Source organism: Trueperaceae bacterium, assembly GCA_023954415.1.
Lineage (GTDB): Bacteria > Deinococcota > Deinococci > Deinococcales > Trueperaceae > JAAYYF01.
The window spans coordinates 171,979-229,274 of sequence record JAMLIB010000003.1; the positions used below are offsets into that span (position 1 = coordinate 171,979).

The 57,296-nt window shown below is 68.5% G+C and carries 52 protein-coding genes (2 of these 52 only partly in view); 27 read left to right on the plus strand and 25 right to left on the minus strand.

The annotated features are described in order from the left end of the window. On the minus strand, positions 1-267 hold the start of the coding sequence (gene menC, locus M9914_04910; protein ID MCO5173513.1) for an o-succinylbenzoate synthase. Its footprint begins 840 nt before the window's first position; 267 of the gene's 1,107 nt are visible here — the first part of the coding sequence; it begins with the start codon at positions 265-267; its stop codon lies off the left edge, out of view. Between the two features lie 370 nt (positions 268-637). Between menC and M9914_04915 the strand changes: the two genes are divergently transcribed. From M9914_04915 to gdhA, 6 genes are all read left to right on the plus strand, one after another. Then, positions 638-1,777 carry an ABC transporter substrate-binding protein gene (locus M9914_04915; GenBank protein MCO5173514.1) on the plus strand — a complete coding sequence of 380 codons (1,140 nt, stop codon included), beginning with the start codon at positions 638-640 and terminating at the stop codon, positions 1,775-1,777. 96 nt (positions 1,778-1,873) lie between these two features. Further along, a complete protein-coding gene (locus tag M9914_04920) occupies positions 1,874-3,076 on the plus strand; it encodes a branched-chain amino acid ABC transporter permease (protein MCO5173515.1) in 1,203 nt (400 codons plus the stop codon). Continuing rightward, positions 3,073-4,515 (plus strand): branched-chain amino acid ABC transporter permease, encoded by a 1,443-nt coding sequence (locus tag M9914_04925; GenBank protein MCO5173516.1) that lies wholly within the window; start codon positions 3,073-3,075, stop codon positions 4,513-4,515. Before M9914_04920 ends, M9914_04925 begins: the two co-directional genes overlap by 4 nt. Next, the gene (locus M9914_04930) at positions 4,512-5,375 is read left to right on the plus strand and encodes an ABC transporter ATP-binding protein (protein MCO5173517.1); all 864 of its coding nucleotides are present in this window, start codon (positions 4,512-4,514) and stop codon (positions 5,373-5,375) included. Before M9914_04925 ends, M9914_04930 begins: the two co-directional genes overlap by 4 nt. Continuing rightward, on the plus strand, positions 5,372-6,172 hold the full coding sequence (locus tag M9914_04935; protein MCO5173518.1) for an ABC transporter ATP-binding protein: 801 nt from the start codon (positions 5,372-5,374) through the stop codon (positions 6,170-6,172). The genes M9914_04930 and M9914_04935 overlap by 4 nt, the downstream gene beginning before the upstream one ends. A 509-nt stretch (positions 6,173-6,681) precedes the next feature. Continuing rightward, positions 6,682-8,019 (plus strand): NADP-specific glutamate dehydrogenase, encoded by a 1,338-nt coding sequence (gene gdhA, locus M9914_04940; protein MCO5173519.1) that lies wholly within the window; start codon positions 6,682-6,684, stop codon positions 8,017-8,019. Positions 8,020-8,103: 84 nt separating this feature from the next. Here the strand turns inward: gdhA and M9914_04945 are convergent, their stop codons facing one another. Next, positions 8,104-8,397, minus strand: a complete 294-nt coding sequence (locus M9914_04945; GenBank protein MCO5173520.1) for an aldo/keto reductase — start codon at positions 8,395-8,397, stop codon at positions 8,104-8,106. Between the two features lie 270 nt (positions 8,398-8,667). On the opposite strand from M9914_04945, the gene M9914_04950 reads away from it, so the two are divergent. Further along, complete coding sequence (locus M9914_04950; GenBank protein MCO5173521.1) at positions 8,668-9,867, plus strand: IS30 family transposase; 1,200 nt, start codon at positions 8,668-8,670, stop codon at positions 9,865-9,867. Here M9914_04950 and M9914_04955 read toward each other — a convergent pair. The 4 genes from M9914_04955 to M9914_04970 all read right to left on the minus strand — a co-directional run bounded on the left by M9914_04955 (position 9,832) and on the right by M9914_04970 (position 13,769). Beyond that, positions 9,832-10,542, minus strand: coding sequence for an aldo/keto reductase (locus M9914_04955; GenBank protein ID MCO5173522.1), 711 nt, complete (start codon positions 10,540-10,542; stop codon positions 9,832-9,834). The genes M9914_04950 and M9914_04955 overlap by 36 nt on opposite strands. A 95-nt stretch (positions 10,543-10,637) precedes the next feature. Beyond that, positions 10,638-12,194: an aldehyde dehydrogenase (NADP(+)) gene (locus M9914_04960; protein ID MCO5173523.1), complete on the minus strand. Its 1,557-nt coding sequence runs from the start codon at positions 12,192-12,194 to the stop codon at positions 10,638-10,640. Beyond that, the gene (locus M9914_04965; GenBank protein ID MCO5173524.1) at positions 12,191-13,102 is read right to left on the minus strand and encodes a dihydrodipicolinate synthase family protein; all 912 of its coding nucleotides are present in this window, start codon (positions 13,100-13,102) and stop codon (positions 12,191-12,193) included. Before M9914_04965 ends, M9914_04960 begins: the two co-directional genes overlap by 4 nt. After that, complete coding sequence (locus M9914_04970) at positions 13,092-13,769, minus strand: GntR family transcriptional regulator (GenBank protein MCO5173525.1); 678 nt, start codon at positions 13,767-13,769, stop codon at positions 13,092-13,094. The genes M9914_04965 and M9914_04970 overlap by 11 nt, the downstream gene beginning before the upstream one ends. Before the next feature lie 105 nt (positions 13,770-13,874). On the opposite strand from M9914_04970, the gene M9914_04975 reads away from it, so the two are divergent. Next, positions 13,875-14,882 (plus strand): proline racemase family protein, encoded by a 1,008-nt coding sequence (locus M9914_04975; protein ID MCO5173526.1) that lies wholly within the window; start codon positions 13,875-13,877, stop codon positions 14,880-14,882. Between the two features lie 4 nt (positions 14,883-14,886). On the opposite strand, the gene M9914_04980 is transcribed toward M9914_04975, so the two are convergent. Continuing rightward, complete coding sequence (locus tag M9914_04980) at positions 14,887-16,203, minus strand: alpha/beta hydrolase (GenBank protein MCO5173527.1); 1,317 nt, start codon at positions 16,201-16,203, stop codon at positions 14,887-14,889. A gap of 47 nt (positions 16,204-16,250) precedes the next feature. Here M9914_04980 and M9914_04985 point away from each other — a divergent pair, with 47 nt between their 5' ends. Continuing rightward, the gene (locus M9914_04985; GenBank protein MCO5173528.1) at positions 16,251-17,279 is read left to right on the plus strand and encodes a proline racemase family protein; all 1,029 of its coding nucleotides are present in this window, start codon (positions 16,251-16,253) and stop codon (positions 17,277-17,279) included. Then, positions 17,276-18,556 carry an FAD-dependent oxidoreductase gene (locus M9914_04990; GenBank protein MCO5173529.1) on the plus strand — a complete coding sequence of 427 codons (1,281 nt, stop codon included), beginning with the start codon at positions 17,276-17,278 and terminating at the stop codon, positions 18,554-18,556. The genes M9914_04985 and M9914_04990 overlap by 4 nt, the downstream gene beginning before the upstream one ends. 123 nt (positions 18,557-18,679) lie before the next feature. On the opposite strand, the gene M9914_04995 is transcribed toward M9914_04990, so the two are convergent. Then, a complete protein-coding gene (locus M9914_04995) occupies positions 18,680-19,300 on the minus strand; it encodes a Fic family protein (GenBank protein MCO5173530.1) in 621 nt (206 codons plus the stop codon). A gap of 355 nt (positions 19,301-19,655) precedes the next feature. On the opposite strand from M9914_04995, the gene M9914_05000 reads away from it, so the two are divergent. After that, a complete protein-coding gene (locus tag M9914_05000) occupies positions 19,656-20,090 on the plus strand; it encodes a hypothetical protein (GenBank protein MCO5173531.1) in 435 nt (144 codons plus the stop codon). A gap of 4 nt (positions 20,091-20,094) precedes the next feature. On the opposite strand, the gene M9914_05005 is transcribed toward M9914_05000, so the two are convergent. Beyond that, positions 20,095-21,867, minus strand: coding sequence for an aminopeptidase P family N-terminal domain-containing protein (locus tag M9914_05005; protein MCO5173532.1), 1,773 nt, complete (start codon positions 21,865-21,867; stop codon positions 20,095-20,097). Positions 21,868-22,062: 195 nt separating this feature from the next. Here M9914_05005 and M9914_05010 point away from each other — a divergent pair, with 195 nt between their 5' ends. The 4 genes from M9914_05010 (at position 22,063) to M9914_05025 (ending at position 26,736) form a co-directional block, all read left to right on the plus strand. After that, positions 22,063-23,631: an ABC transporter substrate-binding protein gene (locus tag M9914_05010; GenBank protein ID MCO5173533.1), complete on the plus strand. Its 1,569-nt coding sequence runs from the start codon at positions 22,063-22,065 to the stop codon at positions 23,629-23,631. Between the two features lie 165 nt (positions 23,632-23,796). Further along, complete coding sequence (locus tag M9914_05015) at positions 23,797-24,849, plus strand: ABC transporter permease (GenBank protein ID MCO5173534.1); 1,053 nt, start codon at positions 23,797-23,799, stop codon at positions 24,847-24,849. After that, positions 24,849-25,670 carry an ABC transporter permease gene (locus M9914_05020; GenBank protein MCO5173535.1) on the plus strand — a complete coding sequence of 274 codons (822 nt, stop codon included), beginning with the start codon at positions 24,849-24,851 and terminating at the stop codon, positions 25,668-25,670. The genes M9914_05015 and M9914_05020 overlap by 1 nt, the downstream gene beginning before the upstream one ends. Before the next feature lie 106 nt (positions 25,671-25,776). Continuing rightward, positions 25,777-26,736 (plus strand): aminotransferase class IV, encoded by a 960-nt coding sequence (locus M9914_05025; GenBank protein MCO5173536.1) that lies wholly within the window; start codon positions 25,777-25,779, stop codon positions 26,734-26,736. A 107-nt stretch (positions 26,737-26,843) separates the two neighbouring features. Here the strand turns inward: M9914_05025 and M9914_05030 are convergent, their stop codons facing one another. Further along, the gene (locus M9914_05030; GenBank protein ID MCO5173537.1) at positions 26,844-28,616 is read right to left on the minus strand and encodes an aminopeptidase P family N-terminal domain-containing protein; all 1,773 of its coding nucleotides are present in this window, start codon (positions 28,614-28,616) and stop codon (positions 26,844-26,846) included. 126 nt (positions 28,617-28,742) lie between these two features. On the opposite strand from M9914_05030, the gene M9914_05035 reads away from it, so the two are divergent. Both M9914_05035 and M9914_05040 read left to right on the plus strand, forming a co-directional pair. Further along, positions 28,743-30,314 (plus strand): ABC transporter substrate-binding protein, encoded by a 1,572-nt coding sequence (locus M9914_05035; protein ID MCO5173538.1) that lies wholly within the window; start codon positions 28,743-28,745, stop codon positions 30,312-30,314. A gap of 133 nt (positions 30,315-30,447) precedes the next feature. Next, entirely contained in the window at positions 30,448-31,179 is a 732-nt protein-coding gene (locus M9914_05040; GenBank protein ID MCO5173539.1) for a GntR family transcriptional regulator, read from the plus strand. Between the two features lie 2 nt (positions 31,180-31,181). Here the strand turns inward: M9914_05040 and M9914_05045 are convergent, their stop codons facing one another. Then, on the minus strand, positions 31,182-31,838 hold the full coding sequence (locus tag M9914_05045; protein ID MCO5173540.1) for an FMN-binding negative transcriptional regulator: 657 nt from the start codon (positions 31,836-31,838) through the stop codon (positions 31,182-31,184). Between the two features lie 169 nt (positions 31,839-32,007). Here M9914_05045 and M9914_05050 point away from each other — a divergent pair, with 169 nt between their 5' ends. Both M9914_05050 and M9914_05055 read left to right on the plus strand, forming a co-directional pair. Next, positions 32,008-32,244 carry a hypothetical protein gene (locus M9914_05050; protein MCO5173541.1) on the plus strand — a complete coding sequence of 79 codons (237 nt, stop codon included), beginning with the start codon at positions 32,008-32,010 and terminating at the stop codon, positions 32,242-32,244. Continuing rightward, on the plus strand, positions 32,238-32,606 hold the full coding sequence (locus M9914_05055) for a type II toxin-antitoxin system PemK/MazF family toxin (GenBank protein MCO5173542.1): 369 nt from the start codon (positions 32,238-32,240) through the stop codon (positions 32,604-32,606). Before M9914_05050 ends, M9914_05055 begins: the two co-directional genes overlap by 7 nt. A gap of 43 nt (positions 32,607-32,649) precedes the next feature. Here M9914_05055 and M9914_05060 read toward each other — a convergent pair whose 3' ends face one another. The 5 genes from M9914_05060 to M9914_05080 all read right to left on the minus strand — a co-directional run bounded on the left by M9914_05060 (position 32,650) and on the right by M9914_05080 (position 38,918). Next, complete coding sequence (locus tag M9914_05060) at positions 32,650-33,531, minus strand: ABC transporter permease (GenBank protein MCO5173543.1); 882 nt, start codon at positions 33,529-33,531, stop codon at positions 32,650-32,652. Then, positions 33,528-34,445, minus strand: a complete 918-nt coding sequence (locus M9914_05065; GenBank protein ID MCO5173544.1) for an ABC transporter permease — start codon at positions 34,443-34,445, stop codon at positions 33,528-33,530. Before M9914_05065 ends, M9914_05060 begins: the two co-directional genes overlap by 4 nt. A gap of 35 nt (positions 34,446-34,480) precedes the next feature. Next, positions 34,481-36,268, minus strand: a complete 1,788-nt coding sequence (locus M9914_05070) for a prolyl oligopeptidase family serine peptidase (GenBank protein ID MCO5173545.1) — start codon at positions 36,266-36,268, stop codon at positions 34,481-34,483. A 149-nt stretch (positions 36,269-36,417) separates the two neighbouring features. Then, the gene (locus tag M9914_05075; protein MCO5173546.1) at positions 36,418-37,968 is read right to left on the minus strand and encodes an ABC transporter substrate-binding protein; all 1,551 of its coding nucleotides are present in this window, start codon (positions 37,966-37,968) and stop codon (positions 36,418-36,420) included. Between the two features lie 32 nt (positions 37,969-38,000). After that, a complete protein-coding gene (locus tag M9914_05080; protein MCO5173547.1) occupies positions 38,001-38,918 on the minus strand; it encodes a DUF4392 domain-containing protein in 918 nt (305 codons plus the stop codon). A 338-nt stretch (positions 38,919-39,256) separates the two neighbouring features. Between M9914_05080 and M9914_05085 the strand changes: the two genes are divergently transcribed. The 4 genes from M9914_05085 (at position 39,257) to M9914_05100 (ending at position 41,967) form a co-directional block, all read left to right on the plus strand. After that, a complete protein-coding gene (locus tag M9914_05085) occupies positions 39,257-39,937 on the plus strand; it encodes a helix-turn-helix transcriptional regulator (protein MCO5173548.1) in 681 nt (226 codons plus the stop codon). A gap of 31 nt (positions 39,938-39,968) precedes the next feature. Next, on the plus strand, positions 39,969-40,340 hold the full coding sequence (locus M9914_05090) for a RidA family protein (GenBank protein ID MCO5173549.1): 372 nt from the start codon (positions 39,969-39,971) through the stop codon (positions 40,338-40,340). 98 nt (positions 40,341-40,438) lie between these two features. After that, on the plus strand, positions 40,439-41,602 hold the full coding sequence (locus M9914_05095; GenBank protein MCO5173550.1) for a M20/M25/M40 family metallo-hydrolase: 1,164 nt from the start codon (positions 40,439-40,441) through the stop codon (positions 41,600-41,602). A 20-nt stretch (positions 41,603-41,622) separates the two neighbouring features. Further along, the gene (locus tag M9914_05100) at positions 41,623-41,967 is read left to right on the plus strand and encodes a type II toxin-antitoxin system VapC family toxin (GenBank protein MCO5173551.1); all 345 of its coding nucleotides are present in this window, start codon (positions 41,623-41,625) and stop codon (positions 41,965-41,967) included. Positions 41,968-41,993: 26 nt separating this feature from the next. Here M9914_05100 and M9914_05105 read toward each other — a convergent pair whose 3' ends face one another. Further along, entirely contained in the window at positions 41,994-42,449 is a 456-nt protein-coding gene (locus M9914_05105; GenBank protein ID MCO5173552.1) for a thioesterase family protein, read from the minus strand. Between the two features lie 245 nt (positions 42,450-42,694). Here M9914_05105 and M9914_05110 point away from each other — a divergent pair, with 245 nt between their 5' ends. Next, a complete protein-coding gene (locus tag M9914_05110; protein MCO5173553.1) occupies positions 42,695-43,201 on the plus strand; it encodes a CAP domain-containing protein in 507 nt (168 codons plus the stop codon). A 153-nt stretch (positions 43,202-43,354) separates the two neighbouring features. On the opposite strand, the gene M9914_05115 is transcribed toward M9914_05110, so the two are convergent. The 8 genes from M9914_05115 to M9914_05150 all read right to left on the minus strand — a co-directional run bounded on the left by M9914_05115 (position 43,355) and on the right by M9914_05150 (position 54,268). Continuing rightward, positions 43,355-44,569, minus strand: coding sequence for a hypothetical protein (locus M9914_05115; GenBank protein ID MCO5173554.1), 1,215 nt, complete (start codon positions 44,567-44,569; stop codon positions 43,355-43,357). Positions 44,570-44,670: 101 nt separating this feature from the next. Further along, positions 44,671-46,983, minus strand: a complete 2,313-nt coding sequence (locus tag M9914_05120; protein ID MCO5173555.1) for a hypothetical protein — start codon at positions 46,981-46,983, stop codon at positions 44,671-44,673. Positions 46,984-47,105: 122 nt separating this feature from the next. Beyond that, positions 47,106-47,825 carry an IclR family transcriptional regulator gene (locus tag M9914_05125; GenBank protein MCO5173556.1) on the minus strand — a complete coding sequence of 240 codons (720 nt, stop codon included), beginning with the start codon at positions 47,823-47,825 and terminating at the stop codon, positions 47,106-47,108. 115 nt (positions 47,826-47,940) lie between these two features. Then, complete coding sequence (locus M9914_05130) at positions 47,941-49,704, minus strand: M28 family peptidase (protein MCO5173557.1); 1,764 nt, start codon at positions 49,702-49,704, stop codon at positions 47,941-47,943. Continuing rightward, positions 49,701-50,870, minus strand: a complete 1,170-nt coding sequence (locus M9914_05135) for a M20/M25/M40 family metallo-hydrolase (protein ID MCO5173558.1) — start codon at positions 50,868-50,870, stop codon at positions 49,701-49,703. The genes M9914_05130 and M9914_05135 overlap by 4 nt, the downstream gene beginning before the upstream one ends. A 37-nt stretch (positions 50,871-50,907) precedes the next feature. Then, on the minus strand, positions 50,908-52,560 hold the full coding sequence (locus tag M9914_05140) for a M24 family metallopeptidase (GenBank protein ID MCO5173559.1): 1,653 nt from the start codon (positions 52,558-52,560) through the stop codon (positions 50,908-50,910). After that, positions 52,557-53,246 (minus strand): aspartate/glutamate racemase family protein, encoded by a 690-nt coding sequence (locus M9914_05145; GenBank protein ID MCO5173560.1) that lies wholly within the window; start codon positions 53,244-53,246, stop codon positions 52,557-52,559. Before M9914_05145 ends, M9914_05140 begins: the two co-directional genes overlap by 4 nt. Positions 53,247-53,281: 35 nt before the next feature. Continuing rightward, positions 53,282-54,268 carry an NAD(P)H-quinone oxidoreductase gene (locus tag M9914_05150; protein MCO5173561.1) on the minus strand — a complete coding sequence of 329 codons (987 nt, stop codon included), beginning with the start codon at positions 54,266-54,268 and terminating at the stop codon, positions 53,282-53,284. Between the two features lie 273 nt (positions 54,269-54,541). Here M9914_05150 and M9914_05155 point away from each other — a divergent pair, with 273 nt between their 5' ends. The 3 genes in view from M9914_05155 to M9914_05165 are tightly spaced (at most 41 nt apart) and all read left to right on the plus strand, a layout consistent with a single transcriptional unit that may run on beyond the window. Further along, entirely contained in the window at positions 54,542-56,101 is a 1,560-nt protein-coding gene (locus M9914_05155) for a glutathione ABC transporter substrate-binding protein (GenBank protein MCO5173562.1), read from the plus strand. A gap of 41 nt (positions 56,102-56,142) precedes the next feature. Continuing rightward, positions 56,143-57,063, plus strand: a complete 921-nt coding sequence (locus M9914_05160; GenBank protein ID MCO5173563.1) for an ABC transporter permease — start codon at positions 56,143-56,145, stop codon at positions 57,061-57,063. 6 nt (positions 57,064-57,069) lie between these two features. Continuing rightward, positions 57,070-57,296, plus strand: the 5' portion of a protein-coding gene (locus M9914_05165; GenBank protein ID MCO5173564.1) for an ABC transporter permease. 604 nt of this gene lie beyond the right edge of the window; the window shows 227 of its 831 coding nt (coding positions 1-227); the start codon lies at positions 57,070-57,072; the stop codon falls past the right edge of the window.

Here is a 57,296-nt window from a genome sequence, read left to right on the forward strand (position 1 = left end):
CTCGTGCAGGAGCTCGGCGGCGGAGTCGTAGTTCTTGCCGAGCAGCAGCGGCGCGACGAAGCTCTCGATCACGTGCCAGGCCGTGTCGACGGTCTCGTACGAGTAGCCGGGGAACTCCCCCGCCGTGCACTCCGACACCCCCTCGAGACCGCCGGAGAACACGGACACGAGCAGGACACGCCTGTCCTGCTCCACTCCGAACGACGTGCGGAAGGGGAACTTGAGGCGCATGGCGACCTCGCGGAGTTCGATGCGGTCGATCCTCATGGGTTAGGCAACCTTCCATACGGGCGGAGACACCCGCCGTGAGTGCTCGGCCGCGGTCGGGCGCGGCCGTCTTCCATGGGCGAATCATGCCACGCGCCTCGCGCACGCCTCGCGCCGTGGTCGCCCGGCGCCGATGATAGGGCCGATGGCCGCTAGGCGGGTCGCGGCGTGAGGCGTCGAGATATCGCGTCCGGCACGGTAACTGCCTACGCCAATGGCCGAGGTGCGATGAGCGTTGACACCTCTCCGGGGACCCCGTATATAGTGCAGCGACGTACAAAGCAACGCGTGATGGCGGCGCATGCCGCGCGATCGGCTAGGCAGCGCGCCTCACGTCCACGGCTCCGGTCGTGAGAGAGGACGTAACCGTATGAGGCGTATAGCCGTAACGCTCGCGCTCGCGCTGGCACTGGGCGGGCTCGCACTGGCCCAGGGAACGATCAAGATCGGGGTGTTCCTCGAACTGTCCGGCCGCATGGCCGTCACGGGTAACGACACGCTCTACGGCGTGCGCGTCGCGAACGAGCAGCAGCCGACCGTCAACGGCGCGACCGTCGAGCTGTCCATCTGCGACAACGCTTCCACGCCGGAAGGCTCGGTGGCGTGCGCCAACCGGTTCGTGGACGAGGGGGTCGTGGCCGTCATCGGGTCGTACTCCTCCAGCCACTCCATCCCGGCGGCCGGCGTGTTGCAGCCTGCCGGTGTCGTCATGGTCTCGACCGGCTCGACCAACCCCGCCACCACGCAGGTCGGCGACTACATCTTCCGCATCCCGTACACCGACCAGTTCCAGGGCGCCGTGGCGGCGCAGTACGCGCGTAACGACGCCGGTGCTGCGAGCGTCGCGATCTTCCGCCAGCAGGACGACGACTACTCCGTCGGTCTCTCCGGCTTCTTCAAGGACGCCTACGAGGCCTTGGGCGGCAGGACCACCGTCCTCGACTACACGGCGAACACGGTCGACTTCTCGGCTCAGATCAACAACCTGCGCTCCTTCAACCCCGACTTCATCTACTACACGGGCTTCTGCGCCGAGGCCGCCTCGCTCGTCCCGCAGCTCCGCCAGCAGGGCTTCACGCAGTCCATCCTCGGCGGCGACGCCTCCGACGACACGCAGTGCCCCGATGGCGGCGGCGCGGCGTTCGACGGCTTCACCTTCACGTCCTTCGGCGAGCCGGAAGTCCTCACTGGGGCCGCCGCCGAGCGCGCGGCCGAGTTCCGCACGGCGTTCGAGAAGAGCTACACGCTCGATCACTTCACGGGCTTCACCCTCTCCGGTGCCGACGCCTACAAGGTGCTCGTCCAGGCCATCACCGACGCCGGCAGCACCGACCGCGCCGCCATCCGCGACGCGCTGGCGAGCCTCAAGGACTTCCCCGGCGTCTCCGGCGACATCACGTACGTCGGCACCGACGGCACGCCGGCCAACCGCGTCATGGGTCTCTACGCCTACCAGTTCTCCGGCGACTCCTGGACCAAGGCCGTCCTGAAGGGCATCTCGCTCGAGTAAGCGCTGCGCTCACGCACGTGGCCGGTTCGGTGGGGGTCGCTTGGTCCCCCACCGGACCGGCCATAAGAGCGGTCTCTTGCGAGGACGGAGAGTAGTTTGGCCGCAAGCGCACTAGTACCCAGACGCCGCCCGTGGGCCCCCTGGCTCGTCGTCCTCGGCGGCCTCGGGCTGATCACGTGGCGCATGCTCTATCTTCATGGGGTCAACGAGGCCTTCAACGCGGCTTTCTTCGCCGGGGCCGTCGTCCGCTCCCTACAGCTCGGTAGCCTCTACGCGCTCATCGCGCTTGGCTACACCATGGTCTACGGCATCATCCGACTGATCAACTTCGCCCACGGCGAGGTCTTCATGGTCGGGGCGTTCGCCGCCTATTTCTTGTTCAGCCGCACACCGTTCTCCTGGCCGGTCGCGCTCCTCGTGGCGGCCGCCATCGCGTTCGGGGTCTTGCAGTTCCTCAACTTCTGGCGCGGCAACACCCGCGATCCCATCGTGCTCGCGGGCGCGCTCGTCGTGTTCGCCGTGGTGGCGTTCGCGTTGGCCTCCACGCAGCTCGGCTGGTTCTGGGCCATGGTCGCCTCCATGTTCGTCACGGGGGTGCTCGGCATGACCATCGACCGCGTGGCGTACCGACCCTTGCGCGGCGCCCCGCGCAACTCCATGCTCATCACGGCCATCGCGGTCTCGTTCTTCCTCCAGAACTTCGGCATCCTGGCGTTCTCCAACCGGCAGACGCCCTTCAGGCCCGCCTCGTTCTTCACCGGCCCGCTGCAGTTCCAGGTGTTCGGCGAGCCCCTCTTCACCTCGTGGATGATCGTGCTCGTCCCGGTCGTGACCGCCGTGCTCGTGGTGGCGCTCACCCTGTTCGTCACGCGCACGCGCCTCGGCAAGGCCATGCGCGCCACCGCGCAGGACGCCGAGACGGCCCGCATGATGGGCGTCAACGTCGATCGCGTGATCGCCACGACCTTCCTCCTCGGCTCCATGCTCGCGGCCGCCGCGGGCGTGCTCTGGGGCATGACGTTCGGGAGCATCAACCAGCCCGCCATCTTCGGCATCCTGCCGGGGATCAAGGCGTTCGCGGCCGCCGTCATCGGCGGCATCGGCAGCCTGCCGGGCGCGGTCGTCGGGGGCGTGCTGCTAGGGTTCCTCGAGAACTTCCTCACTGCGCTCTTCCCGCGCACCGAGTACTTCTCCGGCATCACCGAGTACAAGGACACGTTCGCGTTCCTCGCCATGATCGTCATCCTCCTCGTCCGGCCTAGCGGCATCGTGGGCGAGGACCTGTCGGAGAAGGTATGAGCGCCGGACCCGACCGCGCGGGTGGGAACGGCGCGGGCGCTCGCGCCTACCGGCCCCATTACCTTGCGCACCGGGTGCGCAACTCGCTCCTGACGCTGGCGGGGCTGGCCGTCCTGCTCGTCGTGCTGCTGCTGGTGGACGGCGGCGCCAGCGTGAAGCTCAAACAGGTCTTCGCGCTCTTCGCCATCTGGGGCATCGCCACCGTGAGCCTCAACCTCGTCAACGGCGTCACGGGCATCCTGTCCCTCGGTCACCACGGCTTCATGCTCATCGGCGGTTACGTCACCGGCCTACTCGTCCTTCCGGCCGCCACGCGCGACAACCTGGCTCGCAGCGCACGCAGCGAGCTCTCGGACTTCGCGATGGGCCTGTCGGTCGAGAACTGGTTCCGCGCCCTCGGGCTCGACTCGCTCACCACCCCCGAGACGCTCTGGGCGCGCTTCCTCGTGGCCGTCCTCATCGGCGGCCTCATGGCCGCGCTGTTCGGGGTCGTCGTCGGGTTCCCGTCGCTGCGCCTGCGAGGCGACTACTTGGCCATAGTCACGTTCGCGTTCGGCGAGGCCGTCCGGCTCCTCGCCTCGACGCCCATGATGTCGTCGTTCACGAACGGGGCTCTCGGCTTCGCGGGCGTGCCTTCCGACATCGGCAAGAGCGTCTGGTGGACGTTCGGCTTCCTGGCCATCACCGTCTTCGTCATGGCGCGCCTCAAGTACTCGTCGTACGGGCGCGCGCTCCAGGGCATCAGGGAGGACGAGATCGCGAGCGAGGCGATGGGCGTCAACACCGCTTACCACAAGGTGCTCGCCTTCGCCATCTCGGCGTTCTTCGCCGGCGTGGCGGGCGGCCTCTGGGTCAGTTGGGTCGGCACGGCGCGCCTCGACCTCTTCCTCTTCTTCCTGACCTTCTACTTCCTCGTCGCCATCAGCGTCGGTGGGACGGGCTCCATCACGGGTGTGCTCCTGGGCACGGCGCTCGTCGTGTGGGTGAGGCAGTACGGCGACCCGCTCGAGCAGACGTACCCGCTCTCCACCTGGGCCGTAGCCGCAGGGCTCGTGCTCCTCGCGGTAGCGGCCTTGGCGCTCGTGCTCCGGCGCGTCAGGCGGATCAAGCCGAGCCTCGGACCGGTCGTCTACGTGCCGTCCGCCTTGGGAGCGGCCGCCGTGCTCGTCGGGCTCCTCGGCAAGGGGATGCCCGTCCTGCAGGCGACGTGGCAGGGCTTCGGCATGCGGGCCATAACGCTCGCGCTGCTGCTCATGGCGATCATGATCTTGCGCCCGGTCGGCATCATGGGAAGACGCGAGTTCTCGTGGGCATGGCTGTTCAGGGAGCGGCTGGACGAGCCCACCGAGGAGGAGCGCGCCCAGGACGCCTGGCTGTCCAACCCAGCGCTGAGCGGTCGTGCCGGTGCCGCGCGCGAGGACGACGGGGTGGACGCATGAGTATGCTCGAGCTGGCCGGCGTCAACAAGTCGTTCGGCGGGCTCCAGGCCATAACGGACCTGTCGTTCGAGCTCGCCGAGGGCGAGATCGTCAGCGTCATCGGGCCGAACGGGGCGGGGAAGACGACCGTCTTCAATCTCATCACCGGCGTGTACACGCCGGACTCTGGCGACATCCTCTTCGAGGGCGGCAGCCTGAAGGGCCTGCGCCCGAACGCGATCGTCGACCGCGGCGTGGCGCGGACGTTCCAGAACCTGCGGCTCTTCACCAACCTGACCGTGCTCGAGAACGTGCTCATCCCTCAGCACCACAAGCTGCGCTCGACCTGGGTCTCGTCGGTGCTCAGGACCCCCGGTTACCTCGCACAGGAGCGCCGCATGCACGAGGTGGCGCTGGAGAAGCTCTCCTTCTTCGGCCCGCGCTTGATGGGCTTCCGGCTGCACCAGAGCGTCGAGGTCCTCTCCTACGCCAACCGCCGTCGCACGGAGATGGCGCGCGCGATGGCGACGGGCGCCAAGCTCCTCCTCCTCGACGAGCCGAGCGCAGGCATGAACCCGAAGGAGACGCGCGAGATCACGGAGATCATCCGGCGAATGCGCGACGAGGGCGGTTACACGATCCTCCTGGTGGAGCACAAGATGAACCTCGTCAAGGACATCAGCGACCGCGTGATAGTCCTCGACTACGGCCGCAAGCTGGCGGAAGGAGCCTACGCCGACGTCGTCAACGACCCGGCCGTCATCGAGGCGTACCTCGGCAAGCGCTCCGACAAGACGAGCGCGGTGGCCAGGGCGCGGGCGGCCGACGGGCTCGTCGCCGACGAGCCTGGCTCCGCTTCCGATGGCGAGGCGCGCTCATGACGGACGCCGGTCTCGGAACCGCAGCTTCGGGCGGGCTTGCGCCGAACGCGTCCCATCCGGGCGCCGCCACGGTCGGTGGACGCGAGCCGCTCCTCGAGTTGAAGGGCGTCACGACGCATTACGGGCCCATCAGGGTGCTGCGCGACGTGAACATGGTCATCTACCCGGGCGAGATGGTGTGCCTCCTCGGTGGGAACGCGTCCGGCAAGAGCACGACGCTCAAGACCGTCCTCGGGATCGTCGGCGTCAGCCAGGGCGAGCTCTGGTTCCGTGGCGAGCGGGCCGACGGACTGCCGACCTCGGAGCGCATCGCCCGTGGGATGGCCGTCGTGCCGGAGAACCGGCGCATCTTCCCGAAGATGACCGTGCGCGAGAACCTCGAGATGGGCGCCTACCTACGCAAGTCCGGTGCCGAGTTCGACGAGGACCTCGCCTACGTCCTGGAGCTCTTCCCGCGCCTAGGCGAGCGCCTCGGCCAACTGGGCGGCACCATGTCCGGTGGCGAGCAACAGATGCTGGCCATGGGCCGCGCGCTCATGAGCCGTCCGAAGCTCATCCTCATGGACGAGCCGAGCATGGGCCTCGCGCCGCTCTTCGTCGAGCGGATCTTCGAGATCATCAAGCAGGTCAACTCGCGCGGCATCAGCGTGTTCGTGGTCGAGCAGAACGCCAACGTCGCGCTCGCCATCGCCGACCGCGGCTACGTGCTGCAGACGGGCGAGGTCGTGCTCTCGGGTCCGGCGGACGAGCTGCTCGCCAACGAGGGGATGAAGCGGGCGTACCTCGGCGAGACTTGACGTTCCGCGGCGGTCAGAAGCTTTCCGGGCCTGTAGGCGAGGGGCCTGGTGCCGGGGGCAAGTCCACAAGGGCTGGGCCACCACGAGGACAGGGCCGCCACGAGGGTAGGGCTACCGCAAGGGTAGGGCTACCGTAAGGGCAGGACCACCAAAGGTCCTCACGGACCACATGGGTGCGAACCAAAGTTGAGCGTCAACCTTCGTCTACCGAGGTCGGTAACGAAGTTTAGGCGTTAACTTTCGTTCAGAGCAGAGGGTGCCTGAAGGGGTGTGGGTGTCTCTAGGTGTCTCGGGGTGTCTCTAGAGGAGCGGGGTGCCCCAAACCGGGAAGGCTTCATGGGGCCGCGCGCCATGCGGGGCTGTGTACTCCCGTGCGGGTGCGGTCGATACAACGCGCCGCGCGCCGTGATATTGAGCAGGCTTCGTGCCGAGGTGGTACATTCTGCCCCTATCCGGCGGCCCGTACTCGGTCGCGCGCGGCCCCCGGATCCCAGGAGGCCGCCACAGTCATGACGGAAGCGCTCAGCGAGATCCTAGACATCGTCAAACGCCGCAACCCCGGAGAGGGTGAGTTCCTCCAAGCCGCGGAAGAAGTCCTCGCAAGCCTGGACCCGCTGATCGCCAAACAGCCGGAGCTGCTGCAGCAGCGGCTCATCGAGCGCCTCGTCGAGCCGGAGCGCCAGCTCATCTTCCGCGTGCCGTGGACCGACGACGCCGGCAACGTGCACGTCAATCGCGGCTTCCGCATCGAGTTCAACAGCGCCCTCGGGCCGTACAAGGGTGGGCTCCGCTTCCACCCGAGCGTCAACCTCGGCGTAATGAAGTTCCTCGCCTTCGAGCAGCTCTTCAAGAACGCCCTCACGGGCCTGCCGATCGGCGGCGGCAAGGGGGGCTCGGACTTCGATCCCAAGGGGCGGTCCGACGCCGAGGTCATGCGCTTCTGTCAGAGCTTCATGACCGAGCTGTACCGGCACCTGGGCGAGTACACGGACGTGCCGGCCGGCGACATCGGCGTCGGCGGCCGCGAGATCGGCTACCTGTTCGGTCAGTACAAGCGGATCACCAACAGGTACGAGTCCGGCGTGCTGACGGGCAAGGGGTTGGCCATCGGCGGTGCCCTCGTGCGCACGGAGGCGACGGGTTACGGCTGCGTCTACTTCGTCGAGCAGATGTTGGCGGCGCGCGGTGACGCGCTCGCTGGCAAGACGTGCGTCGTGTCAGGGGCCGGCAACGTCGCGATCTATACGATCCAGAAGCTCCAGCAGCTCGGCGCCAAGGTCGTGGCGTGCTCCGACTCGAACGGCGTCGTGTATGACCAGGACGGCATCAAGCTCGACACGGTCAAGCGCCTCAAGGAAGTGCAGCGGCGGCGCATCGCCGAGTACGTCGAGCTTCACCCGAAGGCCGAGTATCGGGGCGGCGGCAACATCTGGGACATCTCGTGCGACCTGGCGTTCCCCTCCGCCACTCAGAACGAGCTGAACGGCCGTGACGCGCAACGGCTCGTCGCGAACGGCGTCGTCGCCGTCGGCGAGGGCGCCAACATGCCGTGCACCCCGACGGCCGTCGAGACCTTCATCGAGGCGGGCGTCGCGTTCGGTCCGGGTAAGGCGGCGAACGCCGGCGGCGTGGCCACCTCCGCATTGGAGATGCAGCAGAACGCGAGCCGCGACGCCTGGACGTTCGCCTACACGGACGAGCGTCTGAGCGAGATCATGCGCGACATCCACACCCTGTGCTACGAGACGGCCGCCGAGTTCGGCGTGCCGGGCAACTACGTCGTTGGCGCCAACATCGCCGGCTTCCGCAAGGTCGCCGTGGCCATGCGCACCCTCGGGGTGATCTGAGGGCGACGCGGCTGGTCAGGCTCGGCGGGCGGCGGCGTGAAGAGCGGCAGCGGCCGCCCCGCCCGCCGCGTCAGGGAGTGCGCGTCAGGGCGTGAAGCCGTGGGCGCTCAGCAGCGCGTCTACGGCCTCACGCTCGGTGCCGGAGAGCCGCCACGCCGCCGTCCGGGCGTTGCGCTCGACCTGGGCCGCGCTCGTGGCGCCGGCGATCACGCTCGCGACGTTCTGGTCGGCCAGGAGCCAAGCGAACGCCAGGTCGACTAGCTCCTTGCCGCGCTCGGCGGAGAACGCGACCAGCTCCTCGATCAGGTCGAACAGCTCGGGCGTGAGGTGCTGCTCCCAACGCTGCGTGCCGGTGACGCGCGTGCCCGGCGGATTCAAGTGGTCGTCGCAACACCTCGGTTGTGGAGGTGCTAGATGGGCCAGTCGAGGAAGCAGGTGCCTGAGGTTCCGGTTGGGGCGCGGCGCCAGTGGGCGGCGGATCGGGCTTTACGGCCGCCGATGCGGTCACCGGGTCGGCCGGAGCCGTCGCGTGCGGTGCAGCGTGAGTTCTGGCGCCTGATCGCGTCGGGGATCACGACGGTCGAGGCGGCGGCGGCGGTAGGCGTGTCATCGCCGGTAGCGGTGCGCTGGTTCCGGCATGCTGGTGGCATGCCGCCGTTGAGCCTGGTTGAGCCCTCGAAGCGTTACCTGTCTTTCGCTGAGCGTGAGGAGATCGCGCTGTTACGCGCACAGGATGTGGGTATTCGTGAGATCGCCCGCCGTATCGGGCGTGACGCCAGCACCATCTCACGGGAGGTGCGCCGTAACTCCGCGACCCGCGCCGGGAAGCCCGAGTATCGGGCGCTGGTGGCTCAGTGGAAGGCGCAGCAGGCCGCCAAGCGCCCCAAGGTAGCGAAGCTCGCGGTCAACACCCGGTTGCGGGAGTACGTGCAAGACCGGCTCAGTGGGGCTGTTCGTCGGCCTGATGGCACGAGCGTTGCCGGACCCACACCGCCAGCGTGGAAGGGGTTGAACAAGCCGCATCGGGCTGACCGGCGCTGGTCACTCTCGTGGAGCCCGGAGCAGATCTCTCAACGGTTGAAGCTCGATTTCCCTGATGATGAGACCATGCGGATCAGTCACGAGGCGATCTACCAAGCCCTGTTCATCGAGGGTCGCGGCGCGCTCAAGCGGGAGCTGGTCGCGTGCCTGCGCGCCGGGCGAGCGTTACGGCGACCGCGAGAACGATCACGCAACAGGCCGCAGGGGCATATCACTGCGGATGTGGTGATCTCCGAGCGGCCAGCGGAAGCATCTGATCGCGCCGTTCCCGGGCATTGGGAGGGAGACCTCCTCATCGGCACGGGCCGCTCCGCCATCGGCACCCTCGTGGAGCGCAAGAGCCGGTCCACGCTGTTGGTGCACCTACCGCGGCTGGAAGGCTGGGGTGAGAAGCCCGCGGTGAAGAACGGGCCCGCCCTAGGCGGTTACGGCGCGGTCGCCATGACCGCAGCCCTAACCGCGTCGATCACGAAGTTGCCCGATCAGCTCCGTAAGACGCTCACCTGGGATCGCGGCAAGGAACTAACGGCGCACGCCCAGTTCACCCTGGCCACCGGCACGAAGGTGTACTTCGCCGACCCGCACTCACCCTGGCAAAGGGCCACGAACGAGAACACCAACGGGCTGCTAAGGCAGTACTTTCCCAAAGGCACCGATCTATCGAGGTGGTCAGCGGAGGATCTGGAAGCCGTGGCCTTCACGCTGAACAACCGCCCCCGAAAAGTCCTCAACTGGAGAACCCCTGCAGAGGTATTCAACGAGCAGCTACAATCACTCCAACAAGACGGTGTTGCAACGACCGATTGAACTCAGACCCTGGGGCATGGGTCGACCCTTGCGGTACTTGCCCGTCAGGATGCCGCTGAAGAGCGGGAAGAACGGCAGGAAGGCGACGCCGAGCCGCGCGCAGGCCGGTAGGACCTCCGCCTCCGGCTCGCGGTGCAGCATGGAGTACTCGTTCTGCACGCTGACGAAGCGCGGCCAGCCGTGCTGCGCCGCGGCCGACTCGGCCTCGGCGAGCTGGGCGGCCGTGAAGTTGGAGCACCCGATCTCGCGTACGAGCCCGTCCTCCACGGCCTCGGCGAGGGCGCCGAGCGTGTCGGCGACGGGCACGTCCGGGTCCGGACGGTGCAGCTGGTAGAGGTCGACGCGGTCGGTGTGTAGCCGCCTCAGGCTCGCCTCGAGCGCCGTGCGCACGTACTCCGGGCGCGCCCCGCCGACGATGCCCGTGCCCTCCTTGGCCACCATGCCGAACTTCGTGGCCAGCACGAACTCGTCGCGCCTGCCCCGCAGCGCGCCGCCGAGGAAGGTCTCGCTGAGGCCGTCCCCATAGATGTCGGCCGTGTCGAGGAAGGTGACGCCGGCAGCGAGGGCGCCATCGATCACGCCCTTGGTGGCGGCCTCGTCCAGGCGGCGGCCGAAGTTGTTGCAACCGAGTCCGACGACCGAGACGTCGAGCGAGCCGATCTTGCGAGTGTCCATGGGAGCGAGTGTTGCATACCGGCCGAGCGCGCGGCGTTGGGCGCCCTCCAGGCGCGTCCGTCCCCAACACCACGCGGTAGCGGCTGGCCCGCCGCCTAACGCAACGCGGTGGGCAGCAGCTCGGGCGGGAAGTTCTGGTACGCGACCAGGCGCGTGAAGCGGTCGATGGCATGCGTGCCGACCGACGTGCTGCGCCCGTCAGAAGTGGCCGGATACGGTCCGCCGTGCACCATGGCCGGCCCCACCTCTACGCCCGTCGGGTACTGGTTGAGGATGAGGCGGCCCGCGCGCTCTGCGAGGACGTCGATGAGCGGCGCCAACCCTTCGAGCTCGTCCGCCTCGGCCTGCACCGTGGCCGTCAACTGGCCCTCCAGGCCTTCGGCGAACGCGAGGAGCTCACCAAAGTCGCGGTAACGAAGCACGAGCGTGCTAGGCCCGAAGACCTCCGCGAGCAGGCCCGGTTCGGCGGTCGCGGCGCGTATGTCGGCCTCCCAGAGGGTCGGGGTGCCGTAGGCGCCCTGCGCGTCCGCTCCGCCCAGGTCACTGCCGCGCGCGGCCGCGGCCTGCGCCCCGGCGCCCTGCGCGCCCACCTCCGGTGCGGTGGTCTGCGCCTCGGCGCCGCGCGCCACCGGTCGTCCACCGGCCGCCTCCAACTCGGCGAGGCCCTGGCCGTAGCGCTCGCACACGGTGCGGTTGAGCATCACGCCGGCGCCGGCCGCGTTCGTCGCCTCGGCTAGGCGCGCGACGAAGCGGTCGCCGTCCTGGCCGACGGGTACCAGCGTGACACCAGGGTTCGTGCAGAACTGCCCGACCCCCAAGGTGAACGACGCGAACAGCCCCTGGGCGACGGCCTCGCTCCTAGCCGCGAGCGCTCCCGGCATTACGAAGACGGGGTTCACGCTCCCCATCTCCGCGTAGACGGGTATCGGCGTCGGCCGAGACGCGGCCAGACGCATGAGCGCCTCGCCGCCGGCGCGGGAGCCGGTGAAGCCGACGGCCTTGATCTCTGGGCGCAGCACGAGCGCCTGCCCCAGCTCGTGACCGGGCTCCTGGACGAGGCCGAAGACGCCGGCCGGCATGCCGGTGGCGCGGGCGGCGGCGAGCACGACGTCGGCGACGAGGCGCGACGTGCCCGGGTGCGACGGGTGCGCCTTCGCTATGACGGGGCAGCCCGCCGCCAGAGCCGAGGCCGTGTCGCCGCCCGCGACCGAGAACGCGAGGGGGAAGTTGCTTGCCCCGAACACCGCGACCGGACCGAGAGGGCGCTTGAAGGAGCGCACGTCGGGCTTGGGGGCGGGGGCGCGCTCCGGGTCGCCCGCGTCTATCCGCGGGTCGAGCCAGTCGTCCGTCTCGATGAGCCGCGCGAACATGCGCAACTGGTTCGAGGTGCGGGCGACCTCGCCGCCGATGCGGCCTTCCGGCAGGCCGGACTCCGCCACGGCGCGGGCCGCGATGGGGGCCGCGGCCGCCTCGAGGCCGTCGGCGACCGCGCGCAGGAAGCGGGCGCGCTCGGCGCCGGGCAGCCTGGAGTACGGACCGAACGCGGCGCGCGCGGCCGTGGCCAGCCGCTCCAGCTCGGCGGCCGTGGTCGTCTCGAACTCGCCGGGCAGCGCCTGATACGTGCGGGGGTCGAGCGCGACGAAGGCGCTCACGGCCTCGCCCCGAGCTGGGGCCGAGTGGCGAAGCCCTCCTCGATCACGCGCATGACGGCGGCGAGCTCCTCACCCTCGAGCCGGCAGCGGGGGCCGCGGACGCGCGAGCTGCCCCAGCCGGCGTACTCGACGGCCAGCTTGATCATCTGGACGAACTTCGTACCGATGTCGAGGCGCAGCAGCGGCAGGAACCAGGCGTAGAGCTCGAAAGCCTCGGCGTGGCGACCGGCGCGCGCGAGCTCGAAGAGCCGCACGGACTCGGCGGGCATGGCGTTGACCAGGCCGGCGATCCAGCCGACGGCGCCGACGGAGACGGCCTCGAGCGCGAGGTCGTCGACCCCGATCAGGACCTTGAAGCTCTCCGGCATGAGCGTGCGCAGCCACGTGACGCGCCTGAGGTCGGCGCTCGATTCCTTGATGGCCTGCACGTGGGGGAACTCCGCGGCGAGCTCCGCGACCTGCGGCGGTAGGAAGTCCGTCTTGTACGCCAACGGGTTGTTGTAGAGCATGCACGGGAGGTCGGTCGCGCCGAGCACCGCGCGGACGTGAGCGCTCATCTCGCGCCAGTCGCTCGAGTACACGTACGGGGGGAGGATCATGAAGCCGCTCGCGCCGGCCGCCTGTGCGTCGCGCGTGAAGCGGGCCGCCTCCGCCGTGCTGAGCGAGGAGACCATGGGTATGACGGGCGCGCGGCCGTCGAGCGCGCTCACCAGGCCTTCTATCGTCGCGAGCTTCTCCGCGTGGGTGAGCGTGGCCCCCTCACCCAAGGACCCGAAGGGCACGATGCCGACGCAGCCGGCGTCGACCATCCACACGGCGTGCTCCGCCTGCAGGGCGTGGTCGATGCTCAGGTCCTCGTTGAACGGTGTGGTGATGGCGGGGATGACGCCTTCCCAGTCAACTCGCATGCTCTTCTCCTTCCGGCCGCTCGCGGCCGAGTCGTGCGCTCACTATCTCCAGGTTGGTGCGGATGTGCTCGGCCATGGCCTTGCCCGCGGCGGCTCCGTCGCCAGCCGCGATGGCGGCCACGATACCCGCATGCTGCGAGTGAGCGAGGGCGCTGCTGTTGACGTCGCGCGTCAGGACCTTGACGCGCATGACGCGCTGACTCAGGCGTTCGATCGTCTCCTCGAGTACGGGGTTGGCGGACAGGCGCGCCACCAGGCCGTGGAAAGCGTTGTCGGTGCGCAACTGCTCCGCGAAGTCGTCGGCCGGGACTGCCGCCATGGCGGCGAGGCCGGCCTCGAGCTCGGCGTGGTCGCTCGGCTTGGCGTTGTGGGCCGCCAGTTGGGCGGCCATCGCCTCGAGCGGCTCGCGCACGGCGTACGTGTGCACGGCCTCCGCCAGGCTGAGGTTGGGCACGCGCACGCCGCGGTTGGGCTCCATGACCACCAGCCCCTCCTGAGCGAGCTGCCTGACTGCCTCGCGCACCGGCGTGCGGGAGACCTTGAGGGCTTCGGCCAGCTCCTGCTCGCGGAGCCAGGTGCCCGGGGCGAGCGTCCCCGAGAGGAGCTCGTGGCGTAGGTGAAGGTAGACGCCGGTGGCTACCGTTTGGGGGCGTTGAAAAGCTGCCACGGCATAGTGTATGTTGCATACAATCTCTAGGCAAGGCCTCCGACCTGACGCTGTCGAGCGGGGCGAGTCCGTCGTCACGTCGAGGTCTAGGCTGGAGGGTCAGGCATGGAGTTCGCTGCCACCTACACGACGGTCGACGCCCACACGGGCGGCGAGCCGCTGCGGATCGTCACGGGCGGCGTGCCGCGCATCCCGGGCGTCACCATCCTCGAGAAGCGCCGTTGGGTGCGCGAGAACCTCGACCACGTGCGGCGCGCGCTCATGTGGGAGCCGCGTGGGCACGCCGACATGTACGGCTGCTACGTCACCGAGCCGGTGACCCCCGGCGCGGACCTCGGCGTGATCTTCATGCATAACGAGGGCTACTCGGACATGTGCGGCCACGGCATCATCGCCCTGGCCACCGTGGTCGTGGCGCAGGGGCTCGTCCCGCGCACGCCTGGCGAGACGCGCGTCGGCATCGACAGCCCCGCCGGTTTCATCGAGGCGTTCGTCGCGTGGGACGGGCGGCGGGTCGGACGCGTGCGGTTCCTCAACGTGCCGTCGTTCCTCTACCTGCGGGACGCCGTAGTGAGCACGCCCGGTTTCGGGGAGGTGAGCGTCGACATCGCGTTCGGAGGCGCGTTCTACGCGTACCTGGACGGCGCCGCCGTCGGCCTGGCGGTCGTGCCGGAGAACGTGCGCGAGCTCGTGGAGCTCGGCGACCAGGTGAAGCGCGCCGTCATGGCCGCCGTGCCCATCCAGCACCCCGAGGTGCCGGAGCTGAACAGGCTGTACGGCACCATCATCGCCGGGCCGCCGCGCGACGCGGCCAACCACCAGGCGAACGTGTGCGTGTTCGCCGAGCGGGAGGTCGACCGCTCGCCAACGGGCACGGGCACGTCCGGCCGCGTGGCGCAGCTCGTCGCCCGGGGTCTACTCGGCATGGGCGAGGAGTTGCGCAACGAGAGCATCATCGGTTCGGTCTTCGCGGGGAAGGCGGTCTCGCGCAGACGGGTCGGCGGCTTCGACGCCGTCGTGCCGGAGGTGAGCGGCACCGCCGCCATACTCGGCTTCAACCAGTGGGTGGTCGAGCCGGGCGACGCGCTCGGCGAGGGCTTCCTTGTGCGCTGAGGCGCTAACCCCGCTCCACGTGCGGCAGCATGGCGAAGAGCTTGTCGAGGATGCGCTTGCCGTCCGTGCGCAGGCCGTTGTGCTCGTACTCGCTCGTTACCCACGTCTCGACGTTGGGCACGCGCGCGACCGTCTCCATGGCGAGGCCGAGGTCGACGTACATGTCGTGGTAGTAGAGCGCCGCGGCCACGGGCACGCGGTTCTCGGCGAGGACGTCCAGGTCGTAGAGCGCGGGCCAGTCCGACTTGGCGGCGAGGAGCTCGGCCGCGCCCTTCAGGGGCCGCAGGGTCTCGAACTCGTCGCACATCCAGGGGTAGACCATCTCGCCGGTGAAGAGGAACTCCTTGCCCGGCGCGTAGTCGAACTGCGGGAAGTCCGCCTGCACGCGCTCGGCCGCCCAGTTCGAGGCGGTGCCCTGGCAGTAGATCGCCTCGTGCAGCACGGTGAAGATGGGGTTCGTGTGGAAGCTCGTAGCGCCGAAGACGCCGTGCAGGAAGGGGTAGGAGAGCTCGTCGCGCCCGTCGACGGTCACGAAGGCGCGCTCGAGGAGGTCCATCACGGCCTCGGAGCCGCCGGCACCGCCGAAGGCGAGGCCGAGCTGCTGGAACTGCCGCGCCGTGAGCCGTTGACCGTTCGGCAGGCTCACGTCGTTCTTCAGGAGGTGGTCGGCGATGCGCCGGCACGTGAGCTGCGCGTGCGGGTAGCGGGCGAAGAACGCGCGGTTCTTGGCCTCGACGCGCGGGAAGGTGGCGCGGTAGACGTCCTCCGCGGGGCGCGTGAGGGACGGGATACCGCCCGTGATGAGCGCGGCGCGCAGGCCGCCTGGCGCCGCGGAGAGGTAGCGCAGCGCGCAGAAGCCGCCGAAGCTCTGCCCGAGGACCGTCCACGGCTCGTCGCCGATCAGCTCGCGGCGGATGAGCTCGGCGTCCGCCACGATGGCGTCGGCGCGGAAGTGGGCGAGGTAGGCGGCCTGCTCCTCGGCCGTGCCGCGCTCCGCGACCGTCTGGTAGCTCACGGGCGAGGAGATGCCCGTGCCACGCTGGTCGAGGAGGAGCACCCGGTGGTCCTGCAACGCCCTGTCGAGCCAGCCGCTGCGCGACTCGGGCCGCGGCGACGCGGAGCCGGGCCCGCCCTGGAGGAAGACGAGGTAGGGGAGCTCGGCGCCGGCGCGCTCGCTGGGCGCCAGCTCGCGCGCGAACACGCTCAGGCGCTCCCCATCGGGGTCGGCGTGGTCGAGCGGCACGGTGAAGCGGCGGTTCGTGACGAGCATGCCTGGGAGGGTGTAAGACTCGCGGGCGGAAGAGGAGCTGGTCGTCGGCATTATGAGGGAATGGTAACTGGCCGTATGCGGCTGCTGGAGGTAGCGGCGTGAGGGAAGCGCGAACGGATGAAGGCACGCGGCGGCTGCGGTTCGTCGACTCGCACACGGGCGGCGAACCCACGCGGCTCGTGGTCGAGGGCGGTCCCGAGCTCGGCACCGGGCCGCTGGCGGAGCGCCTGCGGCTGTTCCGCACGGAGCACGACCGGTTCCGCTCGGCCGTGGTCAACGAGCCGCGCGGCTCGGATGTGCTCGTCGGCGCCCTCCTGTGCCGGCCGCACGACCCGGCGGCGGCGGCCGGGGTGATCTTCTTCAACAACGTCGGCTACCTCGGCATGTGTGGCCACGGCACCATCGGGCTCGTCGCCACCCTCGCGTACCTGGGGCGGCTGGGGACCGGCAGGCACCTCATCGAGACCCCCGTCGGGAACGTGACCGCCGAGCTGCACGCCGACGGCCGCGTGAGCGTGCACAACGTGCCCGCCTACCGGCGCCTGGCGGGCGCGCGGGTGAGCGTCGAGTGGCGCGGCGCGCGCGTGAGCGTGACGGGCGACGTGGCCTGGGGCGGCAACTGGTTCTTCCTCGTGACCGACCCCGTCGAGCGCTTCGGCGTCTCCGTCGCCACCTCGGACCTCGAGGCGCTGACCGAGCTGGCCTGGCGCGTCAAGCAGGCGCTCGCCGTGGCGGGCATCACGGGCGACGGCGGCGCGGAGGTCGACCACGTCGAGCTGTTCGTGCCGGGCGAGGCCGGGGCCGACTCGCGCTCGTTCGTGCTCTGCCCGGGCAAGGCCTACGACCGCTCGCCGTGCGGCACCGGCACGAGCGCCAAGCTCGCGTGTCTCGCGGCCGATGGGGTCCTGGCTCCGGGGGAGACGTGGGTGCAGGAGAGCGTCATCGGAAGCCGGTTCGAGGGGCGGTACGCGGTACGGGAAGACGGGGCTTTCGCGGGCGCTGGTCGGCAGGACGGGGCGCCAGCCGGCACGAGCGTCCTCCCCGTGATCACTGGCCGCGCGCACGTCATGGCCGAGGGGACGCTGATCGTCGACCCGGCCGACGAGTTCGCTTGGGGGATCTCGTGAGCCGCCACGTCCTCGTCATCGGCGCGGGCGTCATCGGCCTGATGAGCGCCTACCACCTGCGCCGGCGCGGCTTCGCCGTCACCGTCCTCGAGCGCGAGGGCGCGGACCGCGGGTCCGGCGAGCACGCGCCCGCGTCGTACGGCAACGCCGGCATGATCGTGCCAAGCCACTTCGTGCCGCTGGCCGCCCCCGGCGTCGTGGCGCAGGGACTGCGCTGGATGGCCGACCCCAAGAGCCCGTTCTACGTGCGCCCACGCCTGTCGTCGGACCTGCTCACGTGGGGTTGGCGCTTCTGGCGCGCAGGCACGGCCGCGCACGTCAGGGCGAGCGCGCCTCTGCTCCTCACGCTCAACCTCGCGAGCCGCGACGAGTACGTCGCGCTCGACGACGAGTTGGGCGGCGGCATCGGCTTCGAGCGGCTGGGCCTCACCATGCTGTGCGCCACGCAGCACGCTTTGGAGGAAGAGGCGAAGGTGGCCGAGATGGCGCGCGCGCTCGGTGGCGGGGCCGAGGTGCTCGACGCCGCCGCGGTGAGGGCGCTCGAGCCCGGCATCGAGCTGAACGTGGTGGGCGGCGTGCACTTCCCGGACGACGCACACCTCAACCCCGGTGCGCTCATGCGGGCTCTGCAGGCGCGCCTGCAGGCCGACGGGGTGGAGTTCCGCTTCGGCGCACGGGTCGTGGGGTTCGAGCTCGGCGATCGCGGCGTGCGCGGCGTGACGGTGCGGCCGTCCGGCGGGGTCGACGAGACGGTGACCGGCGACGAGGTCGTCCTGGCCGCCGGCGCCTGGACGGGGCGCATCGCGCGCCTCGCCGGCCTGAGCCTGCCGATGCAGCCCGGCAAGGGCTACACCATGACGTTGGAGAGCCCGTCGCAGCGCCTGAGCGTGCCGTCCATCCTGACGGAGGCGCGCGTGGCCGTGACGCGCATGGGGGAGAGGCTGCGCATCGGCGGCACCATGGAGCTGGGCGGCTTCGACGAGGGCGCCAACGACCTGCGCGTGCGGGGGATCGTCGAGGCGGCGCGGAGGTACTTCCCGCGCCTGACGGAGGTCGAGCTGGCCGAGCCGCCGCGCTGGCACGGCTTCAGGCCCCTGTCGCCCGACGGGCTGCCGTACCTGGGCCGGTCGCGGCGCGTTCCCAACCTCACCGTGGCGTCCGGCCACGGGATGATGGGGCTGAGCCTCGCGCCCATCACGGGGAAGCTGGTCGGGGAGGTCGTGGCGGGGGAGGAGCCCTCTTTGCCTATCGGGGCCATGAGCGTGGAGAGGTTCTAGGGCAGGTCAGATACCAGGCGCGGCCCCGGGCCTCGAGCTCGTGCGGCTGCTGGGGTGCCTCTTACGTGCGTCGAGTGCCTCAACGAGACCTCGACGTCACCGTCGCCTAACTTAAGTTGTCTGCTAAGCCACCGGCCGAAGACAACGGGCAAGGACGGATTCCAGGAGACCGGAGTCGGCGGTCACTCCATGGACCATGGCCTCGATCACTTCGTCGGGTCCGACGTTGTCCCAGGCGACGCTCTGCCCAACCGTGTTCGCCCAAAGCTCGACGAAGAGTCGCATGGTCCTGCCGTTACCTTCCCGGAACGGATGGATGACGTTCAGTTCGATCAGGAACGGTGCCGCAGCCTGAACGAACCAGCGACCGAGGTCGGCCTCGTCCGCGTCCGGCCCCTTGGCGGTACGTTCGAAGAGCCGCTGCGCCTCGCTCTCGATCTGTCCCCAGACAGCGAACCGGGTGTCGCCCTTGGATATGTCCACCTGCCTGGTCTTCCCGGCCCACTCGTAGACATCCCTGAACAACGACCGATGCAGTTGGCAAACGAACTCGAAGGTGAAGTCGAAGGGATGCTGCTGCCTTACTACCTCAGCTGATCTGATGGCGACGACATGCGCATCCCACTCGGCCAGTTCACGGGCGTCCCGGTACCCTCCCAGGTTCTTCAGGGTGGCGCTGTTCGGATAGCAGTAGCGACTATCTTGACTTGTGTACACGCCTCGCCGAGCTGGGTCGGAACTCACGGATCGCTGTCTCGGCGTCGATCTGACCATCGATCACGGCGGCGACAAGATACGTCTGCTGGGCCGAGAGGCTCTGCCCCTCGATCTTGGCGCTCGCGACTATCGAGCGAGCTAGGGTCTGCGCCCGCATCGTAGGTTCCTTTGGCTTCACTTCTCCATTCTATCTCGTCGACCAAGCACGAATCGTCCGCCTGGTCGTGTTGAGGCCCCTCGTCTCTTCACCTCGTGCTGCCTGACCCGGCTCCTTCTCTCGTGCGGTGGGTTCATGCCGACTCATCATCAACGCTGCGCCTCCCGGTGCTACCCTCGCCTAGTGGAGGTCCGTGCGATGCGACGACCAGTCACCAGAAGCCATTTGAAGAGGGCCGCAGCCCTGTTGGCGGTCCTGCTGCTCCTGACGAGCTGCGGCCTCGGGAAGAAGTCCACCGCCGGCTCGTTCGACTACACGGGCACCTGGCGCGGCAGCCTCACAGACGAGACGAGCGGTGCCGGCACCTTCATGACCACGCTGCAGCAGGTCGACTTCGCCGTCACGGGCACGTGGCATAGCGTCATGGGGAGCGACGCCACGCGGCAGGACGGCGGCGCCCTCAGTGGCCAGCTCTTCGTGGGCAAGGACAGCGACCTGCTCGAGGTGACGCTCAGCCCGGCCGTGGCCGGCCGGTGCTCGTACAAGCTGACGCTGTCGCGCACGCAGGAGACGATCAGCGGCAGCTACGTGCCCGTCGGCACCGGCGCGGAGTGCGGCGACCTGACGCGCGGGACGGTTCAGGTCGGCAAGCAGCAGTAGGCGCCTAACGCACCGCCGCCGTCCGCTCCGCCAACCAGGCCCGAACGTCCTCGGGCAGGTGCGGGCTGAGCGTCTCGCGGACCCTGCGGTGGTACGCGTCGAGCCATTCGGCCTCCTGGTCGGTGAGCAGGTCCACGTCGACGAGGTCGCGGTCGAAGGGGCACAGCGTGAGCGTGTCGAACGTCAGGAACTCGCCGAAGACGCTCGTGCCCGCCGGCGCGACGGCGATAACGTTCTCTAGGCGCACGCCGAACACGCCCTCGAAGTAGACCCCCGGCTCGTTGGAGTTGACGTGGCCGACCTCGAACACGACGTCGTTCGTCTTGTTGATCCGCTGCGGCCCCTCGTGCACATGGAGGTAGCTGCCCACGCCGTGGCCGATGCCGTGGCGGCACTCCCAGTCGTTCGCCCAGATGTGATAGCGGCCCAGCGCGTCCAGCTTCTGGCCCGTCGTGCCCTTGGGGAAGCGCGCGGAGCTGAGCATGATGAGGCTCTTGAGGACCGTGGTGTAGGTGCGCTTGTGCTCCGCGGTCGGCGCGCCGAGGGCGACGGTGCGCGTCGTGTCGGTCGTGCCGGTCAGGAACTGCGCGCCGCAATCGATCAGGAGGAGCGACTCGGGGGCCAGCGGCTGCGGGTTCTCGCGGTTCAGCTTGTAGTGGCCGACGGACGAGTTGGGCCCGAAGCCGACGATGGTGTCGAAGCTGGCCCCGCGGTAGTCCGGCAGGCCCTCGCGGAAGGACTGGAGCTTCTCGGAGACGGAGAGCTCGGTCTCGGCGTTCAGGTCGGTCGTGCTCAGCCAGTGCAGGAGCCGCGTGACCGCGGCGCCGTCGTACATGTGGGCGAGGAGGGCGCAGCGCAGCTCGGTCTCGTTCTTCCTGGCCTTCATGGCGCCTAACGGGCTGGGGCCCTCGACGCGGCGCAGGTGGCGCGTCGCGTCGTACAGGAGCACGTTCGTCTTGGCCGGGTCGACGAGCAGCGGTGTGCCGTCGGCCAGTTCGCCGAGGCCGGCCGCGACCGCGGCGTACGGCCGGATCTCGACCTCGCCGGGCAGCGCGGCGCGCAGGCCGGCGCTCACCCGGTCCTCGTGCGCGAAGAGTTGGACGCCGTCCGGGCCGACGATGCAGTAAGCCAGCGCCACGGGGTTCATGGGGATGTCGTTCCCGCGGAGGTTGAGGAGCCATGCGACCTCGTCGAGCGCGGTGACGAGCATGCCGGCGGCCCCGAGCTCGGCGAGCCGGGCCCGGAGCCGGCTCAGCTTGCTGGTGGCGGCCTCGCCGGCGAACTCGAGCGGGTGGTCGACCACGGGCATGGGCCGATCGGCCGGCCTGTCGGTCCACACCTCGTCGATCAGGCCCTGGCACGCCTTGGTCGTCAGCCCGGTCGGCGCCAGCCTCGCCTCGAGCTCGCGGAGGGCCTCCGCGCTGAGCGCCTCCGGGTCGAAGCCGACGACGCTGCCTGACGGGAGGGTCTCGCTGAGCCAGGCCGTGAGCTCTGGCGTGCCGGGCTTCCCTTCCTTGAAGACCGTGATGGCGGTGCCGGCGGTCTCGGTGTCGGCGCGCATGTGGTAGCGCGGGTCGACCCACAGCCCGGCCTGGTCCGCCGTGACGACGAAGCGCCCGGCCGAGCCGTTGAAGCCGCTGAGGTAAGCGCGCGTGCGCCAGCGTTCCGAGAGGTACTCGCTCAGGTGGGCGTCGCCGGTGGTAGCTAGCCAGGCGTCGACCCCGGCGGTGCGCATGCTCTTCCTCAAGCGGTCGATCCTCGCTGTCGCGTTCGGCATCCTGGCTCCAATCATCGCCGCGGAGGCGCCGGGTCGCATGCCCGGTACGCCTTCAGAGCTTTCTCATACTGTTGACAATCTAGCATGCCCGAGGCTACGCTTCGGCCATTCAGTTCTCGTGAGTGGGGTCCGGCCATGCCTGTGCAAGTTCGCTCAGCAGCCTCCACCGCAAGGTTCGAAGGGAGAAGCGCAACGGTGAAAAGAGTTCTGTTGTCCCTCTTGGTCGCGTTTGGGCTGCTCGGCAGCGCATTCGCACAACAGCCCGGCTCGACCCTCGTGGTCGGCATGAGCATCCTGCCGAACACGATCGACTCGGGTGACGCGAACGACGCCAACGCCATCGCGGTCACCCGCCAGATCGTCGAGCGCCTCGTCGAGTTGGCCCCGGGTAACGAGGGCCTCGTCCCCGGACTGGCCAGCAGCTGGGAAGCGAACGACGACTCGACGGAGTGGACGTTCCACCTGCTGCAGGGCGTGAAGTTCCACGACGGCACCCCGTTCAACGCCGAGGCCGTGAAGTTCAGCCTCGACCGTTGGAACGACGCTGCCAACCCGTACCACTTCGGAGCTGAAGGCAAGGCTTACGTGGGTTGGCGCAACCTGTTCGGCGGCTTCCTCGGCGACGGCTCGGCCGTCAGCGAGGTCGTCGTGGACGACGAGTACACGGTGACGCTCAAGCTCACGCGCTCCATCTCGTTCCTCCCGTCCCTGCTCGCCGGTGGCTACTTCGGCTTCGATAGCCCCACGGCCGTCATGGCGGCCGGCGCGAACTACGGCACGCCGTCCGTCGGCTCCGTCGGCACGGGCCCGTACCGCTTCGAGCGTTGGGAGGAGGGCAGCCGCGTGGTGCTCACGGCCAACACGGAGTACCGTGACGGCCCACCGCCCACCGAGACGGTCGTCTTCGTAGGCGTGAGCGATCCGACGGCGCGCCTGGCCCAGCTCAAGGCGGGTGCGCTCGACATCGCGGCGGCCATCTCGCCGTCCGACCTGGACAGCGTGCTCAGCGACCCGAACCTCGAACTCGTCCAGGGCGAGGGCGGTCTGAACACGAGCTACCTGGCCATGCACCAGAACCAGAAGCCCATGGATGACGTGCGCGTGCGTCAGGCTGTCGCCTACGCCGTCGACAGGGTCGCCATCGTCGATGCCTTCTACGCCGGCCAGGCGGTGGCGGCGGAGGACATCATCCCGGACTCCCTGTGGGGCCATGCGGACGGCGTAGGTGGCTACCCTTACGACCCGGCCAAGGCGCGCGAGCTGCTCACGGAGGCGGGCTACCCGAACGGTTTTGATACTGAATTGTGGTATCGGAACTCCGGTCTCGAGCCCGTCATCGCCGAGGCCATCGCCTCCTACCTGGCCGACGTCGGCATTCGCGCTGCCCTCAAGACCGAGGACTGGGCCGCGTTCCTCGCGGACTACATGGCGGGCAACTTCCCGCTCTACACGCTCGGCTGGAACGCCGACTTCGCGGACCCGGACACGTTCATCTACACGTTCTACGGTCCGCAGGCCGTGCGCCGCTTCGGCTGGAACGCTCCCGAGGTCGTCGCGCTCACCCAGGAAGCCAGGCAGGTCCCCGGCCAGGCCGAACGCGCCGCGCTCTACGCGCAGGTCGTGACCGCGGCCCACGAGGCCATGCCGATGCTTCCGCTCGCGCACCAGTCGCAGTTCTTCGTCGTGCGCAAGGGCGTGACGGGCCTCGTCCTGAACCCCCTCGGCGCCTTCCCGGTGCTGACGGGCACGAGCAAGGCCCAGTAGCGGATCGCGGGAGCAGGGCCGGGCCTCCGACGCGGGCCCGCTCTTCGCACCCGGCTATCGCATACGGTCGCACGCGCTCTCACCGGCGCGTGCGGCCACTCGGACGCAGCCGCGCTGCGTGCGGTCGCTCGAACCAAGCCACCCAACGCTAGGGGAACCTGACCAGTGACGACATACCTGATCCGGCGCGTGCTCGGCATCATCCCCGTTCTTCTCGGGGTCACGTTCTTGGTGTTCGCCATCAACCGGATCGTGCCGAGCAACCCGGCCGTCGCCATCCTCGGCGACAAGGGCACGGTCGAGTCGCAACGCCAGCTCGCCGAGGAGCTGGGGCTCAACAAGCCCGTGTTCTTCGACGTCGAGGGCTACCGCAGTAGCGGCAGGTTCGGCCAGCTCTTCGACAGCCAGTACTTCAAGTACATGGGCGAGCTCCTGACGGGCAACCTCGGCAAGTCGTTCATGACGCGCGCGCCGGTCACGGACAGCCTCAAGGTCCGGTTCCCCGCCACCATGGAGCTCGCGCTCTTCTCGATCCTGATCGGTAGCACGCTCGGGATCGTCCTTGGGGTCGTCGCCGCGCTCCGGCGCGGCACGTGGGTAGACACGGGCATGCTGTTCATCGCCGTGTCGGGCGTGTCGTTCCCCGTGTTCTGGACCGCGATCGTCCTCATCTATCTCTTCTCCGTTCAGCTCGGTTGGTTCCCGCCCGCCGGGCGCTTGAACGTCACGAGCACGCTCCAACCGGTGACGGGCCTGTTCGTGCTCGACACGCTGCTGCGCGGCCAGTACAAGATGTTCCTCGATTCGCTGCACCATCTGGTGCTGCCGGCGTTCGCGCTCGGCACGCACGCCATGGCGCTGATCATGCGCATGACGCGGTCGTCGATGCTCGACGTGCTGCGGCGCGACTACGTGCGCACGGCGGCCTCCAAGGGCGTGCCCCCACTGGTCGTAGTCATGAAGCATGCGTTCCGCAACGCGCTGGTGCCTGTCATCACCGTCATGGGCCTATCGTTCGGCTCGTTGCTCTCCGGCGCCATCCTGATCGAGGCCATCTTCAACTGGCCTGGCGTCGGGAGCTGGATATTCAACGCCATCACGCAGCGCGACTACCCCGTCATCCAGGGCGGCGTCCTGTTCGTGGCGGCCGTGTTCATCGTGCTCAACATGCTCGTCGACCTCTCTTACGTCCTTATCGACCCGAGGATCAGGTACTGATGCGGCGCTTCCTCAGGAACCGCTCCGGCGTCATCGGCCTGGCGATCGTCCTCTTCTTCACCGTGGTCACGCTCCTCGCGCCCGTGCTCAGGCCGTACAACGCCGGCACCGACAGGAACCTCGCCAAGCGCCTCAAGCCGCCCAGCGCCGAGCACGTCCTCGGCACGGACGAGCTCGGTCGGGACGTGCTCACGCGCGTGTGGCACGGCGGCCGCGTGAGCCTCAGCGTGTCGCTGCTCGTCGTGGGGTTCTCGGCGCTGCTCGGCACGGCGCTGGGGGTGCTCGCCGCGATCATGCGCGGTTGGCTCGACCTCACGCTCTCCTGGTTCGTCGACATCCTGCTGGCGTTCCCCGGCATCCTGCTGGCCATCGCGATAGTCGCCGCGCTCGGCGCGAACCTGACGAACGCGCTGGTCGCCATCTCCATCATGGGCATCCCCGGTTACTACCGCGTCATGCGTTCCGCGATCATCGGCCTGCGCGACCTGGAGTTCGTGCAAGCTGCGGAGGCGCTCGGCTCGTCGAAGTTCCGCGTGGCCGTCAAGCACCTGCTTCCCAACGCCCTCTCTCCCCTCATCGTGCAGGTCACCTTGGCCATCGGCCGCACGGTGCTCGCGATCGCGTCCCTCGGCTTCCTCGGCCTTGGGGCGCAACCGCCGACGCCCGAGTGGGGGCTCATGATCAAGGCCGGTTACAGCCAGTTCCTCACGGCGCCGTGGCTCTCCATCGCCCCCGGTTTCGCCATCTACCTGGCCGTTCTCGGCTTCAACATGCTGGGGGACGCGATCCGCGACCACTTCGATCCGCAGCTGAGGACGTAGGGCTTGGCCGCGACTCGCATCTCGCCCGACCGCGCCGCGCCGCCGCCGCTCTCGAAGGCGCCGCACCGCCACCGCTTCGTTCTCACACCTTCAGGAGAGGAACACCATGACCACCGCGAGTAGCTCCAGCTGGGGCACCCACGACGCCCTGCCCGACGACCGCAACAAGGACGTGCTCATCTACGTGAACGGCGAGCTGGCGCCGCGCGCCGAGGCCAAGGTGTCCGTCTTCGATAGCGGTTTCCTCGTCGGCGACGGCGTCTGGGAGGGCCTGCGGCTCCAGGGCGGCGTGCTCCTGTTCCTCGAGCAGCACCTCAGGCGGTTGTACGAGGGAGCCAAGGCCATCGCGCTCGACATCGGCTTGACCCCCGAGCAGCTCACGGCCGAGCTGTGGAAGGTCCTCGACGCGAACGGCATGAAGGACGGCGTGCACGTGCGGCTCATGGTCACGCGCGGCAGCAAGCGCACGCCCTCGCAGGACCCGCGCTTCGTGGTCGCCGGACCGACCATCGTGATCATCGCAGAGTACAAGTCGAGCAACCCGGACGTGCGTGCCACGGGCGTCAAGCTGTTCACGTCGAGCGTCAGGCGCCCGTCGCCGGACGTTCTCGACCCCAAGCTCAACTGCCATAGCAAGCTTCACGAGGTCATCGCGCTGCACCAGGCGCTCCTGGCGGGCGCCGACGAGGCCCTCATGCTCGACCCGCACGGCGCCGTGAGCACCTGCAACGCCACCAACTTCTTCTGCGTGCGCGGGGGCGAGGTCTGGACCTCGACGGGCCAGTACTGCATGAACGGCATCACGCGCGGCACCGTCATCAGGCTCTGCAAGGAGAACGGCATCCCCGTCCACGAGCGGGACTTCTCCCTCACGGACGTGTACGGCGCGGACGAGGCCTTCGTGACGGGCACCTTCGGCGGGCTCACGCCCGTGGCCGTGGTGGATGGGCGGGGCATCGGGAGCGGGATCCCGGGGCCCGTCACGACCAGGTTGACGGAGCTCTACGTCGCCGAGAAGGCACGCTACGTGCGGGAGCGACAGGCTGTCGGGAGCGCTGAGAGCTGAGCTCGCGCGGGTCTGCATGACCCGGTCCGCCGGTGCCGTCGGTGGTCGCTGATGCCGGGGGTGGGCCTCGGCCTAGCGTCCGCTCGTCGCGGGGCTCGGACGGGCGTTCATAGGGGCGCGGTCTCCTCCCGCAGCCACGCGCGCTCGGGCTCGGTCAGGTGGGGGCTCAGGGACCGCTCCACGCGTGCGTGGTACTCGTTCAGCCACTCCGTCTCGTCGCTCGTGAGCATGCCGGTCTCGATGAGCGCCGGGTCGAACGGGCACAGGGTGAGCGTCTCGAAGCGGTAGAACTCGCCGAAGGCGTTCGCTTCGTCCGGGCTCGTCACGATGACGTTCTCGAGCCGCACCCCGAAACGGCCCTCGAAGTAGACGGCGGGTTCGCAGGAGTTCACCATGCCTGGCCCGAAGGGCTCCTCGTTGCGCGGGTGGATGCGCTGCGGCCCCTCGTGCACGTGCAGGTAGCTCCCCACGCCGTGGCCTATCCCGTGCGGGCAGTCGAGCCCGGCGCGCCACAACGGTGCGCGAGCCAGCGCGTTGAGCTGCTTGCCCACCGTGCCCTTCGGGAACCGCGCCGAGCTCAGCCCGATCACGCTCTTGAGGACGAGCGTGTACGTACGGCGCTGCTCGGCCGTGGGGTCGCCGAGGGCGACGGTCCGCGTCGTGTCGGTCGTGCCGTAAGGGAAGTGGCTGCCGCAGTCGATGAGTAGTAAACCGTCCCCGAGCGGTTGCCTGTCGCCCGCGTCGGTACGGTAGTGGCCCTCGGATGAGTGCGGCCCGAACGCCACGATGGTCTCGAAGCTCGGCCCGCGGTACCCGGGCAGCCCCGCCCGGAACTCCTCGAGCTTGCGCGCAACGCCCGCTTCGCTCTCCGCGGCCAAGTCGCACTCGCTCAGCCAGTGTAGGAGCCTCGTGAGGGCGATGCCGTCCTGGAGGTGTGCGGCGGCCGCACCGGCCAGCTCCGTAGGGTTCTTGACCGCCTTCAGGTGGGCGACAGGGCTCGGGCGCGGCACGAGCCGAACGTGCCTCGCGGCGTGCCCGAGGGCGACGCTCACCTTGCCGGGGTCGAGGAGCAGCGCCGTGGTGACCGGAAGACCGGCCAGACCCTCGGCGATCGTCCCGTAATCGGAGAGCTCGACTTCGGCTGGCAGTGCGGCCCCGAGCGCCTCGTCGACCCGGCGCATGTGCACGTAGAGGCGCACGGAGTCCATCCCCACCAGGCAGAACGCCAGTGCGACAGGGTTCAGGGGGACGTCGTTGCCGCGGACGTTCAGCAGCCACGCGATCTCGTCCAGCGTCGTGAGCAGCCCGACGTCGGCGCCCGCTGCGGCGATGCAGGTCCGCAACCGCGCGATCTTGCTTTCGGCCGTCTCGCCCGCGTACTCGGGCGGATGGGTGAAGAGCGGCGATGTGGCCTCTTCCGGTCTGTCGAGCCAGACCTCGTCGATCAGACCGTGAGCCGGCCTCGGCTCGAGGCCGGCGGGCGACAGGCGCGCCTGGTACTCCGCGAACGCCTCCATGCTCAGCGTTTCCGGATCGAAGCCGATAACGGAGCCGGCGGGCAGGTTGGTCGCGAGCCAGGCCGCAAGCTCGGGCGTGCCCGGCCTGCCCTCCTTGAACACGGTGATAGGCGTGCCCTGCGTGTCGGCGTCGGCCCGCTGGTGGTAGCGGGAGTCTACCCACAGGCCCGCGACGTCCTGCGTGACCACGAGCCTGCCCGCGGAGCCGCGGAAGCCGCTCAGCCAGGCGCGGGTCCGCCACCGCTCGCCGATGTACTCGCTCAGGTGGGCGTCTCCGGTGGTCGCTAGCCAGGCATCGATGCCGCGCGTGGCCAGCGCGGAGCGCAGGCGGTCCAGCCGCTCACCGACCGGGTTCTTTCTCATACTGTTGACAATCTAGCATGGACGTTGCTACCCTCACACTGCAAAGCCATCCAACTGACCGGCCACGGTGCCGCCACGTCTACCCAGGACGGGTCGAAGCTCACCGAGCGGCGCGTTAGGAGCGCAATGAACATCGTCCAGAAGCTCATCGCAACACTGCTGGTGCTCGTGCTGGCCGGGATGGTGCTCGCGCAGCGGTCCGGCGGGGCCATAATCATCGGCACGGGCAACCTGCCCACGACCCTGGACTCGGGCGACGCTAACGACGGCAACTCGATCGCCGTCACCAGCCAGATCACCGAGAAGCTCATAACGCACGCGCCCGGGACCACGACCCTCATGCCCGCGCTGGCCAAGAGCTGGACGGGCAACGAAGACTCGACCGTATGGGTCTTCGAGCTCGAACAGGGCGTGCGCTTCCACGACGGCACGCCGTTCAACGCCGAGGCCGTCAAGTTCAGCCTGGACCGGTGGAACGACCCCGAGAACCCGTACCGCTACTCCGCGTCCGGCAAGGCCTACCCGGGCTGGGGCGCGCTCTTCGGCGGCTTCCTCGGCAGCGGCAGCGCGCTCGACCGCGTGACGGTGCTGGACGAGTACACCGTTCAGCTCGAGCTGAACCGCTCCGTGTCGTTCCTCCCGGCGATCCTCGCCTCCGGCTACTTCGGCTTCGACAGCCCCACGGCCGTGATGGCCGCCGGCGCCGACTACGGCACGCCGAAGGTCGGCTCCGTCGGCACCGGGCCGTTCGAGTTCGGCCTCTGGGAAGAGGGCACCCGCATCGTGCTGAACGCCAACCCCGACTACCGCAAAGGCCCACCGGCCTCGGCGCAGCTAGTGTTCGTGGGCGTCGGCGACGCCACCGCGCGCATCGCCCAGCTCAAGGCTGGGGCGCTCGACGTCGTGTACGGGCTCGCGCAGGGCGACCTGCCGTCCTTGGAGAGCGACCCGAACGTGGAGATCGTCCGCAGCAGCACCGGCGGGCTTAACACGAGCATGCTCTCGATGCACCAGAGCCAGCCCCCGTTCGACGACGTGCGCGTGAGGCAGGCCGTCTCCTACGCCATCGACAGGCAGGCCCTCGTGGACGCCTTCGACAACGGCGAGGTCCCGGCCGCGAAGGACATCCTGCCGCCCAACCTCTGGGGCCACGCCGACGTCGAGCCGTACACCTACGACCCCGAGCGGGCGCGCGAGCTGCTGGCCGAGGCCGGCTACCCGAACGGGTTCGACACCGAGTTGTGGTACCGCGAGACGGCCCGGTTCCGGCTCGGCATGGTCGAGGCGATGGCGTCCTACCTTGCCGAGGTCGGCATTCGCGCCTCGCTCAAGACGGAGGACGCTGCGGCGTTCCTGCAGGACCAGTTGACCGGCAAGTTCCCCCTCTACACGGCGGGCTGGAACGCCGACTTCGCCGACCCCGACACGTTCATCTACACGTTCTACGGCCCGACCTCGATGCAGCGCTTCGGCTGGGATGCCCCGGACGTCGTGGCACTCACGGAGCAGGCTCGCAAGGCTCCCACGCAGGCAGAGCGCGCCGTGCTGTACGCGGAGGTCATGGCCATCGCCCACGAGGCCGCGCCGTCACTCCCCCTCGCTCACGGCACCCCGTTCATGGCGATCCGGAAGGGCGTCCAGGGCGTCGTCATCAACCCGCTCGGCGGTCTGCCGTCCATGGCGGGCGTCAGCAAGTAGGCGAGCCCGCCGGCGTCGCCGGGACGGTATCGTACGGTCAGAACAGCGTGCGGCACCGAACCAGGTCAGGCTCTTGGGGAGCGGTCTCCCGGTCTTCGAGCAGGGCGTGTGAGGCGGCGCCTGGAGGTCGTTAGTGCTGGGACGGCTGGAGCCGATCGATAGAGAGCAGGGGGCCGGCAGGACGCTGCGCGAGCAGCTGGTCATCGTGCTGCGCAAGGCGATCCTGGAGGCGGCCCTGCCGCCCGGCGAGCGCCTCGTCGAGACGACGCTGGCCGAGCAGCTCGGCGTGAGCCGCGGTCCGCTGCGCGAAGCCATCCGGCAGCTGGTGGAGGAGGGTCTGGTCGACCAGACCCCCTTCACCGGCGCGGTGGTCAGGTCGCTGTCCGTGGAGGACATCCAGGAGATCTACTCCTTCCGCACCCTGCTCGAGTCGTTCGCATTCAAGATCGTGTGGGACAAGCGGACCCCGGAGTTCTTCCGCGCGCTCGACTCGCGCCACAGGGCGCTGGCCTACGCCATCTACTCCGGTGACCAACAGCAGGCCATCACGCGCGAGATGGACCTCCACGGCCTCGTGTACGAGTTCTCGAAGCACCGCAGCCTCGTCGAGTCGTGGAACCTGCTGCGCGGGAGGCTCCACTTCTACTTCACGCTCCACCACGAGGCCCACCACCGCAAGGGCGCCTTGCCAGAGGCACACGACACCTACGTGGCCTTGGCCAAGGGCGACGACCTCGACGCGATGCTGCGCGAGGTGGAGGAGCACATGCGCCGGGGCCTCGGGACGCTGGAGGCGTTCGTGGAGGAGCGCAGCGCCAGGTTGCGCGGTCAGGACGTGGCGGTGTCTTCCGGGGTGCCGACCTAAGGTCAGTGCCGCACCGGGCACCCGCCGGCTTCCAGCCTGTCCGCCAGCATGTCGCCGACCTCCGCGTGGCCGCCTCCGCGCTCCAGCAGTCCGAGCGCCGTGCCTTGCTGGTCGGCCACGCTGCGGTTCTGGCTCAGCTTCCACTTGCCGCGCAGCTCCGTGACCTCGATGCTCACGCCGACGATGCCCTTCATCTGCGCCGCCAGGTACTCCTCCGGCGCGTCGGTCATGCGCCACGGCTCGTCGAAGGACTCCTCGTTGTGGTCGACGAGCTCCGCGAGGTGGCGTCGCAGCCAGGCGCGGTCCTCGATCACCGTTGGCAGGCCGCGCGCCTGCGCGATGACGTAGTTCCAGGTAGGCACGACCTTGCCGTGCTCGCGCTTCGCCGGGTACCACGACGGGGTGACGTAGGCCTGTGGGCCTTGGAAGACGACTAGGCACTCCGTGGCGGTCTGCAGGTCGCGCCACTGCGGGTTGGCGCGGGCGAGGTGACACTCGAGCTTGCCGAGCGCGGCGTCTTCCGCGTGCAGGACGAACGGGATCGGGTTCACCACAGGACCACCGCTGCCGGCGCTGACGAGCAACCCGAGGGGGTGGGCGCGGATCAGCTGGTGCATGACCTCGGGGCGCTCTTCGCGGTTGTGCGGCGGCACGTACATGCGGGGAGTGTACGGCGTTGGGGTGGTGGGCGCTCGTCGAGGCGGACCGGACCGCGTGCGTCGACCGGTGACATGGGATCTGGGCGGCGCTGGAGGGGCCCGGGTTCAAATGGCGGCGGAGAGTCCGCCTATCCGACAAGGCCCGGTATAACCGTGGTAGGATTGCGGTATGAAAACGGCGATCTCCTTGCCAGACGACATATACCGGGATGCCGATCGCTTGGCGAAGAGCATGGGGGTGTCACGCAGCGAGCTGTACGCCACGGCGGTCAGGGAGTTCTTGGCCAGACACCGACACGCCGACGTGACTTCGCGCCTCAATGAACTCTACGCGCGTGAGCAGAGCGGTTTGGCGTCCGACCTACGCGAGGCCCAGGCCGGTAGCGTTGGTGCGGACGATTGGTAGTTCATCGCGGTGAGATCTGGTGGGCGGATCTGGGCGAACCGCGAGGGTCTGGCCCTGGGTTCCGGCGGCCGCTCCTGATCGTTCAAGCGGATGCTTTCAACCGTAGTCGCATCCGCACGGTGCTGTGCGTTGTCCTCACTTCCAACCTCGCGCTACTCGATGCCCCCGGAAACGTGCTCATAGAAGCGGGCGGGGCGGGGTTGCCCAAGGACTCGGTCGCGAACGTGTCGCAAGTCGTGACGTTGGATCGCGACTACCTCATCGAGCGCGTCGGCCGCGTGGACCCTGACCTCCTTGCTGGGGTCGATGCCGGGCTGAGGCTCGTGTTGGACGTGTGGGAGGAGTCGAGCTACCAGGGATGAGCGAGCGTTCCTGGGTTCGCCGGCTAGGCGGAGGTCGCAGACTTCATGCGTCCGCGGTGAGCCGCGTGTCCAGCACGTCCCTGATCCAGTCGCCGACGATGTTCACCGAGAGCACCGTCAAGGCGATCGCCAAGCCGGGGAACGTGATGACCCACCACGCGAAGATGATGTAGTCGCGCCCCTCGGACACCATCCCTCCCCAGGAGGGCGTCGAGGGAGGGACGCCAAGGCCGAGGAAGGAGAGGGCCGCCTCGGCGAGGACCATCTCGGCGAAGGCGAAGGAAGCGACGACTATGAGGGCCGAGGTCACGTTGGGAAGGATGGTCCTGGCGAGTATGCGTGAGTCGCGGGCGCCTAGGGCATGCAGAGCCTCGACGAACTCGAGTTCGCGTAGCGCCAGCACTTGCCCCCGCGTCACCCGTGCGAAGGTCACCCAGGCGGAGAGGCCGAGGACGAGCACGAGGTTCCAGATTCCGGCCCCGAGTACGACCAGTAGGGCGATCGCGAGGAGGATGAACGGGAACGCCAGTTGCACGTCCGCTACGCGCATGAGCAGGTCGTCTAGCCAGCCGCCGCGGTAACCCGCCAGCAGGCCAGCCGTGACCCCCATGAGCGCGGCGAGCACTGTGCCGGCGACCCCAACCAGCATCGAGACGCGCGCGCCGTAGATCAGCCGCGAGAGGATGTCGCGGCCAAGGGCGTCCGTGCCGAGGAAGTAGCTCGAAGTGCCTCCAGCACTCCAAGCGGGCGGCAGGAGGCGTTTGGCGACCTCGCCTTGGTCGGGCGAATGCGGCGCCAGCCATGGGGCGAAGACGCTCATGAGGACGACCGTTACTAGCAAGACGAGAGCGGGCATCACGGTGTAGTTCCTGAGCAGGCGCTTGAGCCATCTCGGGTACCGGACGTTGGCGCTGGAGCCGATCATCGCAGCCTTATCCTCGGGTTCAGCACCGCGTAAAGAAGGTCGGTCAGCAAGTTGACGACCATGAACGTGGCCGCGATGAGGACCACGCCGGCCTGGATGACGGGGAAGTCGCGGCCTTGCACGGCTTGCACCATGAGGCGTCCGATGCCAGGCCACGCGAAGATCGTTTCTACGATGACGGCACCACCGAGAACGAAGCCTATCTGGAGCCCGACTATCGTCACGAACGGTATGAGCGCGTTCCTGAGGACATGCTTTCGCACTACAACGTGCTCTGCCAGCCCCTTGGAGCGTGCGGTCCTGACGAAGTCCATGTTGAGCGTCTCTATCACCGATGAGCGCAGCATGCGGATGTTGCGGGCGGCGGGGAAGAAGCTCAGCGTGACAGCCGGTCCGATCAGGTGGAGCCAACTGCCCATGCCTGAGATCGGCAGCACGCGCAAGGTCACCCCGAACACGAGGATGAGCATGAGTCCCAGCCAGAAACTCGGCAGCGACTGACCGAACAGAACCACTGCAGTGGCGAGCGTGTCGTAGGCCGTGCCGCGTCTGACGGCCGTGAACGTCCCGACCGGGACCGCCACGAGCACCGAGAGCGCCAACGCGGTGAGCCCGAGCAAGGCCGTGGCAGGAACGCGTTCGGCCACTACCTGGATGGCCGGCCGGCCCTGCCTGAGCGAGTTGCCGAAGTCGCCCCGCAGGGCGTTCGTGAGGAAGCGCCAGTACTGCACGTGCAGCGGCTGGTCGAGGCCGAGGCGCTGGGTGAGCGCCTCGACCTGGGCCCGCCCGGCGTCGGGCGGAAGGAGCAGCGCAGCGGGGCTACCGGTCAGGTTGGTGATGGCGAACGTCACGGCGCTCACGCCCAAGAGGACGAGGGCGAACTGCCACAGCCGCCGCAGCAAGTAAGACGTCAAGGCTTACCGCCCGCTCCCCGCCGTCACGAGCGTCCTCAACCACCCAGCTCTTCGCGCCAGAACTTGACGATGCGCCCGGCGGCGTCGAAGACGTGCTCTGGCTCGTCGAAGCCGTGACCCTCACGCGGGTACTCGACGTAGCCCACCCGCTTTCCTTGGGCTACCAGGGCGTCGTAGACGAGGCGCATCTGGTCGAAGGGCACGCCTTCGTCCGCCGCACCCTGCAACATCAGCAAGGGGCCGCGAACGGAGGAGAGGTGCCGGCCAGTCGAGGAGCGTGCGTAGCTTTCCGCCTGCTCGCTCGGGTGACCGAAGTTATGGATCATGAGGTGCCGGACGGTCGTCTCCTCGTAGAAAGCCGCCAGCTCGATCGGGCCGAAATGGGCGATGCCCGCGGCGAACGTGTCCGGTTCGAGAGCCAGCCCCCTTACGGTGCTGTAGCCGCCGTAGCTGCGTCCCCAGATGCCGATCTTGGCGTCCGCCACGTACGGCAGCGTCCTCAGGTACCGCACGGCTGCTACCCAGTCGCGCCGGTCTCCCTCACCCCAATCGTGGATGTTCGCGTCCATCCACTCGCGCCCGTAACCGGTGCTGCCACGGCAGTTGGGCGCCAATACGACGAACCCGTTCTCGACGAGGCGGTGGAAGAGCGGCCAGTAACCGTTCGTGTGCTGACCGTTCGGGCCGCCGTGTATGAAGACGACGGCCGGGTAGCCGCCCCCGCCATGCCGCTCGCCCTGAGGTGCGTAGAGGACTCCGTCCACGATCTGCCCGTCGAACGCTTCGAAGGCGACCTGGGTGATGCTCACCCCGGGCACGGGCTCGGGGGCAGCGGCGAGGACTACCTGACCGCCCGTCAGGGAGTAGACGGCGGGCTCGGCCGGCTGCCACGGGGTCTCGCGTCTGACGAGAACGCGCTCGCCGCCAGGCTCGAGCACGGGCCAGTGATGGACGCCGTGACCAGTGTCGAGCCGTTTGACGTCGCGTCCGGCGCGATCGACGCTCCACAGCTCCACGTCGGTCCGCTGGTAGGCTACGTAGACGACGTGAGAGCCGTCGGACGAGACGGCGAACTCACCCACGTCCGCCTGGCGTTTCGGTGAGACGCGAGTCATCCTGGTAGTCGTCGGGTCAATACGCCACACCGCGTCGTAACCGTATACGTCCGAGAGGACGTAGAGCTCGCTTGCACCGCCCTCCGACCTTGCCCAGGCCGGGAAGCGGCTATGTACGTTGCCCGTTGGGGTCACGATCCTGAGCTTGTGCGTCGCCAGCTCCAGCACGCCTACTTGGCAGCTGAGCGCGTCGGCGCCGGTCGCGCACGTGAAGGCCAAGTACCTACCGCATGGTGAGAAGGCGGGATGGAATGCGCCGAACTCCCTGGAGACGAGCTCTGTCGCGGCGCCGCCTGTCACGGGCACGACCCAGATCGAGTCGACTCCGTTGGAGTTGGCCACGAACGCCACCCGAGTACTGTCGGGTGAGAAGACGGGGTGCCTGTGGTTCCCGAAGCGCCGGGTCAGGCGCCGGTACTCACCGGGGGCGGTGAAGACGTAGATTCCCTGGCCCGTTTCCGGTCCGTCGGAGCCGGTCACCGCGATCATGGAGCCGTCGGGGGAGAACGCCGGTCCGCCCGCGAACGTGCGGTCCATGATGGACCCCTGCCCGGCGGAAGCCTTGAAGGGGTCGGTGCTCCATCTGACCGGGGCTCCGCCGGGCTCTCCGACCCATAGCTGGAGCGTCAGGCCGTCCGCCTGCCCGACTCGGTAGTAGGCGACCTGGTCGCGGTTGGACCATGCGGCCGGGCCCGGACCACGCCTCAACTGGGCATCGCTAGTTATGACCGGGTCGCGGAGTAACCGTGTGTCCCTAAGGGGTTCCGAGAGCATGTCTAGGTCGTGCGAACTCACGGGGGTGACGGCCGTCAGGCCGTCACCCCCACCGCTACCGGAAGTAGCGGAACGCTCGCCGCTCACTTGAGCTCGACGCGCCGGAGGTCGAGGACCTCGTCAGGACGCGGCTCCCAGCCTACGAGGCGGTTGCTGACGCCGTAGTTGTCGTACTGCCTGTAGAGGAAGATCCAAGGCGCGCCTTCCATGGCGAGCTCCTGGAGCCTATCCACCTTCTGCTTGCGAGTGGCGTCGTCGAGCGTCGCGCGCATGTCCGCGTAGAGGTCCTCGAACTCTTGCGACTGCCACCGGATCTCGCGGTCGCGGTCGGAATACTGCGGGGTCGGGGTGACCCAGCGCATCTCCCCGACGCCGTTGAAGAGGCCGCCCAGGCCGCCGAGGCTCAGAGGCGCCAACGCACCGGAGTTCTGGCGCTGCGTCCTGACCGACCATTCGAGCGGTTCGACCTCGACTACGAGACCCAGTCGCCGGAGGTCGTCGCGAACGGCCTGCGCCACCTCGACGTCCTTGAGGTAACGGCCCGAGGGCGTGTCGAGCGTAACGACGATGGCCTCACCAGCAGCGTTGCGGAGCACGCCGTTGGCGTCGGGCGTATAGCCGACCTCGGCGAACAGTTCGAGCGCCTTGACGCGGTCGAACGGGTAGGGCTGGATGTTCTCGTTGCGCCACGGGCCGTTGGCGATGCCCGCGAGCGGTGTGCCGAGCCCGAGGAAGAGGTTGTCGATGATGGCCTGCTTGTCGACACCGTAGTTGAGGGCCAGGCGCGCGCGGAGGTCGTTGAACGGCACGACGCTGTTGTCGATCATGATGTGGATGACGCGACCGCTCTCGACGCTCTTGACCGTGGTGTTCGCGTCGCGTTCGATGAGGAGCGTCTGGTCCGGCGGCACGTTGACGACCAGGTCGGCTCCGCCCGTGACCAGTTCCGCGATGCGGGTCGATGCTTCAGGAACGGAGCGCACCACGATGCGCTCGATGCTCGGCTTGTCACCCCAGTAGTCGTCCCAGCGCTCCAGGACGATGGCCTCGTCGCGCGTCCAGCTCACTAGCTTGTACGGACCGGAACCGACGGGATGAGAGGCAAGCTCCGTGAGGTCGGTGCTCGAGTAGTAGCCCTGCGGTACGACGAACACGAAGCGCAGCAGCTCGGCAACGAGAGCCGAAGGCTGCTTCGTCTTGATCTCTATGGTGTAGTCGTCGATCACGCGCGAGGACTCGAAGTCAGCGTCGGCCACGAAGAACCAGGCGTAGGCACCGACCGTGGGGTCGACGAGCCGTTCGAGGTTGTACTGCATGACGTTCGCGTCGAACGGTTCACCGTTCTGGAAGGTGACGCCTTCGCGGAGGTGGAAGCGCCACGTCAGGTCGTCGATGATCTCCCAGCTGGTAGCGAGCTTGCCGACGAGCTGGCCGGTCTCCCAGTCGAGTTCCGTCAGCGTGTCGAAGATGTGCGTGAAGAGCGTCTGCTGCGTGGTGGAGGCGAACTTGGCCGGGTCGAGCGTCCCGGGGTCTACGCCCTGGAGGACCGTGGCCGTGTTGCTCTGAGCCAGGCTCGTCGCCGCCAACGATAGGGCTGCCACGAGGACCGTCAGGCGCTTGAGAAGCTTCGTCATAATGCTTGTCCGTCCTGCGCGTCTGGCGCTGGTTAGAAGTGCCTGTCGTTAGGGTTGAAGTGTTGGCGCGCGATGACGCCCATCAGGTCGATGTAAGCCGCGATGCCGACCATGGGTATGCCGTCGTCGCCGATGAAATCTGGGTCGACGGTGCCGCCGTCCAGGCAGCCCATCGAGTTCGCCAGCCTGATCAGCTCTTCGACGTGCTGCGAGGTCGGCACGAGGTCGAGGCGTTCGTGCATCACGGCAAGGCTCGTAGCGATACCGTACGCGCCGAGGTTGGAGACGCATACGGGCAGGACCTGCTTCGTGGCGGTCGTCGTCCAGGCGTCCGGATGGGGCGAGGTGCGCCCAACGCTCTCCAGGATCTTGCCGAACCCGATCTCGTTGCCGCCGTCGCCAAGTCCGATCGTCGGTTTGCCGGCGGCGTTCATCCCCTCGACGATCGCATCGCCGATGGTGTAGCCGCCCTCGAAAGGCGTGCCGACGATGGTGTGGCGCCGACCGTCCTCGGCTACCCCGATGCGTTCGATGCTCACGAGAGCCGACCAGGAGCCGACCACCTGATCGATGGTGACCGAGCTGACGGGTATCGCCTTGACGTGCCCGGCGCCTTTCTGCGAGAGAGCGTCGATGAGCGGCACGAGATGGTCCTCGACTAGGACCTCGGTCTTGTGACCCAGTGCTCCGAGAACGTTGCCCAGTACGACGGTGCCGATCGGCCCATCGATCTCGCCCATCTCGAAGTGCGGGGGGAAGTGCACGCCCGTCAGGAAGCCGATGGTGCCCGCGACTGAGTCCAACTCCTTGGCTGCCTGGTACACTAGCGGCTCACCAGCGCCGCGCACCACGTCGTAGGCTCGTTGCATAACGCCTTGCGGAAGCCCGTCTGGACGGACCTCCACGTTCAGGAGCCTGTCTATGTTCTCGAACGGAACCAGTTTGCCCACGCTTGCCTCCCAGCAGATCGACATCGGTCTACGCCCCGGTAGCTTGTTCGGTGCCTCACGCGCTCCCTCTCTGCGTGAGACAAGACGCATGCAAGCACGCCCAGTGGTGCGGGGAAAGCATACAACAATTTGTCCAATCGTTGTAAGTGTCGCCTCTTGGGGCTCGGGTGTTCTTGGTAGAGGCTTGTGCAGGGCATGCGGACTTTATCGCTGCCAGTCGTGTATGCTCGCACTTGGCGGGGCTTGCTAAGGGAGGTCGTATGGCCAGATCGTCTGCACAAGAAATTGGGAACGAGGGTGTTGGAAGAGATGGGCAAGCCCGCCCGTCCAGCCCGTCCGTGCCCACCGCCGGCCGCGACGAGGAGTTGATCATCGCCAGCCTCGCTGCCGCGGTCCCATCGATAGCGGCCATCACAGGCAGGGAGTGCGAGGTCGTCGTTCACGACTTGCGGTGTCCCGAGCGGTCGATAGTGGCCATAGCCAACGGCCATGTCTCCGGGCGGCAGATAGGGAGCCCTCTCATCGGCGGTCCGATGAACGATGTCGCGCTCAAGGCCCTAGCCCGCGGGGTCAATCCCAACCCGGAGATCCTCGCTTACCAGACGAAGACGAGCGACGGTCGTGTGCTCAAGTCGACCACGACGCTCTACTACAACCTTGACTGCGCCCCTTTCGCCGCGCTGTGCCTCAACCACGACCTGAGCGTCCCGTTGGCCGCCGCCAGATGGCTGGACCAGCTAGTGGGCGCTACCGGGGCAGTCGTCGAACCCGGGAGCGAGCCAGGGCACCCTTCGCGTGACTTCGGGCTAGTCCTCGACGAGCTCATCGCTGAGTGCCTCGGGCGCGAGCCTGGCCCCGTAAGCGAACTCGACCGGGAGGCACGGCTACGCATCGTCGGGGAACTGGAAGGACGGGGCGCTTTCCTGCTCCGCGGCTCCGTGGTTCGGGTGGCGGATGCGCTCGGGATCTCGAAGTTCACCGTCTACAGCTACCTGGACGAGATCAGGTCCAGCGGCTGACGCACGAATCCACTGTCTGGAGGCCCATCGAATGGGTACTGACGCCCCCCGTACCAACCGTGTCCCACTCTCTGCCTACCTGAAGCGCGGGAACCATATCTACGTGTCCGGGCAGGTCCCTTTCGACGCCGACGGGAAGCTCGTCGGGGGCGACATAGGCGACCAGACCGAGCAGGTCATCGACAACTTGGAGCGCGTCCTCAACGAGGCCGGCGCGAGCTTGGCGGACGTCGTCAAGACCACTGTCTATCTGAGCGATGTCAAGCGTGACTTCGCCGGGATGAACGAGACGTACGCTCGTCGGTTCGGAACGAACCTACCGACGCGGTCGACGGTCGGGGCGGAGCTGGCCATCGACGCCCTCATCGAGGTCGAGGCGATAGCGGTGGTAGACGGGGAGTAGTTCATGGGGTCGGGGCTGGTCCGGACCTTGTGGGGTCTGCTACACGGCTCGGGCGGTACTGTGAAGACAGTCCTCCTGACTGCGTAAAGGAAACCTCCATGCCCCACGACGTCCACTCCGCTCTAGAGCCGCTGATCGCTGAACTGGTCAGTATCGACTCCGTCAACCCCACCCTAGACCCCGACCACCCCGGCGAAACGGAGCTGGCCCGCTTCGTGGCGACGTGGTGCGAGGAGCGCGGCCTGAAGGTCGAGTGGCTGGAGTCCTACGCCCCCGGCCGGCCGAGCGTGATCGTCACGGCCCCCGGCACCGGCGGCGGCCGCAACGTCCTGCTCTACTCGCATCTGGACACGGTGGGTGTGAAGGGTATGCCCTCCCCGTTCACGCCGCGCGTGGAGGGCGGCCGCATGTACGGCCGCGGCACCATCGACATGAAGGCGAGCCTGGCCGTGTGCATGCTGCTGCTGGCCGCCGCCGCCGAGCGCGGCCTGACGGGCGACGTCGTCCTCATGTGCGTGGCGGACGAGGAGCACGACAGCATCGGCACCCGCGAGGCGCTCGCGCACCTGGCGCGCACGGCGAAGCTCGACGCCGCCATCGTCACCGAGGTCACGAGCATGGAGTTGCACGTGGCGCACCGCGGGTTCGCGCTGTTCGAGGTCGAGTTCGAGGGCAAGGAGTCGCACACTTCCAGGCCGGCCGACGGCGTCAACGCCCTCACGCACCTGGGCAGGCTGCTCGCGGCCGTGGAGCGCCACGACGAGGAGCTGCGCCGCCGCCCGCCGCACCCGCTGCTGGCGCACGGCTCGCTGCAGGCGGTGCTGGCCGCTGGCGGGCAGGAGCTCTTCACCACGCCGAGCAGGGCGACCGCGACCATCGAGCGGCGCACGTTGCCGGGGGAGACGGCCGCCACGACCCTCGCCGAGATGGAGTCGCTGCTCGCAGAGCTGACCGCGGCGGACCCGGCGGTGAAGCCGACCGTGCGCCAGGTGCTGGCGCGTTCGCCGTTCGAGGTCGCGCCCGGCGCCGAGGTCTTGGAGCTACTCGGCGCCGCCATCGCGGCCGAGACCGGCGCCACACCTGCCAGGGTCGGCGCGCCCTACTGGACCGACGCGGCGCTGATCGCCGATGCCGGCATCCCCACCGTGCTGTTCGGACCGATCGGCGGTGGCATCCACCAACTGGACGAGTGGGTGGACCTGGGGAGCGTGCACGCGGTCATGCGGGTCCTGGAGCGGGTGGTGGGGGAGTTGGCGAAGTAGGGTGAACGTCGGCGGCGCTCGTGCGGCGCCTCGCCCTTCATGCCCCGACCGAGATGGCGGTGCCGGCTATCGTCGCGGGCGAACTCGCCTTCGGTGCCTACGACTCGACGCGCGTGGCCGAGAACTTGAGGCTCGTCTCGGACTTCCTGGCGCCGTATGCCATCGTTCCCTTCGATTCTCAGGTCGGTTACCACTACGGCCGGATATGGGCGGATCTGAAGCGTCGAGGCGCGCCTATCGGCGCCAACGACCTGCTCATCGCGGCTACCGCGGTGGCCAGCGACCTCGTCCTCGTCACCAATAACACCGGGGAGTTCGGGCGGGTCGTCGGTCTGCGTTTGGAGGATTGGGAGGCTGGCACCTAGCGCCAGCACCGGGTCTCGGGTCGATGCTACTGCTTGTCTGCGCCTCCCTGCGGCGCCCGACTGAAGGTGGCCGTACCGATCGCCACCAGCGTTCCGTTGGCGTCGCTCACATCGATGCGCACCACGATCACGCGGCGCCCGCACCGCATCACGCGCGCGTCGGCCGTGAGGAGGTCGCCGCGGCCCGGCTCGAGGTAGTCGACGCGCATGTCGATGGTCGCCACCGCCACCGCCTCGCGCAAGTCCGGGAGTTGCAGCGCCGCGGCGCCGCCGGCCGCCGCGTCGATGAGCGCGGACATCGCTCCGCCGTGGACGATGCCGCGGTAGGCGTTTCCGATCAGCTCCTCGCGCAGCGGCATCTCCAGGACCAGCCTGCCGGCTTCCGGATCCGTTGACACGAGCCGCACGCCGAGCAGCTTGTTGAAGGGGATCATCTCCTCCAGCATCGTCTTGAGGTCGAGGTTCAGCTGGGTGGCCGACATGTGGTCATGCTATCCCTGGCCGGCGCGAAGCGGCCTGAACCGGAGTCCACTCGTGCGAGTTCAGGCATGGGGCAACGCCTGGCCCAGAGCGCCTGTCGCCGTCCACGGATCGAACGCGGGCTTCGCCGGCGGCGTTCTTCTCCTGCTTGGCCCGTATGGATCCTGGATCCCGAGCGCATGGCCAAGCGGCCACGCGCTGTGCGATCCGCCCAGCATGTCGCCATGGCAGCGAGTAGCATTCGCCCATGCGAACGGTCCTGAAAGTACTACTGGTGCTCGGGTTCGTGTGCGTGTTGGCCGGTTGTGCGACTACGAAGCCCCCCAAGGGCGATGAGGACCCTGATCCCGGTAAGCCGACCTTGGCCGAGGCGATGTTGGCCGCCGTCAACGAAGTTCGGACGGCCGGTACGACCTGTGGCGGTGTTGCAGCGCCGCCGGTAGATCCATTGACGTTGAACGACCTGCTCGCGCAGGCAGCACAGGGCCACAGCGACGACATGTTCGCGCATGGGAGCATGTCCCATGCGGGCTCGGACGGCAGCACCCCAGACACGCGCATCGCCGCGACCGGTTATCGCGCGAGCTGGTGGGGCGAGAACGTCGCCGCCGGTTTCGAGACCGTGGATGAGGTCATGGATGCCTGGCTGAAGAGCTCCGGTCACTGCTCGAACATCATGAACTCCCACTTCACCGAGCTGGGCGTGGGCGAGGCGGGCCACTACTGGACCCAAGTGTTCGGCCGGCCCTTCTAGCGCGGGGACGCTACATTGTCAGGAATTGGCTGTAAGGCCCTCTGGAGCCGAGTCTCATGACGATGGGACTAGAACAGCCTGTCGTCCCATAGATAGTCGAGCCTGCGCAGTTCCCGTTGCCAGGCGGCTGCCCCCGGCGCAAGCCGGCCTCACTCAAGGCAACACGGCCTCACACAGCTCCTCGTCCTGATAAGGCGTGTAGTTGAAGTTCACCCCGCGCGCCTGCAAGGTATAGATCGCGTCGTTGTTGCTCGGGTAGAGGTAGGGCAAGGCCCCGTTGAGCCCGAGGCAGTTCAGCCGCAGGTACAGCCAGGCGCCGGGCGCGAACATGTCGGGGTTCACGGTCAGCGGCCCGAGCTCCCAGATGAGGTTGTTCGCGAGGTCCAGGTTCTCGATGCCGTCGGCCAGGTCGGCCAGCGGCAGCAGGTCGGTCAGCCGGTTGTTGTCCAGGAGGAGCTTCGTGATCTTCGGGCTCCGGGCTATGCCGTTGAGGTTGGTGAGCTGGTTGTAGCTGAGGACGAGCACGTCGAGGTTCACGGGCGGCAGGACCGGCACGGCGGTGAGCTGGTTGCGGGCGAGGTAGATCTCCTCGAGGTTCGTCATGCTGGTCAGGTCCGGCACGCTCGCGAGCTTCGCCCCGTTAACGCGCAGCACGCGCAGGGTCGCGAGCTGCGTGATACCGCTCAGGCTCGTCAGCTCGCTGTTCTCGATCTCCAGGTTCGTGAGCGAGCTCGACTGCACGAGCTGCCCAAGGCTCGTGACGGGGTTCCCGAGCGAGCGGAAGAACGTGAGGGCCGGCAGGCTGCCGAGTGCGTCCAGGTTGGCGAGCACGCCGTGGTCGACGACGACCGAGGCTAGCACCGGCAAGCCGCGCAGCGGCTCCAGGCTGGTCACCTGCGTCCGGTCGAGCGAGAGCGACTCGAGGTCGGTCATCTTGGACGCGAACGCGAGCGTGTCCAGCGGCACTTCCCAGAACGTGAGGTCCTTGACCTTCGTGAGCGCGGCGAGCTTCGCCGCGTGGGAGGGTGGGAACGGGCTGTTGTCGAAGCTCACGCGCGTGGCGTTGACGAGGTACTGGACCCCCTCCAGCGAACCAAGGGTGACGCCGCGGATATTCAGCTGCTTGACCACGGCGAGGTTCGCGCAGGTGAGCTCCTCGCTCCCACCCGTGTCGCGCCGCACGGCCGTGGTGATGCTTGCCCGCAGGTTCTCGTCCGGGATGCTCACGAGAGAGCTGGGGTCCGTGCACTGCGGTTCGGGGTCGCGCGGCGGCGTGGGGGTCCCGCAGGCGGCGAGGAGGACGAGCAGGAGCGCGAGAGCTGCTAGGCGCCGCGAAGGGCTGGGGGAGGTGAGGGGACGGTGGCGCATCTGGAGCCTCCAACGGGCAGGGCGACCTAGACCGGTCGTCGCTTCCGTCAGCTTGGCCCCAGGTGGGTTAAGCCAGGTTTAAACCGCCGTCCCCTCGACCCTCAGAACGGGATCGTGAACGTGTGCGTGTGCACCACCCCTTGGTTGCCCGTCGGCCTCCCGCAGCCGAGATCGAAGCCCGGGTCGGCAACTGCCGACCGCTTGCCCTTGACGAGGTAGACCTGCCCGAGCCCGCTGCAGTAGCCGTACGAGTCCGTCACTTCGAAGACCAGCGAGTCGCCCTGCTTGGCGACGAACGCGATCGGCCCGCGCGTGCCGGCCGCGGCACCGGCGTCGTCGTAGATCACCTTGCCGTTCAGCGTCACCTTCAGGCTATCGTCTACGCCGATCCCGGCCGTCCCCTCGGCGTTGCCGGCGAGGACGTAGTCGTTGCGCTCGACGTAAGTCACGCTCGCCCGCGCCTCCCCGAGGATCGTCTTGGTGCCGGCGTCGTCGACCACGACCGTCACGTTCACGGTCTGCACGGCTCCGTCCTCCGTGTCGGACTCGCGGAAGACGACCGTGTCGCTCGGCCCGACCTTCGTCTGCTCCCCGCCGACGAACGTGCTCTTCCCGTAGGTCACGAAGACGTAGCTGAGCGTGCCGCTAGTGGGCATGGGGTCGACGGTGGCCGTGAGCGTCTGCTCCTCGCCGAACCCGAGCTCCGAGCTCTTCGGCGTGAGCGTGATGGTGCTCTCCTTGACGGTCACGGTGGCGCTGGCCCTGGCGATGACGGCCTCGGTGCCGTTCTGGTTCTGCACGGCCTCCACGGTCACGGTGTCGGTGCCGTAGACGACGTTGATCGTGTCGCGGTGCTTGTACGTGATGGTCGTGCTGTTAGTGGTGAACGGGAACGCCTTGTCCGTGCCAGAGTCTGTCGCGTAGCCGGCCAACGCGCCCGTCAGGGTGTAGCGGTAGGCGATCGTCGCGGGGTCGGCGCCCACGGGGAGCTTGATCGTGGCCGTCAGGACGACCTCGCCGCCCTTGCCGATGGTCGACTCCGCCGGCGTGAGGCGGAGGCTTACGGGCTTGCTAACGATCTTGAACGTCTCGATGCGCTTCGAGGCGGTGATCGTGCCGATGATGCCGCTGCCGTTGGTGCTGACGCTACGGGCCGTCGCGCCGAGGAGGCTCCTGAGGCTGCGCGTCAGGCGCTCGCGCATGTTCTGCAGGCTGTCGCGGGTGCGCACGTTCGGGTAGTAGACGGCCAGCACGCGCTCGACGGTCGTCGGCAGGGCGCTGGAGTTGAAGAGGTCGGCGAAGGCGCCATTGATGCCCGTGGCGAAGTCGCCGGACTCGATCGCCTGCACCGTGCCGTTCGAGAGGCCCTGCAGGATGGGGCCGAGGTCGGCGGCGGTGCGCTGCTTCGCCCCGGCCTCCAGCGCGCTCGCGATCGTCGGCGCCAGGAAGCGCTCGATCGCGGTGCGCATCGCGAGTTCCTTGGCCTTCTGCGCCTGGTCGCTCGGGGCCACGCTGGAGAGCGGGTCGCCGCCCGGCCCGACCACCGTGACGGTGTAGATGGTGGTCTCGTCCTCTTGGCCGGGAACGGCGACGTCCCCCGACTTGATGGCGCTGCGCGGCACGTCGCCGGTAGGGAAGCCGGTGAGGGCCTGGAACGTGCTGGCCGTCGCGGGCTGCTCGATGGCCGCGCCCTCCAGGTCGAAGCTCGTGACGGCGCCGGGGTTGGGGCTCACGCGGTCGACGTAAACGAACACGGGGCGCCTGAACGCGTTGTAGACGTTGATGGCGTCGTTGAGCGGGGCGGTCTCGCGCACGAAGACGCCGCTCGCCTGGTAGTCGGGGGAGATCGTCAGGTTCGCAGGGGTCAGTTCGAAGCCGGAGCTCGTCGTCTCGGGGGCGAACACGGCGAGCATGGCTTGCAGGGCGGCGTCGATGTCCGGGTCGTCCGCGCTCACCCGTGGCGGGCTCGCGAGCACCGCGGCGAGCACGGCTTCCGCCACCGGGCCTACGGCGGAGCTCCTGGAGAGGTAGTCGATCAGGCTCGCCTGCATCGCCGGTTCCAGGAACTGGCCCTGCAGGGCGTAGAACGCGAACGCCTCGGCCGTGGTGCGGACGCTCAGCGTGGTGCGCTCGTCAGACACGAAGCCCATGAGGAGCAGGTCGCTGCCCCGTTGCGCCGTGGCGAGCGTCGCCCCGAGCCCGGTGACCCCCGCCTTGCCCGAACCGCCCGTGACGGGGCCGGCGCCGTACGGGGTCGACAAGGTGATCGTGCCGGGTGCCGCCCCGGCCGGCAGCGAGACGGTGACCGACACGTCGTGAACGGCGCTCGGGTCCGGCGGACCGCCGCGTCCGCACGCCGGCACCGTCAGCAACGCGAGTAGCAAGACCAAGCCGAAGTTGATCCTACGAGTCATGGCTTCCTCCAGAACCCCCAGCGGAGTGTAGTGCCGGCGTGCTTAAGGTGCGATTAATGCGTCACCGGGCGGTTCGGCCCGGTGTAGTCCCGTGCTGGCGGCCAAGGATTGCTTCCAGACCCTCAAGCGACCGAGGCTGCCATAGCCTTCTCGATCTCCTTCGCGCAAGCCCTGATGGTCGGCGCCAACTCCACCAGTCGCTCCCGCGTTAGGTCGGTGATGGCCCCGTTGAAGCTCACCCCCGCCACCACCTGCCCGGACGGGCCGTAGATGGCGGTCGCCACACAGGCGACGCCGCTTGCGCTCTCCTCCAGGTCGAGGGCGTAGCCCCGCTCCTTGATCTCGGCGAACTCGACCAGTTGGCGGGTCCGCTCCTTGCGTCCGATGCCGTTAAGGAAGAAGAGCCATTCGCGCTCGGGTTGGCTGGCGATCATCGCCTTGCCGGCGCCCGTTCTGTACGCCAACGTGCGCTGACCGACGTAGGCGTTGACCTGGAGCTGCCTACTGCCGATTATGCGATCGACGACCATACTGTAGATGCCGTCTAGAACGGCGATGTGCACCGTCTCGCCTGTTCGCTCGCAGTAGTTCTGCGCGATCGGCTTGGCGGCCTTCGTGAACTGCAGGCTCGACTTCTTCTTCTCGCCGAGTTCGAGGAAGCGGTAGCCGAGGCTGTAGCGCTGCGCCTTGTTCTCCAAGTACCGGTGCTTGACCAAGGAGGCCGCGAGGCGATGCGTGGTGCTACGCGAGAACCCGGATGCCTGACAGAGTTGTTGCAGCGACAGGTCACCGTCACTCACGAGCTCGACGAGCTGGAGTGCCTTCTCTAGAGTGGTGCTCACGTCGACATCCTAGAACGACCTGCGCTGCCGCCGGAGCGCGAGGAGCCGACCTCGCCCGGCCAGGTCGCCCGGGCGTCTCGGGAAGCTGACGTAGGCCGACGCTGGTCCTGGTGGGCTAGTCGCTTCCCGCCAGCCCTAGCCGCAACCGCAGTACTTCGATGACCTCGATGGCGGCGGTGAGGGCGTCCGTGAAGCGGTGCCTGACCCGCATCAACTCGGTTGTCAGGAGGTGCCGTTCCGGGTCGCCGGCGACCAGCCTGCGGTAGCGGCTCAGCGGGGCGAGCATGGGGACGGGCTCCTTGAGGTCGCTGAGCCCGTAGCTGTCCTGACCGTACTTACCCACCACGGTGGCACGCAGAGGCGTGATGTGGCGGCTGAGGCGCAGGAGCGCCTCGTTGCGGGCCAACACGGCTTCCTTGGTGTCGGCCTGCAGTGCGTCCAGCCACGCCGCGCGCTCCGCCAGTCGGTCGAGCAGCGGCCGCACGCGGCCCAGTTCGGCCGGGTCTTCGCCTTCCGAAAGCATCGTGTCGAAGCGCGCCCTCAGCTCTTGGGCCGCTGGCGAGGCCAGATGGGGCAGAAGCTCGGTGCTCACCAGGTCGTGTATCAGGCCCGCCCAGAAACGGCCGTCGCGCTCGAGCACCGCCTCGTCGAGCGTGTCGAAAGTGTCCTTGTCGGTATGGTTCCACCAGCCGAGGGTAGCGCCGTTCCAGGCCTGCACGACGGCGTCGGGCAGGGCGTGGCGTGCCGCGATGGCGGGTACGCCGACGCCGAAGAAGGACTGGTCGCCGATCCGCTCCAGCCGCTTGCTCGGCAGTCGCTCGCCGAAGAGCTCCTCCGCGATCGCCTGATGCGCGTCGCGCAGCTCCGGGCTGCTGTTGACGGCGAGACGGTCGGCACCACGCATGCCGACCGAGTCGATGTTGGTGTACGCCACTCCGTAGCGGTTCAGCTCCTCCCAGTGGGTGTCGACGAAGTAGGTCGAGCCGGCGGCCTCCGCGATCTCATGACCGTTCCAGAAGCAGAAGACCACCGAGCGGCGCAGCTCGTCACGGCGCTCGGCCAGCAGCCTGGCGATCTCGATCATCACGCCGTTGCCGCTGGCGTTGTCGGTCACGCCCGGCTCCCAGGCGTCGAGGTGCCCCGAGACGACCACGAACTGCTCGCGCTCTGGGCTTGACTCCGGTGCGCGCAGCCAGGCGATCGGCTGGGCGACCCGCGCCCAGAGGCGTTGGCCCGTCACGCGGAGCCTCACCTCCACCCCTCCCTGCTTGCACTGCGCCTTGAGCCGCTCGCCGTCGCGTCGAGTGATCGCGAGGGCGTGCAGCCTGGGGATCTCGTTCCACGTGGCCCGGGTGGGGTTACCCCACACGGCCTTCAGGGCGCGCCAGGGGATGTTGTCCTGGTCGGAGGTTCCCCAGTTCATCAGGACGATGCCGATGGCGCCCTGCTCGTAGGCCAGCCGCGCCTTCTCCGGCGTCGCTGGGGCGTAGCTGACCTCTGCCAGGACGATCTTGCCGCGCACGTCGAGGCCGGCGTAGTCCTCGCGGCCGCCGGGGCCTACCGCCACGAGCTCGGCCACCACTCCCTCCGGAGGGGTCGGGTCGATGTGCAGGCACGGTTTGACGACGGGTGTCCAGGGCTCCGGGGAGAGGACATCGAGGGCGCCGCTGCCGATGGTGCTGGTGTAGGTGTCGAACTCCTGCAGCTTGGCCGCCAAGCCGTAGGAGGCGAGGGTGTCGCGGATGTACTCGGCGGCCAAGCGGTCCTGGCCCCCGCCGGAGATGCGGTTGGGTGTGCGCTCGCTCAGCCACCGGACATGGGTCATGGCCCGGTCGAGGTCGAAAGCTTGAAGGATCGGTGGCAGAGCCGAGGTCGTCATGAATGGTCCTTTCTATGCCCTGATTGCCCTGAGGTCCAGGTTCGCTCCGAGGTCGCGAGCGCCACGTAGAAACGCGCCGCCTCGCCGATCTGCCGCACGTCCACCCACTCGTCGGCGGCATGCAGGTTCGCTCCGGACGGCCCGAACATGACCGTGGGGATCCCGCTGTCGGCCAGCAGGTTGGCGTCGCTCACTCCGCGGCCGTAGGCGAAAGCGGGGTCGTGGCCGAACTCGCGGCGGTAGGTCTCAGTGAAGTGCCGCAGGAAGGGGTGGTCGGGTGCGGTCAGGTAGCTGGGGTAGGCGGGGGGTAGGACGTCGAAAATGGCGTCCACCGCCGGCGATACGCTCTCCGCCAGCGCCCGCAACTCGCCGACCACGTCGTCGGCGCTCTCGCCGGGCACCAGATGCCAGTTGACCAGGCAGGAGCAGCGATCGGGGACCCTGATCTCGTAGGGGCCGTCGCCGCTCTGGATGCGCAGCACGCAGCGACTGCCCCGCCCGACGAGCGGATGCTCGCGCACCGGCGATGCCTGAAGGGCGTGCAGCAGCCGCGCCATGGCGTCGATGGCGTTGACCCCCTCCTCGGGGCGACTGCCGTGCGCGCTGCGCCCACGGCACGTGATCCTGACGTTGATCTTGCCGACGCCGCCGACGACCGGATCGTCGAAGTGCGGCTCACACACCACGGCGGCGTCGAACCGCAGCCCGCGGGCGATCAGGTCGACCGCGCCCCTCGAGGAGGCCTCCTCGTCCGCCACCGATGCGAAGCTGACCGTGCCACACCAGTCGGAGCGGCGGGCCAGCTCGCGCATGGCCAGCATCGCGGCGGCTAGGCCGGCCTTCATGTCGACGGCCCCACGTCCGTACAGACGGTGGCCCTCCAGGACGCCCGAGTACGGGTCGTGGGTCCATCCGTTGCCCGGCAGGACGGTGTCGGCGTGGCCGAGTAGCAGCAAGCTGGGCGCCGCCTCGCCATGTCGGTCGCCTCTGACCGTGGCGAAGACGTTGCTGAGCCCGTCCGCGGTGGTTTGTAGGGTCGTGGCGACGCCGTTCAGCCGCAGCCAGTCGGCGATGAGGCGCTGCACGGCCTCCTCCTGCCCGGAAGGGCTTGGGCACTGCACTAGGCTGCGCAGCAGGACTACCGTCTCGTCGGTGGCCTCGGTCATGCCCTGACTTCCTCCTCCTCGGCCGGCGGCCCGGCCCTCAAGCCGTGATGGGGATGGCTCCGGACTCGGTCACCAGGTAGGCGTCCTCGATCGCGACCACCGCCTCGTCCACCGGCCAGACGAACTCGACGCAGCCGGACATACCCGCCTCGATCCGTTGCTCGCAGCCGGGTTCCAGATAGATGGTGCAGATCGTTTGCCGGTTGATCACGTGGCCGCAATCCCTGGCGTACTCCTTGCCGCTGCGACCATGCGGCAGCAGACCCCAGCCGCGCACCCGATCGTCTTGCTCGGCCAAGGCTTCTGTGGCCGCCTCGTGGACGACGGCGCCGCTGACCCCCGGGCGGATCGCGGGGATGACGCGGTCGAGCAGAGTGGCGCGCAGGAACGCCTGGAACTCCTCCAGCTCGGGAGAGTTGCAGAGGGTCTTCGCGATGTCGGAGCAACCCCTCACGCGTCCGGCCAGGTCGAGGACCTGGGTGCCCATGTCGAACTTGACGGTGCGGTTCCGTCCGCTCACGAGGTTCGGGGTCGGCGCGGCCGGGACCAGGGTCCGCTCCCCGGGGTGGATGATGCGGAAGTAGGGACGGAACATGCCGTGCAGGTCGCACTCGCCGGCGAACTCCCCAAGGAAGGCATCGAAGGCGAGCGCCAACTCCGACTCGCGCAGCTCGCCGCCCCGCGCCAGGCGCCCGGCCGCGTACTTGACGGCGCGCTCGGTGGCCACGCGGGCCGAGTTGGCGGCGAGGACGTAATAGGGGAGCTGGCTCGCGGCCCGCAACTCCTGCCAGCGGTACAGCAGCGGCGAGGCGCTCGGCAGCAGCAGGGGGTCGGCGTCGAGCGCGCGCGCGAGGCCCAAGTCGGCGTGGCCTGGCTCGACGGCCAGGGTGCCGGGCGCGATGGCGGCGACGGCGCTGCCAACGTCTCGGTAGGTCGAGCGCTCCACGGTCCCGGGCAGTTGACCTCGTCCCGGCAACAGGAGGTGGAGTCGTTCGTCGCCCCTGACGAAGAGCATGACGGCGCCTGCCCGCTCCAGCCAGGCGCTCGGATGACCGCTCAGCTCCTCCATCTGGAAGGGGGAGGTGACGAGAAGGGCATCGACGCCGGCCCTCTCGAGCTGCGCGTCGAGCAGGGCGAAGTCGTGCTCCGGCTGGCGCTGGAGCAGCTCCGCCAGCCGCTCCTCGAAGCGAAAACCCTCGACGACTCGCCTCGCCGCCCGTCGGTAGCGCTCCACGTCAGACTCCATCGCCGCCGCTACCCGGGGGCGCTCGAGCGTGAGGTGCCGGAGCGTCCGGTCGGTCAAGGTCCGGTAGGTGACGTCTAGATCTAGGGAGCCATGCAGAGCGCGGTAGCTCGCCACCGGCAGGGTGTCGTCGACCTCGACCGCGCGGCCGGGCGCTAGCTCGTCGATGAGCTGCGGCAGGGCCGGCGCGGCTGGCCGCTCGTTCCAACTGAAGTAACCGCCGTAGACGGCGAAGCGGTGGGGGGTCGCCGGTTGCGCAGTGGCCATGGCGCTGTCGGAGTCGCGCAGCAGCACCGTGCACCTGCCGTCGAGCTCGAGGACGTAGGGCAGGACCGTCTTGGTGGCGTCCTTCACGATGTGCGGGTAGACCATGGCGTCAAGGTAGTCGGCCCCCAGCAGCCGGACGAGGTCGTGGTGGGCGTGCCACAACCGGGCCGTCTTCTTCACGCCGCCCCGGCTCCCGCCGCAGCCGCCAGCCGCACGCGGCTCAGAGCCAGACCTACGGCGGCCTGCGTCGGATCGACCACAGGCAGCCCAACCGCCTGCTCCAGCTGCGCGCAGTAGCGGCCCATGCCGGCGCCGGCGAACAGCAGCGAGCCGGCCCCGAGCTCCCTGAGGCTCGCGCCGACCTCGATGAGCCGACCCAGCACGCGCTCCGGCCGGCGCAGGTCGCCGTAGTCGAGGCCGAGCGCGGCCGCGCCGGCCAGCCTCGCCTCCACTCCGAGCGCTCGCAACGCGCGGCGGTTCTTCCCCTCGCTACCCGCCGAGACCGAGATCAACCCGAGCTGACCGCCGAAAGCCAGGGCCGTCATGACGCCCGCCTCGCCGATGCCGAGCACCGGTCGGCTACTGAACTCCCGGGCAGCGGCGATGCCCGGGTCCGAGAAGCAGGCCACGACGAATGCGCCCGTGTCCGGTAGCTCATGCCGCTCCTCGATGAAGCGCGCCACCGCCACAGCGGCCAAGTCGCTATCCCTGCTGGTGGTGATGCCGTTGGGGCCGTCTTCCAGCGTGACGCAGTCGATCTCCGGCCCACCCGGGAAGCGCAGGGGTTCCAAGGTGCGCGACAGCTCCTCGGTGATCCCAGTGTCCTTGCGACTGCTGGCGTTCATGACGTGGATGATCTTGGCCATCGCTGCTCGACTCCTCCTGTCAGGCCCCGCTGCCCTCAGTGCTCGCGGACGGTGAGGATGATCTTGCCTACGTTCTTGTTCTCCGCCATGCGCTGGTGCGCCACCTCCGCCTCCTGGATGGGGAACACGCGGTCCACCACCGGCTTCAGCCGGCCGTCGTCGAGGGCCTCGCCGAAGTCGCGCAAGAAGGCATCCTTCATGTCCGCCAGCTCGGCGACCGAGTACTTGCTCAACGTGTCCCCGAGGACGGCGAGGCGCTTGGAGATGATCTGGCGCATGTTGATCTCGGTCTGGGTTCCCCCGAGGATGCCGATGAGGAGCAGGCGGCCCTTCAACGCGAGCAGCTCGAGGTTGCGTTGCAGGTAGCCGGCACCGACGGTGTCGAGGATGACGTCGACACCCTCGCCACCCCCGAACTCCATGGCCCGCGCGACGAAGTCCTCCTCGTGGTAGCGGATGGCCAGGTCCGCGCCCATGGCTTCGCATAGGCGCGCCTTCTCGGCCGAACCAACGGTGACGATGACGCGGCAACCGGCCAGACGGGCGAGTTGGATGGCCGCCGTGCCGACGCCGCTGGCGCCGCTGTGAATCAGGACCGTCTCGCCCGCCTGGAGGCGGGCGTTGACGAACAGGTTGCCGTAAGCGGTGAGGTAGGCCTCGGGGAGCGCCGCGGCCTCCGCCATGCTCAGTCCGGCGGGCACCGGCATGAGCAAGCGCTGCGGCACGCGGACCCTCTCGGCGTAGCCCCCACCCAGCGTCAGGCAGACCACGCTGTCGCCTACGGACCATGCCCGGACGGCGGAGCCGCGCTGGCTTATGCGCCCGGCAGCCTCGCCTCCAAGGATCTCGGAGCGACCCGGGGTCGTCGGGAAGTTGCCTTCTCGGTGTAGCAGGTCGGCGCGGTTGAGCGCGGTGGCTTGGACGTCGATGATCACATCGTCTTCGCCGCATGCGGGGTCGGCCACGTCTTGCCATAACAGGGGGCGGCCAGGGCGGTTCCGGTCCACGACGATCGCCTTCATCTACCTATGACCTCGCTCTCCGCTCGTGCGGCCTGGATGCTAGCACAGCCTGGTGGGCGGTCGCCCCTTTCGGAGATTAACGCCGTCACAGACGGGCTTTCTAGATCATCATCGAGCTCGCTGGGCCGATCTTTTCTCCCATATGTTGGGACGGCTATCCTTGTAGTTGACATGCATGATAGGTGCCTCTATAGTGGCGCGCACGTACAGCGGAGCAGGCCGGCGCCGCGGCGTACTGTCGACCATCGGTTCAGCAACGTAAGGGAGGAACGGATGAAGTCCCCCAGGTTCGCCGTCTCGTATCGCCTATTGGTGGCAGTGGGGCTTGCGCTATGCTGCCTCCTCCCGACCGCCGCCGCGCAACAGACGGGCGGGAAGCTGACGGTCGCCATCGGCGTGCCAGCCGTGACCCTTGCCCCGGGCAAGTCGATCGCGTCGATCGTGAACAGCATCACCGAAGGCATCTACGAAGGACTCGTCGAGAGGGACGCCAGCGGAGCCGTCCTACCAGGTCTGGCGACCTCGTGGAGCCTCGCCGAGGACGACGTCACCTGGACCCTGACCTTGCGGCAGGGCGTCCGGTTCCACGACGGCACCGAGTTCTCCGCCGATGACGTCAAGGCCACGTTCGACCGCATCCTGAACCCCGACTTCGCGTTGCCGCTGAGCTCCGTCCTTAAAGTCGTCTCGCGCGTCGAGGTGGTGGACCCTTACACGGTCAAGATCATCACCGGCAGTCCGACGCCCGACTTCCTCAACCGTCTCGCCTACGGCGTGGCCGTCATCATCAGCAGCGATGCCGTCGAGAAGTACGGCGCCGACATCGACTGGACGCCGGTCGGCACCGGCCCGTACCGCCTGGAGTCCTACGTTCCCAACGAGAGCGTCACCCTGGTCGCCTTCCCCGACTACTGGGGCGGCACCCCGTTGCTCGATCGCGTCGAGTTCCGCACGGTTCGCGAGCCGGGCACGCGCGTCGCGCTGCTCGAGGCGGGCGAGGTCGACATCATCGTCGACGTGCCGGCCACCGACCTGCCTGGCCTGAAGGCGCAGGCCGACAAGGCCGTGCTGTTGGCGCCGAGCACGCGAGTCATGCACATCGGCGTCAACACTCAGGTGGCGCCTTTCGACAACGTCCTCGTTCGCCAGGCGCTCAACTACGCCATCGATCAGGACGGTTTGGTCAACGGCGTGCTTCAGGGCGTCGGACAACCCGCCCGCTCTATTATCTCCCCGGTGGTCACCGGCTTCTCGCCGGTGAGCGAGTACCGCTACGATCCGGATACGGCTCGGCGCCTGCTCGCGGAGGCCGGCTATCCGAACGGCTTCAGCGCAACGCTCTGGACGCCGGAAGGCCGCTACTTCCAGGACCGCGCCACGGCGGTGGCCGTGCAGAGCATGCTGGGTGACATCGGCGTGAACGTGGATGTAAGGGTCATCGACTGGGCCACGTACCTGGAGATCCTCCGGCGCCCTGTCGACTCTAGCGAGACCCAGCTCTACCTGCTCGGCTGGGAGTCGGGCACCGGCGACATCGGTTACGTGCTGGACCTGATCTTCCACACCTCGACGTGGCCACCCGCCGGCTGGAACACGATGTTCTACAGCAACCCGGAGGTCGACGCCCTGATCGAGACGGCTCGCGTCACCATGGATCCGGATACGCGCCAGGCGCTGGCGACGCAGATCCAGGAGCGCATCGTCAGTGACGCCCCGTGGGTCTTGCTCAACGTGACCGAGGAAACGGCCGCCATGAGCAGCAAGGTGAACGGCCTCGAGCTGCTGCCGGGCGATGTCTACTCGCTGAAGACGGTGTGGCTGGACAAAGACTAGGCTAGGGGCCTCGTCCCAACCGGCCGGGTCTCCCAGAGCCTATGCTGCGCCTCCTTCTCTATCGGGTGCTGGGGCTGGCCGTGATCCTGGTGCTGGTCTCGGTCATCTCGTTCTCGATCACCTACGTTGTGCCCGGCGATGTCGCTCTCGTCATCGCCGGGCCCGGCGCCAGCCAGGCCTCGATCGAGAAGATCCGCAGCGACCTGCTCCTCGACGAGCCCTTCCTGGTTCGTTACGGCACGTGGCTCGGCTCCGTGATGCGCGGCGACTTGGGTGCCTCGGCCATCACCAGGCAACCGGTGGCCGAGATCGTCGGCTTCCGGCTGGTCAACACGATGAAGCTAGCCCTGGCCGGCATCGTCCTCGCCATCGTTCTTGGCATCGCGCTCGGTCTGGTGGCGGCCCTGTACCGCAACAGCCTTGTCGACTACGGGGCCATGCTCGTATCGGTCCTGGGCATATCCGCGCCCGTGTTCTGGGTGGGGTTGATGCTGATATACGTCTTCAGCGTCCGCCTGCGCTGGCTGCCCATCACCGACCAGGGTGGTGTCGCCCACCTGATCCTCCCAGCCATAACCATCGGGATGTACTCCGTGGCGGTCATCGCCCGCGTGACCCGCTTCAACCTGCTCGAGGTGCTCGGTCGGGACTACATCCGCACGGCCAAGGCCAAGGGCGCCTCCACCGCGCGGATGTCACTGAAGCACGCGCTCAAGAACGCCCTCATCCCGGTGGTCACGGTGATCGGACTCCAGTTCGGTTACCTCATGGGTGGGGCGGTCCTCACCGAGACCGTGTTCGCCTATCCGGGCATCGGCCGGCTCTTCGCCGACGTCGTGTTCACCCGCGACTTCCCGGTCATGCAGATCCTCATGCTGCTGCTCGCCGCCATCTTCGCCGTCACCAACTTCCTGGTCGACATCTCCTACGCCCTGCTCGATCCTCGGATCCGTCATGCCTGAGGCGCCATGACGGGCCGCCGCTTCTGGAAGGCGTTGCGGCGCAACAAGGCGGCGCTGGTCGGCTTCGTCCTCTTCGCCATCTTCCTGACCTGCGCCGTGTTCGCCCCGGCCCTCGCGCCGGCCAACCCCAACAGGGCCAACTTCTCCATGGTCCTGCATCCACCCAGCGCCGCCGCCATACTCGGCGCCGACGAACTGGGGCGCGACATCCTCAGCCGCATCCTCTTCGGCGC

What these genes read in the sequence shown, in the direction of transcription:
- M9914_04915 (MCO5173514.1), top strand. Translation starts at nt 638, where the DNA reads ATGAGGCGTATAGCCGTAACGCTCGCGCTCGCGCTGGCACTGGGCGGG.
- M9914_04925 (MCO5173516.1), top strand. Translation starts at nt 3,073, where the DNA reads ATGAGCGCCGGACCCGACCGCGCGGGTGGGAACGGCGCGGGCGCTCGC.
- M9914_04930 (MCO5173517.1), top strand. Translation starts at nt 4,512, where the DNA reads ATGAGTATGCTCGAGCTGGCCGGCGTCAACAAGTCGTTCGGCGGGCTC.
- M9914_04935 (MCO5173518.1), top strand. Translation starts at nt 5,372, where the DNA reads ATGACGGACGCCGGTCTCGGAACCGCAGCTTCGGGCGGGCTTGCGCCG.
- gdhA (MCO5173519.1), top strand. Translation starts at nt 6,682, where the DNA reads ATGACGGAAGCGCTCAGCGAGATCCTAGACATCGTCAAACGCCGCAAC.
- M9914_04950 (MCO5173521.1), top strand. Translation starts at nt 8,668, where the DNA reads ATGCCGCCGTTGAGCCTGGTTGAGCCCTCGAAGCGTTACCTGTCTTTC.
- M9914_04955 (MCO5173522.1), bottom strand. Translation starts at nt 10,542, where the DNA reads ATGGACACTCGCAAGATCGGCTCGCTCGACGTCTCGGTCGTCGGACTC.
- M9914_04965 (MCO5173524.1), bottom strand. Translation starts at nt 13,102, where the DNA reads ATGCGAGTTGACTGGGAAGGCGTCATCCCCGCCATCACCACACCGTTC.
- M9914_04975 (MCO5173526.1), top strand. Translation starts at nt 13,875, where the DNA reads ATGGAGTTCGCTGCCACCTACACGACGGTCGACGCCCACACGGGCGGC.
- M9914_04980 (MCO5173527.1), bottom strand. Translation starts at nt 16,203, where the DNA reads ATGCCGACGACCAGCTCCTCTTCCGCCCGCGAGTCTTACACCCTCCCA.
- M9914_05005 (MCO5173532.1), bottom strand. Translation starts at nt 21,867, where the DNA reads ATGCCGAACGCGACAGCGAGGATCGACCGCTTGAGGAAGAGCATGCGC.
- M9914_05020 (MCO5173535.1), top strand. Translation starts at nt 24,849, where the DNA reads ATGCGGCGCTTCCTCAGGAACCGCTCCGGCGTCATCGGCCTGGCGATC.
- M9914_05025 (MCO5173536.1), top strand. Translation starts at nt 25,777, where the DNA reads ATGACCACCGCGAGTAGCTCCAGCTGGGGCACCCACGACGCCCTGCCC.
- M9914_05030 (MCO5173537.1), bottom strand. Translation starts at nt 28,616, where the DNA reads ATGAGAAAGAACCCGGTCGGTGAGCGGCTGGACCGCCTGCGCTCCGCG.
- M9914_05035 (MCO5173538.1), top strand. Translation starts at nt 28,743, where the DNA reads ATGAACATCGTCCAGAAGCTCATCGCAACACTGCTGGTGCTCGTGCTG.
- M9914_05045 (MCO5173540.1), bottom strand. Translation starts at nt 31,838, where the DNA reads ATGTACGTGCCGCCGCACAACCGCGAAGAGCGCCCCGAGGTCATGCAC.
- M9914_05050 (MCO5173541.1), top strand. Translation starts at nt 32,008, where the DNA reads ATGAAAACGGCGATCTCCTTGCCAGACGACATATACCGGGATGCCGAT.
- M9914_05060 (MCO5173543.1), bottom strand. Translation starts at nt 33,531, where the DNA reads ATGATCGGCTCCAGCGCCAACGTCCGGTACCCGAGATGGCTCAAGCGC.
- M9914_05075 (MCO5173546.1), bottom strand. Translation starts at nt 37,968, where the DNA reads ATGACGAAGCTTCTCAAGCGCCTGACGGTCCTCGTGGCAGCCCTATCG.
- M9914_05090 (MCO5173549.1), top strand. Translation starts at nt 39,969, where the DNA reads ATGGGTACTGACGCCCCCCGTACCAACCGTGTCCCACTCTCTGCCTAC.
- M9914_05095 (MCO5173550.1), top strand. Translation starts at nt 40,439, where the DNA reads ATGCCCCACGACGTCCACTCCGCTCTAGAGCCGCTGATCGCTGAACTG.
- M9914_05105 (MCO5173552.1), bottom strand. Translation starts at nt 42,449, where the DNA reads ATGTCGGCCACCCAGCTGAACCTCGACCTCAAGACGATGCTGGAGGAG.
- M9914_05110 (MCO5173553.1), top strand. Translation starts at nt 42,695, where the DNA reads ATGCGAACGGTCCTGAAAGTACTACTGGTGCTCGGGTTCGTGTGCGTG.
- M9914_05115 (MCO5173554.1), bottom strand. Translation starts at nt 44,569, where the DNA reads ATGCGCCACCGTCCCCTCACCTCCCCCAGCCCTTCGCGGCGCCTAGCA.
- M9914_05120 (MCO5173555.1), bottom strand. Translation starts at nt 46,983, where the DNA reads ATGACTCGTAGGATCAACTTCGGCTTGGTCTTGCTACTCGCGTTGCTG.
- M9914_05130 (MCO5173557.1), bottom strand. Translation starts at nt 49,704, where the DNA reads ATGACGACCTCGGCTCTGCCACCGATCCTTCAAGCTTTCGACCTCGAC.
- M9914_05135 (MCO5173558.1), bottom strand. Translation starts at nt 50,870, where the DNA reads ATGACCGAGGCCACCGACGAGACGGTAGTCCTGCTGCGCAGCCTAGTG.
- M9914_05145 (MCO5173560.1), bottom strand. Translation starts at nt 53,246, where the DNA reads ATGGCCAAGATCATCCACGTCATGAACGCCAGCAGTCGCAAGGACACT.
- M9914_05150 (MCO5173561.1), bottom strand. Translation starts at nt 54,268, where the DNA reads ATGAAGGCGATCGTCGTGGACCGGAACCGCCCTGGCCGCCCCCTGTTA.
- M9914_05155 (MCO5173562.1), top strand. Translation starts at nt 54,542, where the DNA reads ATGAAGTCCCCCAGGTTCGCCGTCTCGTATCGCCTATTGGTGGCAGTG.
- M9914_05160 (MCO5173563.1), top strand. Translation starts at nt 56,143, where the DNA reads ATGCTGCGCCTCCTTCTCTATCGGGTGCTGGGGCTGGCCGTGATCCTG.